The sequence below is a fragment of the Mucilaginibacter sp. P5_A4 genome, from assembly GCF_056400605.1.
The window spans coordinates 1-57,208 of record NZ_JBFUKX010000038.1 but is presented as its reverse complement, the minus strand read 5'-3'; the positions used below and the strand labels follow the sequence as shown (position 1 = coordinate 57,208).

General features: G+C 41.5%; 56 protein-coding genes and 1 pseudogene (1 of these 57 cut by a window edge). 39 read left to right on the top strand and 18 right to left on the bottom strand.

The window, feature by feature from the left end; translation table 11 throughout:
• The 3 genes from uvrB to AC1DQW_RS19980 all read right to left on the bottom strand — a co-directional run.
• Window positions 1-2,004, bottom strand: partial view of an excinuclease ABC subunit UvrB gene (uvrB, locus tag AC1DQW_RS19990; RefSeq protein ID WP_477402949.1) — the 5' portion only. It extends 21 nt beyond the left edge of the window; 2,004 of the gene's 2,025 nt are visible here — the first part of the coding sequence; the start codon lies at window positions 2,002-2,004; its stop codon lies beyond the left edge, outside the window.
• Between the two features lie 276 nt (window positions 2,005-2,280).
• On the bottom strand, window positions 2,281-2,760 hold the full coding sequence (locus AC1DQW_RS19985; RefSeq protein WP_477402951.1) for a MarR family winged helix-turn-helix transcriptional regulator: 480 nt from the start codon (window positions 2,758-2,760) through the stop codon (window positions 2,281-2,283).
• 13 nt (window positions 2,761-2,773) lie between these two features.
• Window positions 2,774-3,271: a GNAT family N-acetyltransferase gene (locus AC1DQW_RS19980; protein ID WP_477455683.1), complete on the bottom strand. Its 498-nt coding sequence runs from the start codon at window positions 3,269-3,271 to the stop codon at window positions 2,774-2,776.
• 330 nt (window positions 3,272-3,601) lie between these two features.
• On the opposite strand from AC1DQW_RS19980, the gene AC1DQW_RS19975 reads away from it, so the two are divergent.
• Together AC1DQW_RS19975 and AC1DQW_RS19970 are read left to right on the top strand one after the other, a co-directional pair.
• Entirely contained in the window at window positions 3,602-3,943 is a 342-nt protein-coding gene (locus AC1DQW_RS19975) for an ArsR/SmtB family transcription factor (protein WP_477401562.1), read from the top strand.
• The gene (locus AC1DQW_RS19970) at window positions 3,924-4,388 is read left to right on the top strand and encodes an SRPBCC family protein (RefSeq protein WP_477455682.1); all 465 of its coding nucleotides are present in this window, start codon (window positions 3,924-3,926) and stop codon (window positions 4,386-4,388) included. The genes AC1DQW_RS19975 and AC1DQW_RS19970 overlap by 20 nt, the downstream gene beginning before the upstream one ends.
• A gap of 195 nt (window positions 4,389-4,583) precedes the next feature.
• Here AC1DQW_RS19970 and AC1DQW_RS19965 read toward each other — a convergent pair whose 3' ends face one another.
• Entirely contained in the window at window positions 4,584-5,144 is a 561-nt protein-coding gene (locus AC1DQW_RS19965; RefSeq protein WP_477455681.1) for a hypothetical protein, read from the bottom strand.
• Between the two features lie 556 nt (window positions 5,145-5,700).
• On the opposite strand from AC1DQW_RS19965, the gene AC1DQW_RS19960 reads away from it, so the two are divergent.
• Window positions 5,701-6,546, top strand: coding sequence for a hypothetical protein (locus tag AC1DQW_RS19960; RefSeq protein WP_477455680.1), 846 nt, complete (start codon window positions 5,701-5,703; stop codon window positions 6,544-6,546).
• Window positions 6,547-6,759: 213 nt separating this feature from the next.
• Window positions 6,760-7,386, top strand: coding sequence for a hypothetical protein (locus AC1DQW_RS19955; RefSeq protein ID WP_477455679.1), 627 nt, complete (start codon window positions 6,760-6,762; stop codon window positions 7,384-7,386).
• 333 nt (window positions 7,387-7,719) lie between these two features.
• Here the strand turns inward: AC1DQW_RS19955 and AC1DQW_RS19950 are convergent, their stop codons facing one another.
• The gene (locus tag AC1DQW_RS19950; protein WP_477455678.1) at window positions 7,720-8,565 is read right to left on the bottom strand and encodes a helix-turn-helix domain-containing protein; all 846 of its coding nucleotides are present in this window, start codon (window positions 8,563-8,565) and stop codon (window positions 7,720-7,722) included.
• 83 nt (window positions 8,566-8,648) lie between these two features.
• On the opposite strand from AC1DQW_RS19950, the gene AC1DQW_RS19945 reads away from it, so the two are divergent.
• The gene (locus tag AC1DQW_RS19945; RefSeq protein WP_477455677.1) at window positions 8,649-9,506 is read left to right on the top strand and encodes a sugar phosphate isomerase/epimerase family protein; all 858 of its coding nucleotides are present in this window, start codon (window positions 8,649-8,651) and stop codon (window positions 9,504-9,506) included.
• Window positions 9,507-9,894: 388 nt separating this feature from the next.
• Here the strand turns inward: AC1DQW_RS19945 and AC1DQW_RS19940 are convergent, their stop codons facing one another.
• The 4 genes from AC1DQW_RS19940 to AC1DQW_RS19925 all read right to left on the bottom strand — a co-directional run bounded on the left by AC1DQW_RS19940 (window position 9,895) and on the right by AC1DQW_RS19925 (window position 13,286).
• Entirely contained in the window at window positions 9,895-10,533 is a 639-nt protein-coding gene (locus AC1DQW_RS19940) for a putative polyvalent protein kinase domain-containing protein (protein ID WP_477455676.1), read from the bottom strand.
• A 13-nt stretch (window positions 10,534-10,546) separates the two neighbouring features.
• The gene (locus AC1DQW_RS19935) at window positions 10,547-10,780 is read right to left on the bottom strand and encodes a hypothetical protein (protein WP_477455675.1); all 234 of its coding nucleotides are present in this window, start codon (window positions 10,778-10,780) and stop codon (window positions 10,547-10,549) included.
• 63 nt (window positions 10,781-10,843) lie between these two features.
• A complete protein-coding gene (locus tag AC1DQW_RS19930) occupies window positions 10,844-12,592 on the bottom strand; it encodes a hypothetical protein (protein WP_477455674.1) in 1,749 nt (582 codons plus the stop codon).
• 340 nt (window positions 12,593-12,932) lie between these two features.
• Entirely contained in the window at window positions 12,933-13,286 is a 354-nt protein-coding gene (locus AC1DQW_RS19925; RefSeq protein WP_477455673.1) for a winged helix-turn-helix transcriptional regulator, read from the bottom strand.
• Window positions 13,287-13,411: 125 nt separating this feature from the next.
• Between AC1DQW_RS19925 and AC1DQW_RS19920 the strand changes: the two genes are divergently transcribed.
• Together AC1DQW_RS19920 and AC1DQW_RS19915 are read left to right on the top strand one after the other, a co-directional pair.
• Entirely contained in the window at window positions 13,412-14,443 is a 1,032-nt protein-coding gene (locus AC1DQW_RS19920; protein WP_477455672.1) for an NADP-dependent oxidoreductase, read from the top strand.
• A 103-nt stretch (window positions 14,444-14,546) separates the two neighbouring features.
• Window positions 14,547-14,987: a nuclear transport factor 2 family protein gene (locus AC1DQW_RS19915; protein WP_477455671.1), complete on the top strand. Its 441-nt coding sequence runs from the start codon at window positions 14,547-14,549 to the stop codon at window positions 14,985-14,987.
• Between the two features lie 16 nt (window positions 14,988-15,003).
• On the opposite strand, the gene AC1DQW_RS19910 is transcribed toward AC1DQW_RS19915, so the two are convergent.
• Window positions 15,004-15,360, bottom strand: coding sequence for a nuclear transport factor 2 family protein (locus tag AC1DQW_RS19910; RefSeq protein ID WP_477455670.1), 357 nt, complete (start codon window positions 15,358-15,360; stop codon window positions 15,004-15,006).
• A 145-nt stretch (window positions 15,361-15,505) separates the two neighbouring features.
• Complete coding sequence (locus AC1DQW_RS19905; RefSeq protein ID WP_477455669.1) at window positions 15,506-16,123, bottom strand: YdeI/OmpD-associated family protein; 618 nt, start codon at window positions 16,121-16,123, stop codon at window positions 15,506-15,508.
• Between the two features lie 290 nt (window positions 16,124-16,413).
• Between AC1DQW_RS19905 and AC1DQW_RS19900 the strand changes: the two genes are divergently transcribed.
• The 5 genes from AC1DQW_RS19900 to AC1DQW_RS19880 all read left to right on the top strand — a co-directional run bounded on the left by AC1DQW_RS19900 (window position 16,414) and on the right by AC1DQW_RS19880 (window position 24,114).
• Window positions 16,414-16,746, top strand: coding sequence for a hypothetical protein (locus AC1DQW_RS19900; RefSeq protein ID WP_477455668.1), 333 nt, complete (start codon window positions 16,414-16,416; stop codon window positions 16,744-16,746).
• 626 nt (window positions 16,747-17,372) lie between these two features.
• Window positions 17,373-17,954 carry an RNA polymerase sigma factor gene (locus AC1DQW_RS19895; protein WP_477455667.1) on the top strand — a complete coding sequence of 194 codons (582 nt, stop codon included), beginning with the start codon at window positions 17,373-17,375 and terminating at the stop codon, window positions 17,952-17,954.
• A gap of 65 nt (window positions 17,955-18,019) precedes the next feature.
• Window positions 18,020-19,099, top strand: coding sequence for a FecR family protein (locus AC1DQW_RS19890; protein ID WP_477455666.1), 1,080 nt, complete (start codon window positions 18,020-18,022; stop codon window positions 19,097-19,099).
• Between the two features lie 132 nt (window positions 19,100-19,231).
• A complete protein-coding gene (locus AC1DQW_RS19885) occupies window positions 19,232-22,645 on the top strand; it encodes a TonB-dependent receptor (protein WP_477455665.1) in 3,414 nt (1,137 codons plus the stop codon).
• A gap of 26 nt (window positions 22,646-22,671) precedes the next feature.
• On the top strand, window positions 22,672-24,114 hold the full coding sequence (locus tag AC1DQW_RS19880; protein ID WP_477455664.1) for a RagB/SusD family nutrient uptake outer membrane protein: 1,443 nt from the start codon (window positions 22,672-22,674) through the stop codon (window positions 24,112-24,114).
• Between the two features lie 161 nt (window positions 24,115-24,275).
• Here AC1DQW_RS19880 and AC1DQW_RS19875 read toward each other — a convergent pair whose 3' ends face one another.
• The gene (locus AC1DQW_RS19875; RefSeq protein WP_477455663.1) at window positions 24,276-25,166 is read right to left on the bottom strand and encodes a dienelactone hydrolase family protein; all 891 of its coding nucleotides are present in this window, start codon (window positions 25,164-25,166) and stop codon (window positions 24,276-24,278) included.
• A gap of 239 nt (window positions 25,167-25,405) precedes the next feature.
• Here AC1DQW_RS19875 and AC1DQW_RS19870 point away from each other — a divergent pair, with 239 nt between their 5' ends.
• A complete protein-coding gene (locus AC1DQW_RS19870; protein ID WP_477455662.1) occupies window positions 25,406-26,296 on the top strand; it encodes an NmrA family NAD(P)-binding protein in 891 nt (296 codons plus the stop codon).
• 18 nt (window positions 26,297-26,314) lie between these two features.
• Window positions 26,315-27,232, top strand: a complete 918-nt coding sequence (locus AC1DQW_RS19865) for a helix-turn-helix domain-containing protein (RefSeq protein ID WP_477455661.1) — start codon at window positions 26,315-26,317, stop codon at window positions 27,230-27,232.
• A gap of 26 nt (window positions 27,233-27,258) precedes the next feature.
• Here AC1DQW_RS19865 and AC1DQW_RS19860 read toward each other — a convergent pair whose 3' ends face one another.
• On the bottom strand, window positions 27,259-27,654 hold the full coding sequence (locus AC1DQW_RS19860; RefSeq protein WP_477455660.1) for a (R)-mandelonitrile lyase: 396 nt from the start codon (window positions 27,652-27,654) through the stop codon (window positions 27,259-27,261).
• 128 nt (window positions 27,655-27,782) lie between these two features.
• Window positions 27,783-27,935, bottom strand: a complete 153-nt coding sequence (locus AC1DQW_RS19855; RefSeq protein ID WP_477455659.1) for a cupin domain-containing protein — start codon at window positions 27,933-27,935, stop codon at window positions 27,783-27,785.
• An 88-nt stretch (window positions 27,936-28,023) separates the two neighbouring features.
• Between AC1DQW_RS19855 and AC1DQW_RS19850 the strand changes: the two genes are divergently transcribed.
• Entirely contained in the window at window positions 28,024-28,554 is a 531-nt protein-coding gene (locus AC1DQW_RS19850; RefSeq protein WP_477455658.1) for a DinB family protein, read from the top strand.
• A 36-nt stretch (window positions 28,555-28,590) separates the two neighbouring features.
• On the opposite strand, the gene AC1DQW_RS19845 is transcribed toward AC1DQW_RS19850, so the two are convergent.
• Window positions 28,591-28,722, bottom strand: coding sequence for a hypothetical protein (locus AC1DQW_RS19845; RefSeq protein WP_477455657.1), 132 nt, complete (start codon window positions 28,720-28,722; stop codon window positions 28,591-28,593).
• Window positions 28,723-28,782: 60 nt separating this feature from the next.
• Between AC1DQW_RS19845 and upp the strand changes: the two genes are divergently transcribed.
• The 20 genes and pseudogenes from upp (at window position 28,783) to AC1DQW_RS19745 (ending at window position 46,554) form a co-directional block, all read left to right on the top strand.
• A complete protein-coding gene (gene upp, locus AC1DQW_RS19840) occupies window positions 28,783-29,427 on the top strand; it encodes a uracil phosphoribosyltransferase (protein WP_477455691.1) in 645 nt (214 codons plus the stop codon).
• 261 nt (window positions 29,428-29,688) lie between these two features.
• Entirely contained in the window at window positions 29,689-30,165 is a 477-nt protein-coding gene (locus AC1DQW_RS19835; protein ID WP_477455656.1) for a RidA family protein, read from the top strand.
• A gap of 138 nt (window positions 30,166-30,303) precedes the next feature.
• Window positions 30,304-31,032 carry a YjjG family noncanonical pyrimidine nucleotidase gene (locus AC1DQW_RS19830; protein ID WP_477455655.1) on the top strand — a complete coding sequence of 243 codons (729 nt, stop codon included), beginning with the start codon at window positions 30,304-30,306 and terminating at the stop codon, window positions 31,030-31,032.
• Between the two features lie 46 nt (window positions 31,033-31,078).
• Window positions 31,079-31,306, top strand: coding sequence for a type II toxin-antitoxin system HicB family antitoxin (locus AC1DQW_RS19825; RefSeq protein WP_477455654.1), 228 nt, complete (start codon window positions 31,079-31,081; stop codon window positions 31,304-31,306).
• Window positions 31,307-31,310: 4 nt separating this feature from the next.
• Window positions 31,311-31,412 (top strand): annotated as a pseudogene (locus AC1DQW_RS19820) (type II toxin-antitoxin system HicA family toxin); the annotation flags it as partial.
• A 1-nt stretch (window position 31,413) separates the two neighbouring features.
• A complete protein-coding gene (locus AC1DQW_RS19815; RefSeq protein ID WP_477455653.1) occupies window positions 31,414-31,509 on the top strand; it encodes a type II toxin-antitoxin system HicA family toxin in 96 nt (31 codons plus the stop codon).
• Between the two features lie 9 nt (window positions 31,510-31,518).
• Window positions 31,519-32,043 carry a DinB family protein gene (locus AC1DQW_RS19810; protein WP_477401536.1) on the top strand — a complete coding sequence of 175 codons (525 nt, stop codon included), beginning with the start codon at window positions 31,519-31,521 and terminating at the stop codon, window positions 32,041-32,043.
• Between the two features lie 265 nt (window positions 32,044-32,308).
• Complete coding sequence (locus AC1DQW_RS19805) at window positions 32,309-33,163, top strand: UDP-2,3-diacylglucosamine diphosphatase (RefSeq protein ID WP_477455652.1); 855 nt, start codon at window positions 32,309-32,311, stop codon at window positions 33,161-33,163.
• Between the two features lie 239 nt (window positions 33,164-33,402).
• Entirely contained in the window at window positions 33,403-34,410 is a 1,008-nt protein-coding gene (locus AC1DQW_RS19800) for a glycosyltransferase family protein (RefSeq protein ID WP_477455651.1), read from the top strand.
• A 156-nt stretch (window positions 34,411-34,566) separates the two neighbouring features.
• Entirely contained in the window at window positions 34,567-35,553 is a 987-nt protein-coding gene (locus AC1DQW_RS19795; RefSeq protein WP_477455650.1) for a DUF6427 family protein, read from the top strand.
• A 161-nt stretch (window positions 35,554-35,714) separates the two neighbouring features.
• Entirely contained in the window at window positions 35,715-36,407 is a 693-nt protein-coding gene (purQ, locus tag AC1DQW_RS19790; RefSeq protein ID WP_477401529.1) for a phosphoribosylformylglycinamidine synthase subunit PurQ, read from the top strand.
• Window positions 36,407-37,150, top strand: coding sequence for a type III pantothenate kinase (locus AC1DQW_RS19785; protein ID WP_477455649.1), 744 nt, complete (start codon window positions 36,407-36,409; stop codon window positions 37,148-37,150). The genes purQ and AC1DQW_RS19785 overlap by 1 nt, the downstream gene beginning before the upstream one ends.
• Entirely contained in the window at window positions 37,143-38,456 is a 1,314-nt protein-coding gene (bamG, locus tag AC1DQW_RS19780; RefSeq protein WP_477455648.1) for a BamG family beta-barrel-assembly machinery protein, read from the top strand. Before AC1DQW_RS19785 ends, bamG begins: the two co-directional genes overlap by 8 nt.
• The gene (gene lptC / locus AC1DQW_RS19775; RefSeq protein WP_477455647.1) at window positions 38,449-39,045 is read left to right on the top strand and encodes an LPS export ABC transporter periplasmic protein LptC; all 597 of its coding nucleotides are present in this window, start codon (window positions 38,449-38,451) and stop codon (window positions 39,043-39,045) included. The genes bamG and lptC overlap by 8 nt, the downstream gene beginning before the upstream one ends.
• Window positions 39,046-39,137: 92 nt before the next feature.
• Window positions 39,138-41,267, top strand: a complete 2,130-nt coding sequence (locus AC1DQW_RS19770) for a peptidylprolyl isomerase (protein ID WP_477455646.1) — start codon at window positions 39,138-39,140, stop codon at window positions 41,265-41,267.
• 316 nt (window positions 41,268-41,583) lie between these two features.
• On the top strand, window positions 41,584-42,099 hold the full coding sequence (locus tag AC1DQW_RS19765; protein ID WP_477455645.1) for a DUF2480 family protein: 516 nt from the start codon (window positions 41,584-41,586) through the stop codon (window positions 42,097-42,099).
• 156 nt (window positions 42,100-42,255) lie between these two features.
• Window positions 42,256-43,032, top strand: coding sequence for a DUF3108 domain-containing protein (locus AC1DQW_RS19760; protein ID WP_477401519.1), 777 nt, complete (start codon window positions 42,256-42,258; stop codon window positions 43,030-43,032).
• A 9-nt stretch (window positions 43,033-43,041) separates the two neighbouring features.
• Window positions 43,042-43,605, top strand: a complete 564-nt coding sequence (locus AC1DQW_RS19755; protein ID WP_477455644.1) for a DUF3109 family protein — start codon at window positions 43,042-43,044, stop codon at window positions 43,603-43,605.
• 191 nt (window positions 43,606-43,796) lie between these two features.
• Window positions 43,797-44,933 carry a GDP-mannose 4,6-dehydratase gene (gene gmd / locus AC1DQW_RS19750; protein ID WP_477455643.1) on the top strand — a complete coding sequence of 379 codons (1,137 nt, stop codon included), beginning with the start codon at window positions 43,797-43,799 and terminating at the stop codon, window positions 44,931-44,933.
• Between the two features lie 31 nt (window positions 44,934-44,964).
• Window positions 44,965-46,554 carry a gliding motility protein RemB gene (locus AC1DQW_RS19745; RefSeq protein ID WP_477455642.1) on the top strand — a complete coding sequence of 530 codons (1,590 nt, stop codon included), beginning with the start codon at window positions 44,965-44,967 and terminating at the stop codon, window positions 46,552-46,554.
• 83 nt (window positions 46,555-46,637) lie between these two features.
• Here AC1DQW_RS19745 and dxs read toward each other — a convergent pair whose 3' ends face one another.
• On the bottom strand, window positions 46,638-48,569 hold the full coding sequence (gene dxs / locus AC1DQW_RS19740) for a 1-deoxy-D-xylulose-5-phosphate synthase (RefSeq protein WP_477455690.1): 1,932 nt from the start codon (window positions 48,567-48,569) through the stop codon (window positions 46,638-46,640).
• A gap of 215 nt (window positions 48,570-48,784) precedes the next feature.
• Here dxs and AC1DQW_RS19735 point away from each other — a divergent pair, with 215 nt between their 5' ends.
• From AC1DQW_RS19735 to AC1DQW_RS19725, 3 genes are all read left to right on the top strand, one after another.
• On the top strand, window positions 48,785-49,531 hold the full coding sequence (locus tag AC1DQW_RS19735) for a segregation and condensation protein A (protein WP_477455641.1): 747 nt from the start codon (window positions 48,785-48,787) through the stop codon (window positions 49,529-49,531).
• A 246-nt stretch (window positions 49,532-49,777) separates the two neighbouring features.
• Window positions 49,778-51,064, top strand: coding sequence for a serine hydroxymethyltransferase (gene glyA, locus AC1DQW_RS19730; protein WP_477455640.1), 1,287 nt, complete (start codon window positions 49,778-49,780; stop codon window positions 51,062-51,064).
• A gap of 3 nt (window positions 51,065-51,067) precedes the next feature.
• Window positions 51,068-54,196: a PAS domain S-box protein gene (locus AC1DQW_RS19725; RefSeq protein ID WP_477455639.1), complete on the top strand. Its 3,129-nt coding sequence runs from the start codon at window positions 51,068-51,070 to the stop codon at window positions 54,194-54,196.
• A 101-nt stretch (window positions 54,197-54,297) separates the two neighbouring features.
• Here AC1DQW_RS19725 and AC1DQW_RS19720 read toward each other — a convergent pair whose 3' ends face one another.
• Window positions 54,298-54,996 (bottom strand): ComF family protein, encoded by a 699-nt coding sequence (locus tag AC1DQW_RS19720; RefSeq protein ID WP_477455638.1) that lies wholly within the window; start codon window positions 54,994-54,996, stop codon window positions 54,298-54,300.
• Window positions 54,997-55,019: 23 nt separating this feature from the next.
• Entirely contained in the window at window positions 55,020-56,087 is a 1,068-nt protein-coding gene (gene rlmN, locus AC1DQW_RS19715) for a dual-specificity RNA methyltransferase RlmN (protein WP_477455637.1), read from the bottom strand.
• Between the two features lie 156 nt (window positions 56,088-56,243).
• On the opposite strand from rlmN, the gene AC1DQW_RS19710 reads away from it, so the two are divergent.
• The coding region (locus AC1DQW_RS19710; RefSeq protein ID WP_477455636.1) for an amidohydrolase family protein at window positions 56,244-57,208 on the top strand (965 nt) is incomplete at its 3' end.

Sequence of the window (57,208 nt, the reverse complement as noted above, 5' to 3'; positions counted from 1 at the left end):
TTTTTCCAGGGCAAACATTTCATCGCGAAGCTTGGCGGCTAATAAAAAATCCATGTTTTTGGCGGCGGCAAGCATTTCTTTTTTGGTGTTATCTATTGATTTTTTCAGGTCGGGTTTGGTCATGTACTGCACAATTGGGTCGGCGGCCAGTGTTGCCATATCGGCCTCCACATAAGCTTTTTGTACTCCCCCCTTAAAATCAACAACCGATGTTTGCTCCATGATCTCCTCGCGGGTTTTACCTACTGTTGTTGGTGTAATCCCATGTGCTGTATTATAAGCAATCTGTATTTCACGGCGGCGATTGGTTTCATCCATGGTTATCTGCATCGAATCGGTTATTTTATCGGCATACATAATTACCCGCCCGCGGTCGTTACGTGCTGCGCGACCAATGGTCTGGATCAATGAACGTTCTGACCGTAAGAAACCCTCTTTATCAGCATCAAGGATAGCCACTAAGGATACCTCGGGCAGATCGAGCCCTTCGCGTAACAGGTTGATACCTATCAGTACATCAAATTCACCAAGACGCAGTCCCCTTAGTATCTCCACCCTTTGCAGCGTTTTAACTTCCGAGTGGATGTAGCGGCATTTAATACCCAACCTATCCATGTATTTGGCCAGCTCTTCGGCCATGCGTTTGGTGAGGGTGGTAACCAGTATGCGGTCGCCCATTTTTATGGTGCGGTCTACTTCATCCAGCAGGTCATCTACCTGGTTTATCACCGGGCGGATCTCGATGATAGGATCAAGCAGGCCGGTTGGGCGTATTACCTGTTCAACTACTACGCCACCCGATTTTTCCAACTCAAAATCAGCAGGTGTAGCGCTTACGTATACGGTTTGGGGAGCAAGCTTTTCAAACTCCTGGAAGTTTAGCGGGCGGTTATCCAAAGCCGCAGGCAAACGGAAACCATAATCAACCAACGACATCTTACGCGACCTGTCGCCGCCATACATCGCTCTGATCTGCGGAACGGTAACGTGACTTTCATCTATAACCATCAGGTAATCATCAGGGAAATAGTCAAGCAGGCAAAACGGGCGGGCACCGGGCAGCCTGCCATCAAAAAAGCGGGAGTAGTTTTCGATACCCGAGCAGTAGCCCAGCTCGCGGATCATCTCCAGGTCGTAATTAACCCTTTCTTCCAGGCGTTTGGCTTCCAGGAAACGGCCGTCATTTATAAATTGCTTTTTGCGGGTCTCCAGCTCTTCCTGTATAGCCCAGATGGATTGTACAAAACGCTCACGCGGAGCTACATACAGGTTGGCCGGGTAAACCACCATGTGTGTCATTTTTTCGATTGTTTTGCCGGTGCTCACGTCAAAAGTGGTAAGCTCCTCAATATCATCGCCGAAGAAGGAGATGCGGTAGGCGTGGTCCATGTAGGCCGGGAAAATATCAACCGTATCCCCCTTAACCCGGAAGGTGCCGCGTTTAAAGTCGGCGGTGGTACGGGCGTAAAGGATCTCTACCAGGCGGTGTAAAAAGGCATTCCGGCTGATGCGGGTACCTACAGCAAATTTGAAAACCGATTGCGCGAAATCTTCGGGGTTACCCATGCCGTAAATGCATGATATAGAGGATACTACTATCACATCCCGGCGGCCAGACATCAGGGCGGAGGTAGTACGTAAGCGCAGTTTTTCTATTTCCTCGTTTATCTGCAGGTCCTTTTCTATATAGGTATTGGTGGTGGCTATAAACGCCTCGGGTTGGTAATAGTCATAGTAGGATACAAAGTAGTTCACCGCATTTTCGGGAAAAAACTGCTTAAACTCGCCATAAAGCTGCGCCGCAAGGGTCTTGTTATGACTAAGTATTAAGGTAGGCTTTTGCGTTTGCTGAATTACATTGGCAACCGTAAACGTTTTGCCCGACCCGGTAACACCCAAGAGTGTTTGGAATGGATCGCCGTTGTTTACGCCCTCAACCAGCTGCCTGATGGCTTCGGGCTGATCGCCGGTGGGGAAGTATTGGGAAGTTAAATTAAAATCCATGTGTAGTGTAAAAATAGCAAATTTAGTTAGCAGTTGGCGGTTTGCGGCCGGCAGTTTGGTTTGTGGTTTGCAATATTTTATATAAAGCAAAAATGGGAACCTTTTGTTTAGCCGGCAGATAATATCAGCAAGATGGTAGTTTTTTATGGCTGCATTACTCAGCAATAGCAAGTGGAGATTTTTATCGAAAAAAAACGACAAAACATTAAGAAAACTGGGAGATTAAACCACAATTAACCAACAATTATAGAGAAATATCAAGAAAAAAAATGCTAATCATTTTGCCGACTTTAAACGCTGTGCCCGGGCAAAAAAGCTTTGCTGATTTACCTGGTCTTCTACCTCGGCTATGGCTTTCATGAGGTTGTTTTGGGTATCGGTAAGTTCGGTTGCGGCGGCTTTTATAATTTCCCAAACGGGGCGCATGCGTTCCACCAGTTCCTGGCCTTTTGCGGTTAGTTGGATAAGGCGTTTGCGCTCATCGGCCTTGTCTTTTTTTGAGCGGATGAGCTTTTCTTTTTCCAGCTCTTTTAACAGGCTGATGGTGGAAGGGTGGGTATAGCCAATTTCGTTGGCTATCTCGACCACGCTTAAAACGGGTTTAAAATGCAGGGTATAAATAACCGGGAACCATTTGGGCTCAAAATCAATATTGTTGGCTTTGTATATCAGCACCCCATCCTTGCGCAGCGTATCGGCAAGGCGCTGCAGCCTGGTGGAGATGGCTAAAATTCCCGATTCGTCTATAACGTTCATTTGTACCCGGTTGTTAATTGTTCAAATGTAACTGATAAAAAATATTATCGGCGCCCATCAGCGGGAATGATTCGGGCAAATCCTGTTTGGCCAATTGGGTAAAGCTATTTTTTTCGTAAAAACGATGGGCGGCCTTCAGCATATCAACCGTGCCCAGGTATATGGCCGTTATCTGGTTTTGTTTGCAATAGGCAATCAGCTCATCAAGCAAGCGCTGCGCGATACCCAGTTCCTTGCCACGGTATTCTTTGCGGACAAACATTTTGCGCAAGGCCCCGGCGTTACCGTCAATAGCAATAAGGGCTATGGTGCCTACGAGTTGCCCATCGTATTTGGCGCCCCAGAAGTTGCCGCCGGTTTGGTGGTAGTTTGATTCAATATCAAGCAGGTCGGGCTGGCCTTCAAGGGTGATGGGGACGTTGAATTCTATTTGCTGTATAGGTAGTATTATATCAATAATCTGCTCACAGTAAGTATTATCAAGTGGGGTAATTTCAAGCGATGTATTCATGTTAATTAATTTATGTACAAATCTACGTAGTTAACTACATATATCCAAATTGAATTTTATTTTATGACATAGTGCAAACCGGCGGCATGCGCCGCCGGTTTAAGTCAAAAGTTAAAATTCAAAAGTCAAAAATGATTTGCGTGGTGGCTATGCACAGTTCGCGATTGCCGCGCTGCGCTCGCAATGACATGGGTTTTCTCCCTCGCTGCCCGCAGATTTCCGCTGTTCGAGGGTCTCAAATCTCATATCTAACATCTCAAATCTAATTTAAAAAACAATTTGCGCAAGTAAATGCTTGCGCTTATTTTTGCAAGTAAGTACTTGCAAATCATGAAAACCAGACGTGACGTTTACCAGGCCATAGCCGACCCTACCCGAAGAGCCATAATTAACATGATTGCTACACAGCCGCATAACGTGAACACCATAGCCGCAAACTTTGCTGTTACACGCCAGGCCATCTCGCTGCATATCCAGATCCTGGCCGATTGCGGCCTCATTAATGTGAAGCAGCATGGCCGCGACCGGTTTTGCGAAGCCCGGCTCGATCAGCTCAGTGAGGTATCAACCTGGGTAGACCAGTACCGGCAGCATTGGGAAAGTAAATTAGATAACCTTGAAAAATATGTAGTACAATTAAAAAACGAAAGAGATGGAAAGCACAAAAAGTAACACTACCGACCGCGAATTACGCTTAACCCGAACATTGGATGCCCCGGTTGAACTGGTATGGGAGGTATGGACCCAGCCCCAACATATTGCCCAATGGTGGGGACCCAATGGTTTCACCAATACCATTAGTAAAATGGATGTTGAACCCGGAGGCGAATGGGACCTGGTGATGCATGGCCCCGACGGAACCGATTATAAAAACAAAAGCATCTTTAAAGAGATCATCCCGCTTAAAAAAATAGTGTATGAACATGTGAGCAGCCCTAAGTTTGTTGCCACTATTGAATTTGAAGCAAAGGGCGGGCAAACACACCTTACCTGGCATATGCTTTTTGAAACACACGAACAATTTATACAGGTAGTGAAAACGTTTAAAGCCGACGAAGGATTAAAGCAAAATATAGAAAAGCTTAACGAATATATAAAAGGTGTAAACCAGGGGTAGGCTTTAATTTAGCTTGTGGTTGATGTTGCACCGCATCAAAAGGCAAAATAGTGCCCCAATTTGGCGCAGGTCTTGTGTGTAGGCTTTTGAGTGATGGCTGACCTGTGCTTTACAACATGTTTTATAAAATAAGTCACAAGTCATCCACCCGCAGGCAGCCTCACAATACTTGCGCCAAGGGGGCCTGGGCTAAGCTCAGTCTTTTAACTGATGTTCAATATTCATCAGCAACTTATAAAAGGCATGATATATTTTTCGTAATTCGGCAGGGTTATTAATACCTTCATCAATGTTTAGTTCCAGGTAAGCATGTTGTTTGTCATTCTCATTGTTATGTATATGAATTCCGCAATCAAAGCTTTCCAGCGTAGAAAAAACTTTTCGTATATCTTCATCCGCAAAAGCATGCCGAACCTTTGTCTTATCATCAGTTTTAATAATGAGATGTTTATCGAGGCTGGGATAGCCAATCTCCACATCCTGCATGCCAAAAAACTTGCCAACCTGGTCAATAAAACTTTTATCATGTATGGCAAATTTGAAGGTATTTTTATGCGACAGAACCGCACTCAACTGGGTTAACGCCGAGCCGCTTTCAAAGCCTCCGCCAAGGTCGATGCCAATATATAGTTCGATCTGTATTTTTCCCTGTTTTATTAACACGTTATAATCCAATGTATCTTCTTGCAGGGTGGCCTCTACACCGGTCCACACTTGCTGTTCAGTATTGCCTGAAATGATCTTTATACTTTTCATAAATTTAATAACGGATCAAACAGATTTATGTTTAACTAATTGAGCGGCATTCGCTTAGGTTATAGAAAATCCATTGCCTTTTCAAAAAACAGATATTGATGGGAACCCAATTTCGCGCAGGTCTTGTGTGTAGGCTTTTGAGCGATGGCTGACCTGTGCTCTACAACATGTTTTGTAAAAATAAGTCAAAAGTCATCAACCCACTGGGCAACCGCTCACGTTTCTTCCAACATGTTACTTCGTCGATTTAGGACAAGCCGGAAATTACCTGCAAGTATATTCCGCCACCATCATCGGGCAAAATATTTCCCTATTGTTAACGAATAAATAACCTGGTTATTTATTAAAACGGGTTTGTTTATGATAAAAGAATATATTTGTTCTATCTAAACCATTCTTTATGAAAATACTATCATTTCAAATAATACCCGAATACCTGAACTTTTACCAGACTCCTCCGCGAAATTGTACATCATAAAGCTTTTTAGGCATTTTGAAAGTATTCACAAGATTTGCATTTAAATAACAATAATAACGCCCCAACTATTATCATATCATGAAGAAACTCATTTTTTCACTATCTCTGTTTCTATGCTTTTCATCATTGGTGCATGCCCAATGGACAACGAATGCAACAAACACCATTACTTCAACCAGCAATTCCATCGGTATTGGCACTATCCCGGTTTCTTTATTACATGTTTCGGGATTGGGCACAGCTGTAGACCATCCAGCACAATGGGAGAATCAGGCCCTGATTATACAAGCTAACACCGGTGGAAGAAGTACAACTACCGGAGCAGTATTAGAATTCGCGATCCCCGCTAATACTGATGGTACTAATATCTGGAGCCAGGCCAGAATTATTACGGTGGCCGGGAATACTACTACCGGTAATGCGGTGGGAAAAATGATTTTAGGAACAAAACGCAATTTTGATAAATTAGGTACGGGCTACGGTTGGTATTATGGCAATGACCTGGTTATTGACGGAGCAGGAAGGGTGGGGATAAATACTTTAACCCCACGTGAAGCCTTATCGGTAAACGGTAATATCCGCTCCAAACAAGTTACTGTTGAATTAGCCAACTGGCCCGATTATGTTTTCAAAAAGGATTATCAATTACCTTCTTTATCAGAATTAAAAACTTACATCGATCAAAACCAACATTTACCGGAAATTCCATCAGAACAGCAAATTGCTAAAGAAGGTCTTAACCTTGGCGAGATGAACAAACTATTGATGAAGAAAGTAGAAGAGCTGACTTTATATCTCATAGAAAAAGACCAGAAAGAGAAGAAACAGATCGAAACCAATGATATATTGGAATCAAAACTGAAGCTACAACAGGCGGAGATCGATGAATTGAAAACCCAAATGAGGAAGCTCGTAAAACCCTAAAACCTAATACAATTAAACCAAACCCTTCTTGATTAAACCATGAAAAAGCAAGCTTAACCATTATCGCAGTGCCTCTCCGCCCTCGTTGGAGTTGTCTTAAGACAACTCCAACGAGGGCGGAGGAAAAAATCCATTATACTGCTTGTGGATCTGTAACAATTTACCAAATGTTGTATCTTTTGTTTGAAGCTTACAAACTCATACACTTCATACATGATAAAAAGACATTCCGTTCTAATTGGACTAACTATTTCGTTGATTTTACTCGCTATTGCAATCGCCGTTTATCCGGGGGGTACGTATGAAAATCAGAACTCTATTGGTTTCGATTGGACAAGAAATTATATAAGTAATCTGTTTAAAACAACAGCGGTAAATGGTTCTCATAACGCTTCCAGAATTTGGGCTTATTTCGGGATGTTCTTCTACACAATAAGTTGTGCTATCTTCTTTGTCAATATGTCAAAAAAATTACCGGATAGAAATGGAGCAAACATCCTTAAGTATGTGGGTATACTAACAATGCCTTTTACGTTTTTGGTAATTACTCCTTTGCATGATTTGATGCTCACCATCTCCAGCTTTTTGTTCTGGACATGCATAATTGTGATTACGGTATTTATTATGAAAACAAGGCTTCATTTTTTTAAATTCTACAATATTGTTTGCCTGCTTATTTTTTATTATGCCGTATATCTGCATGCCACAAATAACTGGGATTTGTTGCCAATAATGCAGAAAGCAAATATTGGCAGTTCCATATTATTGATTCTCGGACATGAGTACTTTACCAAAACAATTGATTTCGCCCACATTAAACCAAAAAAACAGACAGTGTAGGCAGCGGACTGGTTGCCTCCGCCCTTGTTGGAGTTGTCTCCAACAAGCCGGTGCCAGTTGATAGCAGAAACATCAATGGTTGATTGAACATTATCCTCCGAAGGTTTTGTTGGAGAAAACTTCAACAAAGGCGAGACAACTCCAACAAAGGCGAGTTGTAGGGATTTTACTGCGGACTAGTCCCCAGAGTGGGCAGAATTCGAACCATTTTATTGATCAAATAAGATTTCTTACAGAGTTTAAATCAGCAGTAGAAACAATTACGTAAACACCTGACCGAAACGAGCATATTGCTATAGATCATAAAGTGAATCCGGACAGATAGTTAGCTTTTTATTTTTGAGCGTTTAATATTCTGTAGGCAGTTGGGCTTACCCCGGTCAGCTTTTTAAAAACCTTTGATAAATGACTGACATCGGTAAATCCAAATTCCGCTGCAATCTGTTTCAATTTAAGCCCTCCTATAGCTATTCTCTTTTCAATGAGCTTGATCCGGTAACTGTCAAGGTATTCTTGATAGGCTATTCCAAAGTTTCTTTTGAAATAGTTGCTGAAATATCTAACTGAAATGTTGAAATGTGAAGCAATGGTCTTTACCGTAATCTTTTCTCTACTATAGATATTCTCATGTAAATAGGATAAAATCTGTTCGTTATTTGGATCATCATTTACAGCCGTAATTGCCTTCACCTGCATCGATTCTTTTATAATCCCAAAGATTCCCAGTAGCAAATAAAAAATCACAGGTGAATGAGCAACGTTTTTTACCTTATCGTAGGCAAGTACACTATTTACAAGATTCTTAAGGATCTCGGAATGAAGCCTGCCGATTTCTATTTTAACTTCCTTAAGGAAGCGCAGTTTCATTATAGCTTCTGGTGTACTGGAATAATATTCGTCTGGAGCAAGGTGTCTTTTCGAATTAAAATAAGCCTCATTAAATTTGATATAAGTAAAGGTAGTCACCTCATTAATTTCAAAAAAATGCTCGTCTCCCGGAGCGATTAAAAACAGGTCGCCAGTTTCATATTCCAATGTGGCCTCATTATAGAAATGACTGCCCTTGCCATCATTGATGTACACGATTTCAAAATGGTTATGCGCATGGCGAGAACAGCTTGCTCTTAAATTCTCCTCGTGCTCGATACTTAGCGGCTCAAATTGCTTTAGGATTTTCATCTATTAAATATACAATTAATTGAAATTAATATACCTAACTATTGAATATTCAAGTAGGAACTTTGATCTATAAATTCATAAAAATGAAAGACATAGAATTATTAGCAGCTTATTTTACCATAGCTGGAGACATACATCCCTTTGGTCCGACTGAGATCAGTACGTTTGATTTTAGATTCCGTGTTGAAGCTGCCGCCAAAGCTGGCTACAAAGGAATAGGATTGGTACATGCTGATCTGATGGCTACCGCAGATAAGATCGGCTTTTCAGAAATAAAAACTATCCTGGAAACAAACGGTATCAAACATCTGGAATTTGAGTTTTTGGACAATTGGTTCGAACAGGGGGATGTTCGCAGAACATCTGATAAAATGCGACAAGAACTTCTTCATGCAGCGGAAGTCTTAGGAGCAAGAAATATAAAAATTGCACCGGGCCTTTTTAAGGATGAGATCAATATTTCATTAATGGCAGAGGAGTTTGCCAAAATAAGTCAGGAGGCGGCAAATGCAGGTACCACTATTGTATTGGAGATCATGCCATTTAGTAATGTAAACTCAATAGATACAGCCCTTGAGATAGTACAGGGTGCCAACCAGCCCAATGGTAGACTGCTTTTAGATGTGTGGCATTTAAGTCGCGGTGGAATAGCATTTAGTGAGATTGAAAAGATCCCACTGGAGTTTATCGGTGCAGTAGAATTAAATGATGCAGACAAATATCCAATAAATCCGCTTTGGCAGGACACCATACATAAAAGAAAATTGCCTGGAGAAGGCGTCCTTGATATTCCTGGTTTTATAAAGGCAATACAAGCCAAAGGATACGAAGGACCTTGGGGAGTTGAGGTACTTTCAGAAGTTATTCGCAAACTTCCGTTGGAGGAAATGGCCAAATCTACATTTGATACATCAATCGCCCAATTTGATGGCCTGAAATAAGATTAATTAAGTACAAACCCCATGCTAATACCTACATGCTAATACCATGTAGGCTTTTCTTTATACACCCTTACTGAACTGATTCATCAGAAATCCCACTTACTGAGACCTTCAAAAGCGGATCGAAGAGTTACAAGCATCCCTGAATGCAGATATTCAAGTAAACGATGACGACGACCGGGATATCAAGTTTCGTTATCAGGAGTATACCGCGCTGGCTAACAGGGTATTGTATCTAATCAATATATATAGGAAAGACCTCTCCTGAGGCTGGGCTCGAACCAGCGAATATTCGATAATGAACTTAGTATTCTTTACTTAAGTATTGAGGTTGTGCTTAGTTGCGTTCACTACACTCAATTAAGGTCATCGAATGATTTTCGGGAATTTACACTGTGTAAAAACCGGGTGATAAGTAAAAAACGGTGTCAATAAAGAATAGGACACCATTGGCAGAAAGTACATTCTCATCGTGCAGATCCTCAAAGATTAGGCCCAATTCACTGTTGACGTAATCGTTATTGCGGTTATTATGAAAATTGTTGTATTCCAAGAATTCTTTTACATAGGTAAGATCAGTCGGTTCAGAAGTTACAATAAACTCCTGCATCACTACCGCATTCAGTTCACCGGCAATCATTTTGAAACCCAGGAAGGTATATGCTGTAGCTGGAAAAAAATAATTGTGAATGAGTAGGCTGTTGAAGTAATCGAGCCAGTATTCGTAAAAAGCACTTGCATTGGTCTTAATGACATGCGCCCCGTCTAACCGGTAGACTTTTTGTTCTGCACCTTCGCTGATAAAATCACTTTCCTGGATTACCGGCGCGTACATAATATCTTCCTGCTCGGCGAATGCTACGAGTGCTGCTGTTTCTTCACTTTTGAACCGCTGCTGTTTTTCAGTTGCGAAGCTTGTTTTCGCATTTGATCTAAGGAAACATTGGACTTTTTTGAGTTGGCTTGCTTGGCCAGTTGGTTCATGTCCGAGAATGATATGTTGTAATTCATCTTTGACGTTTTTCATTTATAATCAATAATCAAAAATACGGTTTTCTGTTCAATTTAAAAAGCGAGGCGAATGATAAAGCAACAGCGGTAGCTATTAATTTCGCTCCGCCCGTGTTGGAGTTGTCTCCAACAAGCCGGTGCCAGTTGATAGCAGAAACATCAATGGTTGATTGAACATTATCCTCCAAAGGTTTTGTTGGAGACAACTCCAACAAAGGCGAAGCGAGTAATTCGTTCAGACCACGCAAGCAATATGCTTGCATGGTTTTAGGTCGAAGTTACGCTATCGCTAAACTTCGACCAGAATTAGAGTTTTCGGGATAACATCACCTCAAAACACTAAAACTACCACTTAGCTCCACCTCAGCTCCTCCGAATCCAGAAAAATTGAGGTTCGCTTTAGTTTTAAATGCTCCTTCAATCATGGTATTATCGGTTTTATACTTCGTGATCTGGGCTGTACCAGGCTCATACAAACCCCAAGTCATCAGATATTTACTGCCAGGCATTGACAAAACACAAGTATACAGGCTAACGTTGCCGCCGGCAGAACCGGGATAGCTAAGGGAAAAACTCTGAGTTTTATCGGCGTTTTCGGCCAAAACCATAACTAATGGGCCACCTGATAAAAGATCGATGGTATTGATCATCGACACTTTATCCTGAGGTGTTTGAAATGTGTAGGTCTTCCCCTCAACGTTTACAGTGATCTTGCCTGTTTGTGGCTTGGTACATACAGAAGCGATGTAGTTGGTGGTTCTGCCAGCTGTTACCGAGTAATCGTCATCCTTGTAAATAACTTTATTTTGTTCATCATAAACAACCAGTTGGCCTCTGCTATAGCTGATCTGGCAATAAAGAAAAGTAAAACTAAAATAACCGTTATTAAGGTTAGTCATCATTTTTTTGCCATCAAAGGTAAACTCTGCCCTGCCCTTTACGCCATTAAAGCTGCAATCTTCTATTTTACCTGAAACATGGGTTTGATAAGGCGTTAAGTTAACAACCATGTTCTGATCGAATGTTGTTCCGGTCGCGATAGCAGTGACCCGAAAGGAATTCAAAAAATCAGAACATGGCGATGAAACAGATGTACCTAATTCCATATTAGCTGCTACATACGTTAACGCAAACCCTTTTGAATTAATTCGTACCCATGACAGGCCTCTATTGGCCCCGTTTACGCCACAGCCAAACCTAAAAAAGCTTGCCGGGGTTATCGTGCCATCTGTTACATTAGCCCTTAGGAATGCCTGCGGATAGGCTACTCCCCATCTCAGGTAAGATAAACTTGTTGTACTTCCCGTATAATCTTGTTGGTTTGCTTGAGCATCGCCCGCTTCCTTCCAAATATCTTCAATGTCATTGTAAGCCCATATCCTAAACTTTTCATTAGGAGTAGTGTAATCATACCGTTGCCTTTTATAGGTATAATTAACCGGCTTTACCAATTTTAGTGGCTGTCCGGCATTGCTATAAACCTGCACGTTTATCCCTCCCCAAGTTTCTACCACAACCTTTTCATTGGCCGCGGTTAAGGCCCTTGAATCGCCCGGTAATTTATTTTCATAATCAGTAATAGCATTAAGGGGCATTTTTACCGTAACTTTTCCGTTATAACTGTTTCCGTCTTCCTTAACAAAACTATTGGGCTGAAAAACAAGCGTAACATAACTGGTAGCGACAGTTCCGCCGCTTGCCGATTCGAAACTTCCGGCGGTTTCTTCAGAGGCTAAATAATAAGCGAGCTTTTCTATCGAACTATTTTCTTCCAGCGTAAATATCTTACTGTATTTAAAATACCCGTTTTTAGATATCGAGAGTTTTACCTTATCAACGTTACTTACTGTACCGGTATACTCAAACAAACCCGAAGCAGGGGTAACAGATTTATGGCCATCTATGGTAACCACCACTCCTTCGGCTGGATAACCATCCGGGCCATAAATAGTACCCGAAAGGCCAATTTCTTTAGATTTGGGATCATTAGGTGGAACAAATCCTTTTTCTCCTTTTTTACATCCATGAAAAAGCAAAACTGTTAAAAACAGTATGATAAGGCGGTTTAATTTCATGCCTTAAAAATAGCTATATCCTCCTTATTACAAAGATCAATCGCTATTTACCTATTCATTACTCTTTAAGCCCCCCCCCAACCGGCGCGAGGTACTATCATAAAAAGCAAATAAAAGGGGTAATATTTTTTACTTTTGTATCAGCCGAGAGGATATCAAGGATCATCTTAACTGCTTCCGCTTTTCCCTTGTTGGAGTTGTCTCCAACAAGCCGATGCCAGTTGATAGCAAAAACATGAATATTATCCTCCAAAGGTTTTGTTGGAGACAACTCCAACAAAGGCGTAATTTAATAGATATTATTTACGAACGTCATATTTTTTTAAACTGCTATTAGCTATTATTGGTTAATCGCCGATTCGTTTTCCAATTGTTTCTTGCCCCAATCGTGAAGATGTTCAATAAACGGAATTAATTCCTGCCCTGTATTACTCAATGAATATTCTACCTTGGGCGGCACTTCGTGGTACATTTTTCGCACTATTAATTGATCCTCTTCCAACTCCCTTAAAGTTTGGGTAAGCATTTTAGTAGTAATGTCGGGCAAGGTCCGGCTCAATTCGCCATAACGCAGTACTGTTTTCAAGCTCAAATGCCACAAGATCCGTCCTTTATATTTTCCGCCAATGCGTTTGAAAGCATATTCAACGCCACAATTCTGTATACATTCAGGGATTTCTGCTTTATTTTTCATTTTATTTATTCATAAATAGCTGATATTCAACATTAGAAACTTTTTAGTCTGTAAGGTACAAATAAGTACATACTTGCCAAAAGTAAACATTGCGTTTAACTTTGCAGCTCATTAATAAGTAAAAAATGGACTTAAATTCAAAAGATAAAGTGGCAGTAATGAAGGCGATCCGGCAGCATGAGTTCGGTGGCCCTGAAGTGCTACACTATGAAGATGCGCCGATTCCCGAACTTAAGCCAGGAGAAGTACGCGTACGGGTTCATGCAGTCGGTCTCAATCCGCCCGACTGGTATCTGCGCGACGGATATAAAATGCTGCCACTTGAGTGGCAGCCAAAAGTTCCCTTTCCCATAATTCTGGGGACAGACATTTCGGGCGTCATCGAGGCGGTCGCCGACGATATTAAAAACTTCGCCATCGGTGATGAGGTGTATTCGATGGTTCGCTTTCCCAGCTACGGGCCCAGCCAGGCTTATGCCGAATATGTCACCGCGCCTGCATCGGAAGTTGCGCTTAAGCCGGCCGGCATCGATCACGTACATGCCGCGGCTGCGCCAATGTCATTGCTCACCGCATGGCAGTTCATGATTGATGTAGGCCACAACGTACAGAATCCGCTTCAGCCGAACAAGCATGAGCCGGTGCCGCTCGAAGGCAAAACGGTGCTCATTAACGGTGCGGCGGGTGGTGTTGGGCACTTTGCAGTGCAACTGGCAAAATGGAAGGGTGCGCACGTCATCGCTGTAGCATCGGGTAAGCATGAAGCGTTCCTGCGAGATCTCGGCGCTGACGAATTCATCGATTATACCAGGACCACTCCCGAGAATGTTGTGCATGACGTTGACCTGGTCATCGACAGTGTTGGCGGGCCAACCACCGGCCGTTTTTTGCGCACATTGAAACGCGGCGGAGCTTTATTCCCGGTGTTCCCTTTAGGTTTTTCGGGCACAGAGGAAGCCGCGAAGCTGGGCATAACGGTGTCAGCCACCCAGGTACGCTCGAGCGGCGCACAGTTAGCGGAACTTGCCCGATTACTCGATGATGGGACTATTCGTATCGCCATTGACAGCACGTTTCCGCTTGCGGATACTCAAAAGGCGCACGAAAGAGCTGCCCACGGAAGCATTCAAGGCAAGATCGTGCTTACTGTAGTTTAAGCACTAAAGCCGGAACGCAACAAGCATTTTAAAGTTCATAGTCATTTATATACCAAGAGGCTGCCTCAATTGGAGACGGCTTCTTTAAAAAAAACCAACAATTATGAATAATAAAGAATTGGAAGACAGGATTTCGCTCAGAGAGCTTGTTGATAACGTTTCTATTCTTGGCGATAGAAAAGATTTTAAAGCTCAGGTGCAGCAGTTTTCTGAAAATGCAGTGTCGGAAACTTTTGCCGGGGATACAGCTATTTTAAAACTGAAAGGCCGGAAAGAAATGGAGGAAGCGTTTGGTAGTTTTCTTAAAGATGTTGAAATAGTCCACCATTTTAACGGTCAGCAGGTGGTGAATATAGACGGCAATAGCGCCACCGGAACGTGTTATTGTTTGATTACATTAATCGGCACCGAGCACGGTAAAAAAATAAAGACCAGTATAAGTGCTATTTACCACGACCATTATGTGCGTGAGAACAAGCGTTGGCTAATAGCTAACCGAATAGGAAATTTCGGGTGGCAGGAAAAAAGCGAAGTCAATCTATAAACAAGGCTAAGGCATTTTATTGGGACTTTATTTCGATAACGAACGCTTGCAATCCGGCCATTTTGCCATCGCGAAAACGCCAGACATCGCTGTAGGAATAGTCAATTACTTTTCCTGCTGCATCCTTCATACTGATCTTGCCAATTGCTGAAACAAAATCACCTTCTGCGATTAAATTTTCAACATCAAACTTCGGTGGTTCCACGTATGCGGCTTTCATATACCCTCTAATGGCTTCTTTTCCTGTTAAAGTCTTATCACCTACAAAGTCCCATCTTATATCTTCGGTACATAGTGATAGAAACCCTTCGTTGTCGCCTTCAGTAACAGCAGCGTTTGCTTTTAGTAGTATATCCTTATTATCTAAATTCATAATATCAAAACCTTAATCCGGGTAAAAAGTTTCATTATGTATCCGCGCATATACCCTGCAGCCTTGAAATTACGATTTTCTTTTTAATTTTTTTATTTAGAGACAAATCAACAAAGGCGATGTCAGCTCTTATAGCTGTTCTTACTCAGGGCATGCCGTTGGTAGCTATCTTTTTACTTTTCCAGCTATGATTGGCTTTTATGTTATCTGCTGCGAGTTTTACAGTTTCTTCAAGTCTCCTGGTTTTGGTTACCGGCGTTTTAGCATTTAAAAGCCATTCGAGAATTACCCGTTTGGAAGATGGGGAGAAGTTTGTAAAGTTTTTAAAGGCCTTTTCATTTTTATCAAACAGTATTTGTAAATCACCAGGAATTACTAAATTTTGAACATCCAGTAATGCTAACCAGGTACCTGTTTCTTTTGCTAAATCAATCAATTTTTGACCGTTTTCGGTCATTAAACCCTGGGCTGTCATCTTTTCTACCCGTTCTCTGTTTACCTTGCTCCAATTGCTTTTAGGCTTTCGCGGCGTAAAAAACTGGTAGTTACTTTCACCGTCCCTGTTGTATTTAACACTGTCGATCCATCCAAAACACAGCGCTTCTTCCACAGCTTCGTTGTGATATACGCTGGGAATCTCGCTCGATTTGTTGTAAATAATGAGCCAGACAGACTTTTCTGATTGATGATTTTTCTCCAGCCATTTTCTCCAGTCTTTTCTTGTTTTGGCAAAAAAAGCAATAACTCCGTCTTTATATTCCATCGTGTTCATTTTTAAGGTTGCCGCTAATAATCTTACTGTTACCTGATGCAATATTATCTGTGAGTGATGACAACCTTATGTCAACAACTTTATCCTTTGAAAAAAATAGTTTTCGCCGTACTTGTGTTGCCCTGCCACCGCCTGTTTGGGTGTTGTCACTAATAGGCCAATCATAGTCGGAAAACCATAGGCCGAAAAGCGGTGTAGGTGATAGCTCTGTATCCTTCCCTGGTAGCAGTTTGTCGCATTGTTTTGGTGGAAGTAAGATTGTTATGCCTATCTTGCATTATATGATGGAGTATATTGCGGTATTTAAAGCCTGGGTGATCGGTTTGGGAGAGAAGCACGAGGTTGATCCTTTAGTTCTCGGCAGTTTATACCTGGTCAGCAAAGTAGGATTTTTTACATTTCTTGGCTGGGTACTAAAGAATTTAAAAGCAAAAAAGGCCATTCTTATTCCCTTACTCTTCGCTTCAGTTAGTTTTAGCATGCCCTATCTTTACCTCGTGATCGCTGGTCGCAATATTTCAATTTGGGTGTACCTTTTTATTGGATTGATGTTCATTTATGGTGGATTTTCTATTTGGAAGAAAATTACAACAAAGCCCTATCCGCTTAGCTAATTGTGCTCGTCTGGCAATTGAGGCCAGCAGCTTTGTTTATTTTTTGGAAGCTGTTTAAAAATAAATAAACAAGCATGTCATTGTGGTAAAATCCGAGGATTCTGAAGGGGAAACGACGTTTTAAAAGGTTTGTCATCCTGAACGCAGTGAAGGATCTATTCGTAGACTGTACAGGGCGAAGAAGCATGGCGAATAATAGATGCTTCACTACGTTCAGCATGACAAAAAGGTTTTTTTTGCAAACACGTTATAGGAAATCGCACATCCCCGTTTTTTATTTCTTCCGAACACTTATGGTAAAAACACCAGCCAAAGCCAGAATATTTGATTAAGCGAAATTGGCTAATCATTCAGTGTAATTACCATAATATTTTCTTAAAAGAAAAAAAAATTAAGGTGCTTTTTTGAATCCTCCTGTTCCATTAACCGGCCAGTTTGTGTAATCAGAAGCGTTTTTTGCAAGTTATACATTGATTTACATCTATATAGCACGTTGATTTACGGCAGCACGGGTAAGGTTCGTCTACAAATACCATTAGTTTAATACAATTATTTTATTTTAGTTTGTATCTGCAGGTACTGATCTTGTATCGCAATAAACCTATATTAATTTTAAGCAATCAGGAATGTCGCACAATTTATCTGAATTAACGGATATTGTAAAAGAAATAGCTGTGCACGACAGTTATATTGCTTACAAAAAGTTATTTGGATTGCTTTTCCCACCAATAAAACGCTTTTCCTACAGCTTGTTAAAATCGCCCGAGCTGGCCGAAGAAGTAGCATCTGATGTAATGATCACTTTGTGGCGAAAGCGGGATGCTATTACTTCAGTTAATAATATTAAAGTATATGCTTTTGTTATTGCAAAAAATTTGTGCTTAAATGTGTTAAAGAAGAACTCGGGAGGCAGGATAATTTCTTTGGATGATATTTCTGTCAATTTACGAATTGATAATACAACCCCGGAGTGGATACTGATTAATGATGAATTGAGGAGAAGTCTCAATAATGCTATCGACGAATTACCCACTAAGTGTAAAATAATTTTCAGGCTGGTAAAAGAAGATGGCCTGAGTTACAAAGAAGTTTCTGAAATTCTTGATATATCCGTTAAAACAGTTGATGCTCAGCTTGTTATTGCAACCAGGCGCTTGTCTGTCTCTATTAAAAAAGAGTTTAACCTTAGTCCGGTAAAAAAATATTAATTTCTTTTAGGGAGATTTTCTGTTTTAGTTGTCCTTCGGCATAATCACCAAACATTTCGTTATTGATGGAGCAGAAAAGGATCATACAGTTATTAACCAGGAAACTGGCTGGTGAGGCTACCGGCCAGGAACTCCGGGAACTGGATGAGCTGCTGGCATTATTCCCCGAAGCCTTGTATTACGAAGAGGTATTAAACCAGGTTACTTTTAAAAACGAACTTCCGGCAGAAATTGATATAGATGAGGCCTTTGCCCTGCACGAACAAAAATACGGGCATGAGTTTGCTGATTATAAACAGAAAGGCCCCACCACCACTTTAAAAAGGAAGCTTATTACGCGCTGGCTGATAGCCGCCTCGTTGATAACGATAAGCAGTTTCGCTTTTTACCTCTTATATCACAATAAAAACAGTAACAATATTTTATCCACATCCGATACCGAAATTGTATGCGGCAAACGAATGCGCAAAAAGATAGTGCTTCCGGATGGCACAAGTGTTTGGCTCAATACCAATAGCAGGCTTCAATATGATGATGCCATGCTGTATAAAGACCGCCGGGAGGTAAGACTGTACGGCGAGGCTTTTTTTGATGTAGCTAAAGATAAAAAGCATCCGTTTATAATCCATACTCAAAAAATAGCCGTCAAAGTTTTAGGTACCGCTTTTAATATTAAAGCATATCCCGGCGATCCTGTTACCGAGACAACACTCATCAGGGGATTAATAGAACTATCGCTTAACAGCGATCCGCAACGGAAGATATTGCTGCGTGCCAAAGAAAAACTCGCGTTAAACGAAAGCGTGTTAAATGAGCATATTGATAAAAATGCAGCCCCTCCCATTCATAACCAGCTGGTTATAGAAAACATTGAACCGGTTGAAATATCAAACAAGGATTATATTGAAGAAACCGCGTGGCTGCAAAACAAACTGGTTTTTAAAGACGAGTCATTTGAGGAGCTGATACCCAGGTTGGAGAAATGGTATAACGTAACTTTTAAAATCAATAATAAAACCGCGGCCGGCTACAGATTTACCGGCATACTGGAAAACGAAACACTAACCCAGGCATTAACAGAAATGCAAATTATAAGGCCATTTAAATTTAAGATAACCGCCAATGACGTAGTGACCATTAACTAAAACAGAGAAGAGGATTGCAATAAAAAAGCGGGAAATGCTCGAATATTCCCCGCTGTATTATCGATCCATTAAATCAGCGACAGGATGTTGCTGATAACTAACCGATTGTTTAATTACTAACACCGTAAAATTATGAAAAAAGAAATACTTCATGGTAAAGTATTTTCTGTGCCCCATTACCGAAAATTTTTATTGATGCTTAACTGGACTTTTGTTCTCACTTTTCTGTTTTGTTTGAATGTATCGGCAAACAGTTATTCGCAAAATGTTAAGGTTAGTCTTAACCTTAAAGACGCGTCTCTGAAAAAGGCCATCTATACGCTTGAGCAAAAGGGGAAAACCCGTTTTTTGTATAGTGAACAATTGCTGCCGCAAGACAAGCAAATTACACTTGATGTTAACAACGCGCCCTTGCTTGATGTATTAAACCGGATACTTGAAAATACCGGCCTTGATTACCAGACAACCGATAACGGGCTGGTGATTATAGCCCTTAAGGGATCTGTTATTAAAAACATAGATGTAAAGGGCAGGGTACTTGATGATAAAGGCGGCCCTTTGCCGGGGGTAAATGTAAAAGTGCTTGGTACAAATGGCGGCACGGTAACCAATGGAAATGGCGAATACAGTGTATCGGTGCCGGAGGGCGCTTCCCTGGTGTTTTCGTATATCGGTTATCTTTCGCAAACTGTCGAAGTTGGCACAAAAACGCAAATCAATGTAGTTTTAAAGGTGGACGAAGCCAGCCAGAAACTGAGCGAAGTAATTGTGGTTGGCTACGGAACCCAGCGTAAAAGCGACCTTACAGGATCGGTTGCTTCAATAAGCGGTAAAGATCTGGATAAGACACCGGTACTGGGCGCCGATCAGATGTTACAGGGACGTGTTAGCGGCTTGCAGCTTACCCAGTCAGACGGGCAGCCAGGCAGCGCTACATCTATCCGCATACGGGGTACCAATTCAATAAACTCCGGTAACGAGCCTTTATATGTTGTTGATGGCTTTGCAGGTGTTGGAAACCTGAGCTCTATCAACCCTAACGACATACAATCTATCGAGGTTTTAAAAGATGCTTCGGCAACGGCAATTTATGGTAGCCGCGGCGCCAACGGGGTTATACTTATTACCACAAAAAAGGGAAAAGCCGGGCAGCACGCTATAAATTTTGAATCGTACGCAGGTGTACAGCAAATAGCCCACAAAGTTCCCCTTATGGATGCCACGCAGTTTGGCAAATACCTGAACCAATATTATATCGAGTACAACGCGGCTAACCCAGCCACCGCCAAAGCTTTGCCTTATACTGATGACCAGATTGCCGGCTTTGGCAAGGGCACCGACTGGCAGGATGCGTTATACCGCACCGCGCCCATACAAAACTATCAGCTTAGCTTTAACGGCGGCACCAGCGAAGCGCGATACTACCTTAGCTTAAACCATTTTGATCAGGAGGGTATTATGAGGGCCACCGGCTTCAGGCGCGAACTGATCCGTTTAAACCTGGACAGGAATATAGGTAAGAAGATTAAGATGGGCTTTTCTTCGCAAATATCATACAATGTACAGGCGGTGGATCCAAGTATAACAGGAGTAGGATATGGCGCCGCCGGCGGCGCCCTGAGTATGAGCCCTATTGTGCCCGTGCGCGATGCAAGCGGAACATATACATTTGCAAATGCGCCGGCTGCGTATGTTGGCACTTACGGAAACCCGGTTGCCGCTCTTGAACTGGCAACAGACCGTATTGCTAATTCGCGCGGACTCATTAATACCTTTGGCGAGTATGAATTTATTCCCGGCTTTAAATTTAAAAGCAGCTTTGGGGTTGATTATAATACGGCCAATGAAAATTCGTACCTGCCTACCACTATTTACATAGGGCAGCAAACCAACGGAACGGCCTATTCATCCAATAATACAAGCTACAGCTGGTTAAATGAAAATACATTATCCTTCAATAAGCAATTCAGCAAGATACATGCAATTGATGCCGTAGCCGGTGTTTCGTTACAGGAGTTTAAAACCAAGGCATTCAGCAGCAGTGCCCAGGGCTTTTTTACAGATATTTTGGGCACCGATAACCTGGCGTTAGGCGCCAATGTTTTAACGCCCCAATCCAATAAGTATAGGAATACCATCGCCTCCTATTTTGGCCGTATTAATTACCGGCTGATGGAAAAGTACCTGTTTACTTTCACCATGCGTTCTGATGGGTCTTCCCGTTTTGGTGCAACCAGGAAATGGGGCTATTTCCCGTCCGGCGCATTTGCGTGGAGGGCATCGGAAGAAAAATTTATTAAAAACATAAAGCAGATCTCGGACCTGAAGATCAGGGCCAGCTATGGGGTTACCGGTAACCAGGAAATAGGCTCGTACCAATCACTATCTCAATATGCAATTAACAGCTACTCTTTAGGCACGTCTGCAACACGTGTGGTTGGCGTATCGCCAAACAATATTGCCAATTCTAAATTAAGCTGGGAGTCGACCGCTTCATTTGACGTGGGCGCCGATATGGGATTCTTCAATAACCGCATCAGCCTTACTGCCGATTATTATCACAAAACCACCAGCGACCTGCTGCTCAATTTTTCGATACCTCAATCGTCGGGTTTTTCAAGTATCCTGCTTAATGCAGGAAAGGTTGAAAACCACGGCATCGAGTTTTCTTTAACTACAAGAAATATTGAATCGGCAGGTTTCAACTGGTCTACCACTATTACCTATGCCGCAAACCGCAACAAGGTATTGGATATGAACGGCACCAACAACATACTGGTAGGCAGCACCGGCCCATACATTGTAACCAATGGCCTTGCACCTTCCATTTTACGGGTTGGCCAGCCCATAGGTTCTTTCTATGGCTATCATTTTGATGGCATATACCAAACCCCGGAGCAAATTGCCGCAGCAGGTATACCCGGCGTAGTACCCGGCGACGCCATCATTCGCGATGTTGACGGCAACAAGATAATTAACGGCAGCGACCGGGAAATTATCGGGCAGGCAGCTCCAAAGTTTATTTTTAGCATAAACAATACCCTGTCTTACAAAAACTTTGATCTTTCCATCTTTGCCCAGGGGGTACAAGGTAATAAAGTGCTCAACCTTACCAAGTACGCTCACAGCGGCGGAACTACAGCAAACGTGTACACTTATGAGGCCAATGCCTGGAACGGTCCGGGAAGCACCAATACTGTTCCGAGAGTGCTCAGTACATCCATACGCAACGCCGGTGTGGTAGATAATTACCTGGAAGATGGAAGTTATTTAAGGATACAAACCATATCGCTGGGATACAATGTACCAGTTTCGCCCAAATCACGGGTGTTTAAAACCTCAACGGTATATTTTACGGTACAAAACGTGCATACTTTCACAAAATACACCGGTTATAACCCCGAAATAAACAGCTATGGCGCCCAAAACCTGAATGCAGGTACACAGAACCTGAATCCCGGTAGTCAGAACTTAAACCTTGGGGCCGATGTTAATTCATATCCACCGCCAAGGACCTTTTTATTGGGGGTAAAATTAGGATTTTAAACAAAAACATACTTAATATCATTTATATGAAGATAAGAATTTTAATGGCTGTGGCGATAGTTACGTTCAGCCTTACCTCGTGTAAGAAATTTCTTACCGAACAGCCATATAGCTTTTTAACGCCCACAAATTTTTATAAAAACCAGGGCGATGCCGTTGCGGCTTTAAACGGAGTTTTTAGTACTATGCAACCTCAAACCTTTTATCAGCGTACGGTTTACACGGTATCTGACAATGCTTCGGATTTGATGTATGCTGCACCCGGCTCTTCAACCGACAGGAACTCGCTAACCAACCATACTTTCGCCGCTGTAAACGGCGAAATTGCCAATTGGTATATTAATGATTACAAAATGATCAAGAATGCTAATGACGTTATTAAATACGTTCCGCCGATTTCGATGGACCCGGTTGAAAGGGCAAATATTGTTGGTAATGCCCGCTTTTTGCGTGGTTTAGGCTATTTTAACCTGCTTAACGCTTTTGGACAGGTGCCGCTTATTACCGAACCTGTTACGGCTTCCTCCCCCGATCTGTATCCCAAAAAAGCTTCCGTTGCAGCTCTTTATGATCAGATTGTATCTGATCTTCAATATGCGGAAGCCAATTGTTATGCCGAGAAAAATATCGTGGCCGGCAATAAGGGAAGGGTATCTTCGGGCGCAGCTTCTGCGTTGCTGGCAAAGGTATTATTAACACGCGCCAAATCAGCTGCGGCAAAGGCTACCGATAGCCAGGACGCGCTCACAGAATGTAATAAAGTAATTGATGACGGCGGTTCATACAGCTTGCTTAGCAATTATGCCAGTATATTCAGCTCGGATAATAAATATAACAAAGAAATAGTTTTTGCCGTACGCTTTGGCACAGCGCCCAACGTTGGTAATATTATATTACGTATGTTTTATCCAACTGTATTAGGCGGGTACGGCTCATTTTTTGCTCAGAATAACTTTTTCAATAATGGCTTTCCTGATGGCGACAGGGATGTGCGCAAAACCTACAGCATATCTAACAAGGCTGTTGATAGCAAGGGTGTAACCCAAACCGTAACTCCCTTTATTTATAAATTCAGGGATAGCCAGTGGAAACAGGATAATAATTCCAGAAGCGATTGGTTTGTATTACGTTTGGCCGAGGTTTACCTGTTGCAATCAGAGGCCATGAATAATATCAATCCGGCTGATCCAAACAAATTTAATGGAATAAATATAGTGAGGGCACGGGCAGGTTTGTCATTGCCAACAGACCAGCTGAATATTGCCAATACAGCTACTCCGGATGCTTTTATAAATGCTTTACTGGCCGAACGGGCACGCGAACTTTGCGGAGAAGGACAACGCCGCTGGGACCTTTTACGTTTAGGGCGCCTGAAAGCTGCTATGGCTGTTGTTGGTGTCACCGTGGATGATAATCACTTATTATTCCCGATACCTCAATCTGAACAGGATGCCAACCCTAATTTATAACAGCATAAGCTACAACTTAAGCTGTCAAACTAAATTCCCTGTAATACAAAGCAGTGACTGTTTTCAGTCAGGAAGTTTGTATCAGAGAATAAATATGGCATAAAGCTCAAAATAACAGAGGCTGTCCCGAAAGAGATCGGCCTCTGTTATTTTGATTAATACTATTTTAAATGCTCGCTGAAAAAATCAATAGTGCGTTTCCAGGCAAGTTCTGCAGCGGCTTTGTCATAACGGGGTGTTGTATTGTTATGGAACCCATGGTTTACGTTTTCGTAAATAAAAGCCTGGTAGGTTTTACCGTTCTCTTTTAAAGCAGCTTCGTAAGGAGGCCAGCCCGCCGTAATCCTGGTATCCAGCGATGCATAATGCAGCATCAGGGGAGCTTTAATTTTAGGCACGTCTGCAATAGCAGGCTGACTACCGTAAAAAGGTACAGCTGCCGCCAGCTCCGGTATGCGAACGGCCATCATATTGGCTATGCCGCCGCCAAAGCAAAACCCTACAACACCTACCTTACCGTTACAGTCTTTATGATTTTTAAGGTAATTGTATGCAGCTATAAAATCTTCCTCCATTTCGCCTTTGTCTCTTTTACTTTGCAGGGTGCGGCCCTCGTCATCATTACCGGGGTATCCGCCAAGGGGCGTCAAGGCATCAGGTGCAAGCGAAATAAATCCTGCCAGGGCGGCTCTTCTGGCCACATCTTCAATGTAAGGGTTTAAACCCCGGTTTTCATGAACCACAATAATACCCCCAAGTTTTTTGTTAGCATTTATAGGTTTTGATAACAATCCTTTGATAGTTCCGCCACCTTTTGGCGAGGAATAATTGATGTATTCTGATTTTAAGCGGGGATCGTCCGGCTTAATTTGCACATTCCCTTTGTAATCTGGCATCAGGAAACTCATTAACGCAGGTACAGTTAACCCACCCACTGCATAAAGAGATAGCTTTTCTAAAAACACACGCCGGTTAAGCCGGTTGTGTGCGTAGTCATCATACAGGTCAAACACTTCCTGGCTGATGTCTTCTTTGTTGATCTGGCTCATCATAGTTAAAGGTTTTATTCAAATGTAATGATTCACGGCAACCGCTTGTTAACCAAACTGTAACAGTCTCGCTACGTGTAATGTTTCAGCTTGTGATTGGTGTTTGCACTCTTTTATTCTTCTTCTCCACCAACCGCAGATGAAAACAAATTCAGTAAAGTATTCGGCTACAACAATAGTAGATTTGGCTACATATGCTTATTTCCTGCTGCCGAACTTTGAACCAACAAAAAAACAAAGAGATGAAAATTATAGTAACAGGTTCGTTGGGACACATCAGCAAGCCACTCACAGCAGCGTTAGTGCAAAAAGGACATGCGGTTACCGTTATCAGCAGCAATCCCGAAAAGCAAAAAGATATTGAGGCGCTGGGCGCCAGCGCTGCCATCGGCGCGTTGGAAGATGTTGGTTTTTTGACAGCTACTTTTACCGGAGCGGATGCCGTGTACACCATGGTGCCGCCAGCCAACTACTTCGATCATAACCTGGATCTGACGGCCTATTGTCACATAATCGGCAATAACTATGCAGCGGCCATCGGGGCTTCTGGCGTAAAGCGTGTGGTTCACCTCAGCAGCATTGGCGCCCATTTAGATAAGGACTCGGGCATCATTCTCGCTCATCATGATGTAGAGGTTATGCTGAGCAATCTGCGCGGTATTGCCATCACCTTTATGCGCCCCACGGCTTTCTATTACAATTTATATGCTTACATAGCCATGATAAAAAAACAGGGTTTTATTGCAGCAAACTATGGCGCGGACGACAAGATAGTATGGGTGTCGCCTATAGATATTGCAGCCGCGGTTGCCGAAGAACTGGAAACACCGCTTGCCGGCAAAAAAGTGCGGTATGTAGCGAGTGAGGAACTTACAGGCAACCAAACCGCAGGTATTTTAGGTGCGGCTATCGGGAAACCCGATTTGAAATGGATACTTATTAGCAACGGCCAAATGCAGAGTGGCTTAGAAGCCGCCGGAATGCAGCCACGTATTGCTGCCGGTTTGGTTGAAATGTACGCAAGCCTTCATAACGGCGCATTAGGAGAGGATTATTACCGCAATAAACCCGCTGTTATGGGTAGAGTAAAGCTGACAGAATTTGCAAAAGAATTTGCTGCAGCCTTTAAATAAAAATAAGTACATTGACGTATGGCAAACATGCAGCCCTGGCGGTTTAAAACGATAAATGAATTTCACAAGTTTAGGGGTTTACCTAAGCCGGAGCATCCGTTAATAAGCGTGATAAATTTAGAAACGGTTACGCAGGTACCCGCCGATGAAACAAGCTTAGTAAAGGATTTTTATTCGATTGCATTGAAAAGGAATTTCAATGCAAGGATGAAATACGGGCAGCAGGAATATGATTTTGATGACGGTATCATGTTCTTTATGTCGCCCGGCCAGGTTTTCAGAATTGAGGTTGAGCCGGATACAACATTAAAACAGTCGGGATGGATGTTGCTCATCCATCCCGATTTTTTATGGAGTACGCCTTTAGCCAAAACCATAAAGCAATACGATTATTTTGATTATTCGGTAAATGAGGCCCTGTTTCTTTCAGAGAAAGAAGAAACAATAATTGGCGGTATTATGCAAAATATTCAGCAGGAATATCATTCAAACATTGATAAATTCAGCCAGGATATCATTATTGCCCAGCTTGAATTATTGCTCACTTATTCCGAAAGATTTTATCAGCGCCAGTTCATAACCCGGAAAATTGCCAATCATAAAATCCTTAATCGTTTAGAAGACATCCTCACAGCATACTTCACCGGCGGCGCCTTAGCTCCAAAAGGATTGCCTACCGTTGGCTACATTGCCGAAGCATTAAACGTATCGCCCAATTATTTAAGCGGTTTATTAAAAGTGCTGACGGGCCAAAGCACCCAGCAGCACATCCACGATAAATTAATAGCAATAGCAAAAGAAAAACTATCCACTACCAATTTATCAGTAAGTGAAATTGCTTATGAATTAGGTTTCGAACATCCGCAATCGTTCAGCAAATTATTCAAAAGCAAAATCAATCTTTCACCATTGGAATTCAGGCAGTCGTTTAATTGACAAAACCACTACCAACTATAGGCTAATTACTTATTATACTGTTCGTCTGTCACTTGTTCCATCCAATCTACAGGCGATCCATTTAGCTTTTCCTGGATGGCAATGTGACTCATTGCTGTGGTAGTAGTTGCCCCATGCCAGTGCCTTTCGCCAGGCGAAAAGTAAACAACATCTCCCTGGTATATATCTTGCCGTGTATCTCCTTCGCGTTGCACCCAGCCGGCGCCTGCGGTAACAATAAGGGTTTGCCCAAGCGGATGGGTATGCCAGGCAGTGCGGGCTCCCGGTTCAAAGGTGACAAGCGCCATAGCAACGCGGGCCGGTTCTGGTGGACTATTAAGCGGATCGATTCGCACCGATCCGGTAAAATATTCTGCGGGACCTTTTCCCGATGGCTGTGAGCCGCTACGTTTTATTTCCATGGTAGTTCTTTTTTCATAGTTACTACAATCTTTGCCTGGCAAAGTTTATAAGAACCGTTTTTTATATCTCTGTAGTGCCAAGCGTATAAATTATTTGCCGTTTTTGTATTCCTGCCCGGTTACACTACTTAGCCAGGTAACAGCACCATTTTACTATTGGGGTTCATTACAATCTGCACAAAACCCTCCTGCGGCGTTGCAGCATTCCAATGTTCAACTTCGGGTTTAATGCTTACCAGGTCGGCTTTATGAAGTATTTGGATAGGTTTATCAGCCTGCAAGCTTAATCATTTTGCGGCTGTTTCTTAAGATAAGAATAGGTTGCTTTACAATAAATAGCCGATATTTACTGCTATAAACCATATTATTATGAGAGCAATAAAACTATTAGCCACACTATGCCTGTTTTTAAGCTTCACGAGCTTTGTTACAGCGCAAACAGCAACCGATGGTATGCTGAAAGAATGGGAACGGGCAAAAGCCTACACCAAAGAATACCTTGATGCTATGCCAGAAACCGGTTACGCTTTAAAACCTACGCCCGAAATGCGATCATTTGCGGAGCAGATGCTTCACCTTTCGGATGCCAACTATGGGTTTGCGTCGGCTGCATCTGGCGAAAAAAGCCCTTATGAATTGGGAGCACTGGAAAAAACAGGCGACAAATCAAAAGCAGGTGTCACCAAAACGGTGATGGAAAGCTATGATTTTATGATAAATGCAATTAAAAAGGTAACGCCCCAAAAGCTTGATGAGCAAGTTAAACTTTTCGGCAACTTTGATCTTTCCAGGAGCATGGTTTTCGCTAAAGCTTTTGAGCACCAAACTCACCACAGGGGCCAAACTACCGTTTATTTGCGCTTAGCAGGCGCTAAACCGCCGCAGGAGAAATTATTTTAAGCGGAACAGGCAGCTTGAAAATAAAAAACCAGGATTTTAGCTTGTGGCGGGTATTTGCTGCGCCAGGTGAGTGATGTTTCCTATAAGGAGTGCAGATGCAAGTTGGCGCTCTCCTTTAATCACATAATCGGGGAAGTAGCCGGCCACAAGCAGAATCTTGTACTTCATGGGGAATATTTGCCTAAATAAATCATGTCACTTTTCACTCAAAAAGAATTAATTTTAAGCATGATTTTCGTCCTCAATAAAACCAACAGTATTGCTAACCAGTTCCTGGCCGAATTACGCGACGCCGTGATCCAGCAGGATAAAGCGCGTTTCAGGCGAAACCAGGAAAAGCTGGGCGGTATTTTGGCCTATGAGCTGAGCAAAACGCTGAAGTATGAGTCTAAAGAAGTGCAAACCCCTTTGGGCATAGCCAATATCAGTGTGCCAACTGATCAGCCGGTTTTGGGAACTATTTTACGGGCCGGACTGCCGTTTCACCAGGGGTTTATGAATTATTTTGATCAGTCGGGATCCGCATTTGTTACGGCCTACCGTAAGGTGAAAAGGGGAGGGGCATTCATTATCCAGGTGGACCATATCTCGACCCCAAACCTCGACGACCAGGTATTGATCCTATGCGATACCATGCTGGCCACCGGGCAAAGCTTTGTAGCTGTTTGCAAGGAGCTGATGGCGCAATTTAAAATAAAGGAGCTGCACATAGCCGCGGTAATAGCCAGTACGGAAGGTGTGGCCCATGTGCGTGCCAATTTGCCTAAAGCAAAATTATGGCTTTGCGCCATTGATGACGAAATGACCAGTAAGGCTTACATTGTACCAGGTTTGGGAGATGCAGGTGATTTGGCGTTTGGGGAGAAGGTGTAACTTATTTTTAACATATAGTTGTTTTCAAAGGTGTTAAAGAGGGCTTCGCCGTTTCGGAATTGGGATGTTCGATTTCGGATTTGTTTAGAATAACAATGAAGAAAAACGAAATGGATCTTAGATTCAATTATTGAACATTGAGCCAGCGTACCCACGTAAACTACGAAAAAAAGAATTCCGGTAAAGCAATAATAATGGATCTTTTAATTGTGAATTTGGCAATGTAATTTTGGAATCTGTCATTTACCAAACACACGCCCAATGAAAAAGCTACTCCTGCTGCCGTTACTGTTAATTTCAAAGCTGGCCTTCTCACAGGCCGATACTTCAATTGTAAAACTAAGCAGCCCGCCATCGGTAAGTACCCCCAAAGGCTATTCGCAGGTTGCAATTATCAATTTGGGGAACAGCAAAATGCTCATACTATCCGGCCAGGTGGCTTTTGATAAAAACGGAATTCTTGTTGGTAAGGATGACCTGTCCAAACAAACCGACCAGGTTTTCTTAAATATCAAAAGCATTGTTGAAAGCGCCGGCGGAACAATGGATAATGTAGTTAAACTTGGTTATTTCCTGCGGGATGTGAGCCAGGTACAGGCTGTAAGGCAGGTGCGGGATAAGTACGTAAATCTTAAAAGTCCGCCGGCAAGCACACTGGTGGAGGTAAGTAAACTGTTCAGGGATGATGTATTAATTGAGATTGAAGCAACGGCGGTTATACCGTTAAAAAAGCGCTAAACTCTAAAAAGGAAATGCTAAATTCTAAAAGAAAAAATTAGAAATTTGTTATCCTGGAACAACAGTAAAGGATCTATTAGCGAACTTTGTATGGCGGCGATAGATGCTCCACTGTTCAGTATGGCAAATAAAATTAGAATGAAATCCGAAATCGAAATTCCAACATCCGGCATCAGAAAATACAAACATATTTTCTTCGACCTTGATCATACCATCTGGGATTTTGATAAAAATGCCGAGGAAGCTTTGCATGAGCTGTATCATATTCATCAACTGGAAAATATCGGGCTTACCTCTGCCGATCTGTTCATTGAAACCTATACCCGCAACAACCACAGACTTTGGGCGCAATATCATGTAGGCGAGATCAGCAAAGATGAGCTGCGCGATGCCCGCTTTAAATCAACCTTTACCGATCTGGGCTTACATCCCGATCTTATGCCGGTTGATTTTGAGGATGCTTACGTAAAGCTTTGTCCTACAAAAACAAACCTGTTTCCGCATGCGCATGAAACGTTGCAATATTTGCAAACAAAGTATACCCTGCATTTAATCTCTAATGGTTTTAAAGATTCAACCCGGATAAAAATCGCCGGTACCAACCTTGCGGGCTATTTTCAAAACATCGTTATATCCGAAGATGTAGGCGTTAACAAACCAGATAAAGCCATATTTAAACACGCGATAGATCTTGCAGGTGCCGATAAACAGGAAAGCATTATGGTAGGGGATAGTCTGGAGGCCGATATTTATGGTGCTTTGGGTTTTGGTATGGATGCCATTTATTTCAATCCATTCAACGCCCCTAAACCGGATGATGTGCCTTTGCAGATAACTCATTTAAAGGAGTTGACTTTATTATTATGAATATTGTCTGCTTCGCAGTAAAAGAAATTATTATGTAAATTTGTATATGACACAACGTACATATCGCATATTGCTTACTCCCGAGGAAGAAGGTGGTTTTAGTGTTTCTGTACCTGCATTACCAGGTTGTTTTACAGAAGGTGAAACTATTGAAGAAGCTATTGAAATGGCAAAGGAAGCCATTAGTCTATATGTAGAAAGTTTGGAGGAGGATGGCGAACCCGTTCCGGATGATAGCCGGAGTCTTGAATACTCTTTAGTATTCACTTCCTGATAATATGAAGTCCTATACGCCTAAAGAAATTGTAACGATCCTTTTAACACATGGGTTTGAACATACCCGGACAAACGGTAGCCACCAAATATTTGTTAATCGTATAAATGGTAAAAGAACTTGTAGTTCCTATGCATTCGAAAGAATTAAAAAAAGGGACATTACATGCTATTCTTAAACAGGCAGGAATTGACTTAAAATAATTGACTATTATGAGTATTGCCAGAGAACGCTACGCCATTGAAGCAGCCCTTGATAGTTACCGGGAGCAGCTGGATAGCATACCCGATGAGCAGTTTACAGAAACACCACCCGATGGCGGCTGGTCATACGCAGAAGTTTACAGTCATATATTGCAGGCTACATTAGGTTCGTCAATAGCATTGGAAAGGTGCACACATAATAACTGCCCGCCAACTAAAAAAGGACTTACCTGGGAGGGGCGCTTTTGTTTAATGCTTGGCGTGTTTCCGCCTGTAAAAAGGAAGGTGCCCGATGCCGTAGCCGATAAAATGGCTGCCGCAAAGATCAGTAAGGAAGAAGCGAAAAATATGATCATCAAATGCCGTAAGCGGGTAGAAACTACAATGCCGCTTATTGCAGCTTCCTCTGCAGCAAGTCGTTATAAACATCCGCGCATGGGGATGCTTAATGCCAGGCAATGGTTCAGGTTCATCAGGATACACCTGGAACATCATTTAAAACAACTGGGCCGGATAAAAAGAAAATTTTTATAGTTATGAAACCTTTTACATTTAACAGAGTCTTAACAGTATGATAATGTTGGTTTTCTGATATTTGTAAAAATCATTTATGATGAATTTTGAGTATAGTTATTTGGTTGTTATAGCTTTGTTGCTGTTGGTATGCATTTTCTATATCAGCCCTTATGAATTAAATGTTAATGAAGACGACGACGACGAGTAATCGTTTGTTCAGTATTTCTTTCAAAGTCAATAACCGGCAAAATCTGCCGGCTGAGAATTTAACCCCTTATTTTTAATGGCAAAACGTGAGGTTGATATCGTAGTAATATCCGACGTGCACCTTGGTACTTATGGCTGCCACGCAAAAGAATTGCTTAAATATTTAAAAAGCATTAAGCCTAAGATACTTATCCTTAACGGCGATATTATTGATATCTGGCAATTCAGTAAATCATACTGGCCCGAGGCGCATATGAAAGTGGTGCGCCGCATCCTAAAATTTGTTACCGATGGCATCCCGGTATATTACCTTACAGGCAACCATGACGAAATGCTGCGGAAGTTTGCCGATTTTGACCTTGGTTCATTCAAGTTGCTTAATAAGGTGGTATTAAATATTGACGGTAAAAAGGCCTGGATTTTTCATGGCGATATATTTGATGTAACCATGCAGCATTCCAAATGGCTGGCCAAATTAGGCGCTGTAGGTTATGATACCCTAATATTGATCAACAGTTTTACCAACTGGCTGCTAACCGCTATCGGGCGGCAAAAAATGAGCTTTTCGCAAAAGATAAAGGCCCGCTTTAAAGAGGCCGTAAAATTTATAAACCAGTTTGAACAAACCGCAGCCGACCTGGCTGTTGATAAAAGCTACCAGTATGTGATTTGTGGCCATATTCACCATGCCGAGATCAGGGAGATAGAGGATACCGCGCAAACTGGTAAAGTACTTTACCTAAACTCTGGTGATTGGGTAGAGAGCCTTACCTCGCTGGAGTACCACGATGGTAACTGGACGATATTTAAATACAGGGCCGACGACTTCCACACCGATACCGACGAAGATGATAAAACTGATGCCGAAGACCTGGATGCCAAGATGGATGTAAAAAACCTGCTGGATAGGTTCAGGCAGGAGACGGAATAAATGTATTCTCTCACCTAACTACCTTAACTCGTTTATGCGAGGTATGAAGCCCCCCAATTTGAAGATCGAATATGAAAGTTTGCTTTGTACCGTCTGGGATTGCGTGGCAACGGCAATTAGAGAAGATCAATGGTCAAAGTCAAACTTCCCTTTGCGTTTTAGCGCGAAAAAATGATTGAACTTTTTTTTAATAACCCCAAAACGGTTCAAATTACTAAATTGCCCCTAATTATATTTACATGAAAATATTGTTTGCCATACAGGGAACCGGCAACGGGCATATTAGCCGGGCCCGCGAAATTGTGCCTTTGTTGCAGCAATATGGCGAGGTTGATTTGCTGGTGAGCGGCACCGAGGCTGAGGTTTCCTTATCGCAGCCGCTCAAGTACAAATTTCACGGTGTTAGCTTTGTATTTGGTACCAATGGAGGGGTTGATAACTGGGCTACCTGGAAAATTATGAACCTACGCCAGTTTATACATGATTTGCGTAGCCTGCCCCTAAAACAATACGACCTGATTATTAACGATTTTGAACCGGTGAGCGCATGGGCCTGCAAATTCCAGGGAGTTCCATCTGTATCGTTAAGTCATCAATGCTCCTTTGTATCGCCAAATACTCCCCGACCCACAAAAAAGGATCCTTTTGCCCAGTGGCTGCTAAAAAATTACTCGCCCACTACTCATCATGTGGGCTTTCATTTTGAGCGCTATGACGATTTTATACATACCCCGGTTATCCGTAGTGAAATTCGCCAGATGGAAACGAGTAACCTGGGCCATTACAGTGTTTACTTGCCTGCTTACGACGATAAAACCCTGCTGAAGCATTTAGGTACAGTGACCGATGTTAAATGGCAGATATTTTCAAAACGACAAAAAACGCCCTTTCAATCGGGCAATGTCGAGATCTTCCCTGTAAATAACGAGGCATTTAATAAAAGCCTGGCCAGCTGCGAAGGCCTGCTTACGGGTGGTGGTTTTGAGGGCCCTGCCGAAGCGTTGTTCCTGAAAAAGAAGGTGATGATGATACCCATGAAGGGCCAGTATGAGCAGCAATGCAATGCCCTGGCAGCATCAAAACTGGGGGTGCCGGTTATCCCCGGGATCAATGAAACTTTTACCACTCATTTAAATAAATGGATAAGCGATGATAAAAAGGTAGTGGTTGATTTTCCGGATGAAACAGCGCAGATAGTTGATAATTTGGTAAATCAATATGCGAGGCTGGCGAGGATTATGGTGTAGGCGCGTTTTAGTTCGGGAATAAAGCTTATAATTTTCCACCTTGAGCGTTGCACGAAATTTTACCACTAAGTGTGGCTGGTCGTTTTTTTTGCACGGAAAACTTTTACAACTGTTTGGCTTTTTGTACTAATTTTACCCCGCAAATTATCGCCCTATATGATCCAGGCATTCCGGTCTTTTAATCCTTTGAATATTTTGTGGCTGGTTGTTGTGCTTTTCCTGTCGCGGGTAGGCTATCTGCTACATGTGCCCGATAAATTGGAATTTGTATTTGTTGAACCATTTGCGCGCCTGTTGGTGCCGGTAGCATATGAATACGCGTTTTCGCCAGGTGTAAATATATTATTGGCCGCTGTGCTGGTGTTTATACAGGCGTTGTTACTTAACTATTTAATAAATCACTATAATTTATTAGGCAAGCCTACATTTTTGCCCGCGTTAATGTATGTAACACTATCGGGTTTATTTTCGCCCTTTTTGATTTTAAGCGCCCCGCTCATCTGTAATTTTCTGCTGATATGGATGTTTTCTAAACTTATGAACCTGTATAAAGGCGATGATGCAAAATCAATTTCCTATGATGTGGGTATGATAGTGGCATTGGGCTCACTTCTTTATTTCCCCTTTATTTATTTGTTTTTGGCTATATGGATAGGGCTTATCCTTTTTAAACCATTCAACTGGCGTGAGTGGGTATCGGGCGTTTTAGGTTATGGCACTATCTTTTTCTTTTTGGCTGTATTTTATTATCTGAATGACCGCATCTCCGTTTTCTACAATATCTGGCTGCCATTGGGTAAAAAGTTTCCGGATCATATCAGCATAAACTCTTTAAATTACCTGCTGCTGATACCGGTTATACTGATACTGGTACTCTGTATTTTTAAATTGCGGCAAAATTTCTTTAAAAGTTACGTCCAGATCCGTAAATCTTTTCAGCTGTTATTTTTTATTTTTTTAATAACGGCATTTTCGTTTTACGTCAACTCATCTTTCCATCTTAGCCATTTTTTATTGTGTATTGCGCCTGCTGCGGTGTTTTTTGCCTATTATTTTTTATATGCTACCAAAAAATGGTTTTACGAAAGCCTGTTTTTATTGCTGCTAATCAGCATCATCTACTTTCAGTTTAACAAATTTTAACTTTTACATTCGTTCAAATTTCAGCGGTTATATTAGTTTTGTAACGTGAAACCATCATTAGCTGTTGTTTATGTAAACATAAATGCAAATGATATTAAAACGATAAGACCCTATTGAGCGTCTTTTTTGATAGACAATTATTACACAATAAAACAATTCAAATGAAATTTGGCGTAGTTATATTTCCCGGCTCAAACTGTGATGAAGACATCATATACGTATTAGAAAAAATAATGGGCCAGCAGGTTGTAAGGTTATGGCATAAAGATCATGACCTGCAGGGTGTTGACTTTGTTGTTTTGCCCGGTGGTTTTTCATTTGGCGATTATCTTCGTTCAGGCGCTATATCGCGTTTTTCGCCAATTATGCAGGAAGTGATCCAATTTGCTGCAAAAGGCGGGTATGTAATGGGAATCTGTAATGGCTTCCAGATCCTGGCCGAAGCCGGTTTGCTTGATGGAGCTTTGTTGCATAATACAAACCGCAAGTTTATTTGCCGCAATATTTATTTAAAACCACAAACAAGCCAATCATTACTTACTGCAGGTTTAGAGCAGGAGCAGGCCTACAAAATTCCTATCGCGCATGGCGAGGGTAATTACTTTGCCGATGCTGATGTGATTAAAAGGCTTAATGATAACGAGCAGGTATTGTTTAGGTATTGCGACGAGTTTGGTAATATAACCGAAGATGCAAACCCTAACGGATCCATACAGAATATAGCCGGTGTCTGTAACGCAAGCCGGAATGTATTTGGTTTAATGCCTCACCCCGAACGCGCTGCCGATAGCTTACTGGCAAACGAAGATGGACTGGCAATTTTTGAATCTATATTATCAATAGTAAGGGCCTGATGACCAACTTGGTTATCGATATTGGTAACACATTTACAAAAATTGCGGTTTTTAAGCTGGATGAACTGCTTGCGGTTGAACAGTTTGATGAGGTTGATGCCAACTGGCTAAATGGATTATTAAACCGGTATAAAGTTAACAGGGCTATAGTATCATCGGTTAAAAAGGATGTTGAGCCCTGGCTAACCAGTTTGGAAACAAATATCCGCCTCATTTATTTCAACAGTACAATGACCGCGGGGATACAAAACCATTATTTAACACCTGGAACACTTGGTACTGATAGGTTAGCCGCTGTAATAGGGGCAAGCAACGTGTATCCTGGCCAAAACAGCCTGGTTATTAGCGGCGGTACTTGCATAACATATGACTATGTTGACAGCAGCCGTAATTATTTTGGAGGCAGTATATCACCGGGTTTAAATATGCGTTATAAGGCTGTAAACAATTATACGGCCGGTTTGCCGCTAATAAATGCCGATGCGGATTTTACCGCAGGGTATGGCAGCAACACCGAAACCGCGATACGCTCTGGCGTACAAAACGGTATAAAATACGAGCTAACGGGGTTTATTGAAAGCTACAAAGCCAACAATCCCCAACTGAATATTGTACTGAGCGGGGGCGACAGTATTTTTTTTGATACGCTATTAAAAAATAGCATCTTTGCCCCCTATATAAAAATTGAGCCCTATTTGGTTTTAAAAGGATTAAACGCAGCTATACAAAAGCATAATGATTAAATATACCAGGTTTTTTTTAACACTTTTATTTGCTGTTATCGCATTTGCAGCACATTCTCAATCTACCACAAGCTCTCCATATTCACGGTTCGGTCTGGGCGATATCGATCCCCAGTTAATGCCACAAAATATTGGTATGGGCGGCATTGGCGTGGCAACAAACAGAATAAGCTTATTTAACAATATAAACGTCATAAATCCAGCGTCGTACGGTGCAATTGGCATAACGGTTATTGATGTGGGCCTGTATAGTAATTTTTCAACCTTAAGCCAAACAGGGCAATCAAGCCAAAGTAATAAAAATTTCAGGCTTAGTCATATTGCCTTTGGCATACCGGTTACCAAACGTTCGGCCTTTAGTTTTGGTTTGTTGCCATACAGTGAGCGTGGTTATAATTATAGAAAATCTGTTAGTAACCTGGGGTCCGGTGCATCGGCCGATACCAATGCTACCAATTACAACTATAGTGGCGATGGCGGTTTATCAAAAGCATATTTAGGTTACGGGTTTGGCATTGGCAAGCATTTGTTAATAGGGGGTAATGTATCTTATATATTTGGTAATATTAAAGATATAAGTACAACCGAGATTCCTGGTTTAGTCGGAACCTTAAATTCAAAAATTGAACAAAGCAATGCTATCGGTGGTTTAAATTATGATTATGGCCTGCAGTATTCTTTTGATTTTTCTGAAACAAAACATCTTATCCTGGGCTATTCTGCATCGGCAGGTACCAAACTTAACTCACAAAGCAGCTATATTGTAAGCCAGTACACCAATGATGCAAACGGTAATCCCAATATTGCTGTTGATAGCGTTGTAAACAGGCAGGGTGCTAATGGCAAATTGAAGCTGCCACAGATAAACCGTTTTGGTATCTCGTTCCAAAATGATGGGAAATTTTTGGTTGGAGCAGATTATTCAATGGGGCAGTGGTCTGATCTGAGCATATCTGGCGTAAACCAGGGTTTGCAAAACAGCCGTACAGTTAACGTAGGCGCACAGTATACACCTAATATTGCCACTATCCGTAATTACCTGGCCACTGTTGATTACCGGATAGGAGGTGTTTACGATGAAACTTACATGACTGTTAATAATACCAGGATTAAAAGGTATGGCATTACTGCCGGTTTAGGTTTTCCTTTGCGCCCTAATAATGGTAGTTTTTATAAAATCAATATTTCGGCCGAGGTAGGTCAAAGAGGAACGTTGACCAATGGCCTGGTTAAAGAAAATTATATTAACCTGCACTTAGGCTTTACGCTTAACGACAAGTGGTTCACCAAATATAAGTTTGATTAATCAACAGATGCATAGCCGGGTAAAACATATAAAAGGCCTAGGCCTGCTGTTGTTGCCTTTGCTTGCTTTTTATATATCCTCCTGCGAGAATGACCTGAACAAGGTTAAAGAAATAGCATCCAACGAGATGGGCGTAATAGTTTCGCCGACAAAAGGTGTTGATTTGATCATGAGCGATTCTGCCAGGGTTAAATTACACCTGATAACTCCTTTAGTATTAGAATATCAAACTAAAAAACCTTATAAATTAATGCCCCGCGGGGTAAAAGTTATATTTTACGATAAGGAAACACAAAAAGAGTCGGGTAATATTGTTGCTGATACGGGGATATCGCGTAATGATCAAAAATTTATTGAGTTTCACAAAAATGTAGTAGCCACTAATGCTAAGGGCGAAACCTATAAATCCGATGAGTTGTACTGGGATCAGGCAACTAACAAGGTGTATTCGCACAAACCGGTGCAGGTAACTATGGTTGGGGGTAATGTAATGAACGGGGATAGTTTTGAGAGCGACGATAAATTTCTGCATCMAACACTTAAAAGCAGTACGGGGGTTTTTCATGTAGATGAAAAAGTGACACAATAATGTTATTTTTTTCAGGAAAATTTTGTGTTATAGAATTTTACTAAAAATTGTATCTTGCGCCCTCTTTAAAAAGAATATAATAAATTACAGAAATGGGTATAATGGGTTTCTTGCGCGAACGAATGGGGAAAATCCTCGCAATCTTTATTGGGGTTGCTCTTTTTGCATTCATCGTGAGCGAGGTAGTAAGATCAGGAGGTTCCTTTTTTAAGGACGATAACAATGAACTTGCCGTAGTAAACGGCGAAAAAGTTCCGTTTGACGAGTTTAATAAAAAACTTGAGCAAAATACAAATCAATTTAAGCAGCAATCGGGGCAAAGTATTTCGCCGCAGATTGTCAACTACATCCAGGAAACAACCTGGAATCAGGTATTGAGTGAACTGCTCCTGAAAAAGGAAATTGAAAAATTAGGATTAGTTGTTAGCGAGGATGAGAGTACTGCAATGGTTAACGGTAATAATCCGGACCCACAGATTGCCCGTCAGTTTGCCGATCAGCAAACCGGTGCATTCGACAGGAATAAACTGAACCAGTTTTTAGCCTATTTAAATTCTTCAAAAGCCGATCCTGCTCAAAAGCAAGGATGGGCCGAGTTTTTAAAGCAGTTAATTGCAGCTAAACAACAAATGAAATATGTAACTATTGTTACCAATGGCTTATATGTGAATTCGTTGGAAGCTAATGATGATTACCTGGCAAAAAACAAGTTGGTTAACTTTAAGTATGCTACACTTGATTATGCATCTATCCCCGATTCAAAAGTTACTTTAACAGATGGTGATTACAGCGCGTATTATGATGCGCATAAAGCCGAATTTAAAATCCCGCAGGAAGTAAGATCATTTGAATATGTAAGCTTTAACGCTGCACCTTCAAAAGAAGATAGCGTAGCTATAAAAACTGAGGTGGATAAACTGGTAGATAGTATCAAAGTAACTTCTAACGATTCGCTTTTTGTTCAAATAAATTCTGAAACAAAAACTCCACTTACCTTCCAAAAAAAGGGAACGCTTGAGCCCAAACTGGATACATTAATGTTTAATGCTGCCAAGGGGTTTGTTTATGGTCCTTACGTATCAAACGGCAGCTATAAAATTGCTAAGCTAAGTGATGTTAAAACTACTTTTGATTCGGTTAAAACAAGGCATATATTAATTAACCCACAAACCGAAGGTGGTATAGAAAAAGCTATTGCCAAAGCTGATTCAATTAAAAAATTGATACAAGGCGGTAAATCGTTTACCGAATTGACAACCACTTTTTCAACGGATAGAGGCAGTGCTGTAAAAGGCGGAGATATCCCCGCATTTGATGTTAACGGTGCTATGGCCGGCCAGGGGCAGATTACTCCCGAATATACTAACGCAGCTTTTAAAGCTAAGAAAGGCGATTTAATTGTAGTTACCTCACAGTTTGGTGTTCACCTTATCCAGGTAGAGGATCAAAAAGGTTCTATCAAAGTGGTGAAAGTTGCTATTGTTGATAAACCAATACAATCAAGCAGTAAAACCCAAACTGTAGCTTACAGCAAAGCACAGGGTTTTTTAGGARCTTTAACAAAAGATAATTTTGATGCCGAGGCTAAAAAAGAAGGTCTGAAAATTATCAACGCCGAAGACGTTAACGGTACAGCGGCTGGCTTACCTGGTTTGGATAATGCGCGTGATGTGGTTAGATGGGCATTTAAAGCCGATAAAGGGGATTTAACTGATAAGGTATTTACAGTAGGCGATCAGTATATCATTCCTCGTTTAAGCCAGATAAAGCCAAAAGGTACTTTATCGCTTGATGCGGTAAAAAAACAAATTGAACCTGCGGTGCGCAACGAAGTAAAAGCAAAACAGCTGGATGAGAAATTCCAGGCTGCATTGAGCGGTTCATCTTCAATTGATCTGGTAGCTCAAAAAACAGGCACCAAAGCTGTTCCTGTTCAAAATATTGTTTTTGCCAACCCGGTTATCCCAGGCCAGTCTGCAGAATATAAGTTGATAGGTTCAATATTTGGTTCGAAACCAAATACTCTTTCAAAACCGGTTAACGGTCAGCAAGGAGTATTTGTATATTTTGTTGATGGATTTACCAATCCTGCAGCGCTTACCAACAATGTAAGGCAGAAACAACAAATTAGCCAGGTATTGGAACAACGCGCACAAGGGCAAATATTAGAGGCCTTGAAAGATAATGCTAATGTAAAAGATAACAGGGCTAAACTGTTATAATATAAATAAGCGTAATTTTGTATCCGGGAACAGTATTAAACCTGTTCCCGGATTTTTTTTGCTTATCAATTAGAACTGTCTGAAAAAAAAGCCGTTATGGCTTCGTGAGCAATGAAAGGGAATATAGGGCTGTTTTATACCTCTAATGAAGCAATATCCACGCGTCATTGCGAGGTACGAAGCAATCCCCGCCTTTCAGGGTAGCTTTGTAAATCCGATCTGCATAGTTTGGGATTGCTTCGTGGCTCGCAAGACGGTCTGTTTTTTTATTTTTATATAGCTTCTTTTAAATATTAAGCTTAGCATTTTTAACATTATGGATATACAGGAAAACATAGTAAATAAAGTAGCACAAAGTGGTTTGGTTACTTTAGATCCCGCAGCTTTTTACCCGGCCGGCGAACGTGTTATTTATGATATTAAAGAAAACCTGTTCCACGGGTTGATGCTGCGTGAAAAGGATCTGAGAGATTTTATAAAGGAGCACGACTTTACACAATACGAAGGTAAAAATGTAGGGATTACCTGCACTGCTGACGCCATTGTGCCAACCTGGGCTTATATGCTGCTGGCAAACCGTATGGCCCCGTATGCACGCGAGGTTGTTTTTGGCGATATGGCTGTTTTAGAAACAGTGCTGTTTGAAAAAGAAATCGCCAAAGCTGATTTGGAACAGTATAGCGGCCAGCGGATTGTATTAAAAGGTTGCGGCGACATCCCAGTGCCTGTTTCGGCCTATATTGAATTAACAAAAAAGTTAACCCCCATAGTTAAAAGCCTTATGTTTGGCGAGCCCTGCTCAACTGTGCCAATCTACAAGCGCAAGGATTAATGGTTTGTTTTGTGTTAATAAGTAAGCAATTGGATAGTATTTTCATGCGTGCACAACAAAAATGAATTTAAACCATTTATATAAGCAGTTGTCATATACCCGCATGCCGATTAAATGATTTACAAAAGCGGCTTTATTTAAAAGCAAACCGTGTTAATGAAAAAATACTTCTCCAGCTTCCTGTTATTAATGTTATGCAATACTGTTGTATTTTCCCAGGAGCTTACCAAGATCAGCGAGCCTGTTTTTAAGGTTGGGGAAAAGCTGCATTATAAAATGCAATATGGCTTTTTTACCGCTGCAGCAGCCGATATACGTGTTGAAGCAAGCGATAGAAAACTTCCCGGACCGGCCTTTCACCTTATTGCCGAGGGTAAAACTGCGGGTACATTTGATATTTTTTACAAAGTGCGCAATAAATACGAATCGTATGTAGATCAGAACACATTGCAACCTTATTTTTATACCGAGAACAGGCATGAAGGTAAATGGAAGCATACCGATAATGTAAGCTTTGATCAAAAGGAAAGTAAGGTTACTGCCAATAAAGGTGTATTCCCGTTTACGGGGAAGACCTTTGATTTTGTATCGGCCTATTATTTTGCCCGCACAATTGATGTTTCAAAGGTAAAAATCGGCCAAACATTTGAGATGCAGTATTTTTTGGAGGATGGCTTTCATACCCTGAGTGTTACTTATGTTGGTACAGAAGTTGTAAAGTGTAGTATGGGTACATTTAACTGTTTAAAATTTAACCCTACAATTATACCTGGCCGTATTTTCAGGAAAGATAGTAAGTTGTACCTTTGGATCACTAATGATGGCAACAGGATTCCTGTAAAAGCGCATGTTGAAGTTATTTTAGGTAGTATAACAATGGACTTACAGGCGGCAAGCGGGTTAAAGTATCCTTTGAATCCAATAAAGAATTAAAATTAAAATATGATTGAGGTAGGTAGTGTTTTGGTACACGAAGATGTTGTAAAGGAAAATTTTGTTTGCAATTTAAATAAATGTAAAGGTGCCTGTTGCCTGGAGGGCGATTCTGGCGCGCCGTTAAATGCCAATGAACTTGATATTTTAAAAGAGATCTATCCTAAAGTAAAACCTTACCTTACCGCCAAGGGGATCAGCACCATTGAAAAGGTAGGAACCTATGTAAAAGATTTTGAAGGCGATTACACCACGCCTTGTGTTGATACCAACAAAGAGTGCGCTTATGTTATCTGGGAAAACGGAATCACTAAATGTGGTATAGAAAAAGCTTATGAAGAGGGCGCTATCAGTTGGCAAAAGCCAATTTCCTGCCATTTGTATCCCATCCGGATCACCGCTTACCCCGAATTTGATGTGTTGAATTATGATCGGTGGAGTATTTGCAGCGCTGCATGTACTTTTGGCGACGAATTGAAAGTGCGTGTGCACGAGTTTTTGAAAGGTCCGCTGATTCGTAAGTACGGTGCAGACTGGTACCAGGAACTTGAAAACGAGGTGGCGGGAATTTAGTAAATCTTAAAAACCAAACGCTAAATTCTAAGTCATTTTTCTAAACTATTAAAGAAGGATATAGTTCCGAGGTCAAATCTTTAAAAATTGGACATTCAAAGTTCGAAATTGAACTTAAGTGTTTCCCTTAGCAGGTTTTTACAATTAATTTGGATAATATTGTAGTATATAAGTATTTGCCTCAATAATAAATGAAAACAGCTTTAATAACAGGTATAACAGGGCAGGACGGTGCATATTTAGCTGAATTTTTGCTAAAAAAGGGTTACGAAGTACATGGTGTTAAAAGGCGCTCGTCTTTATTTAATACCGATCGGATTGACCATTTATACCATGACCCGCACGAACCCAATGTAAAGTTCAAGCTTCATTATGGCGATCTTACAGACTCAACTAATTTAATCAGGTTAATACAGGAAGTTCAGCCCGACGAGATTTATAACCTGGCCGCGCAAAGCCACGTTAAGGTGAGTTTTGATACACCAGAATATACTGCTAATGCCGATGGTATAGGTACGTTGCGTATCTTAGAAGCGGTAAGATTATTGGAGCTTACAAAAAAAACACGAATATACCAGGCTTCAACATCAGAGCTTTATGGTTTGGTGCAGGCAGTACCCCAAAGTGAAACTACTCCTTTTTATCCGCGGTCGCCATATGCGGTTGCAAAAATGTATGGATATTGGATAATAGTAAATTACCGTGAAGCATACGGCATATATGCCTGCAACGGGATTTTATTTAACCACGAAAGCCCTATACGCGGAGAAACTTTTGTTACCCGAAAAATCACACGTGCGGCGTCAAAAATTGCATTAGGCCTGCAGGATTGCCTTTATGTAGGTAACCTGTCTGCTCAGCGCGATTGGGGCCACGCGAAGGATTATATAGAAGCCATGTGGCTTATGTTGCAGCAGGAAAAGGCAGAAGATTTTGTAATAGCCACAGGTGTTACTACCACAGTTCGCGATTTTATAAAAATGGCTTTTAATGAGCTTGGTATAGAAGTGGAATTTAGTGGAAGAGACGAGTATGAACGCGGTGTGATTATTGATATTGACCAGGAAAAAGCCAGGCAACTTGGACTTAATCTCGATGTCTTAAAAATGGGACGAACGGTTGTAAAGGTAGATGCCAAATACTTTAGGCCTACCGAGGTTGATCTGTTAATTGGCGATGCATCAAAAGCATTTGAAAAATTAGGGTGGAAGCCTAAATACGACCTGCAGGCTTTGGTTACTGATATGGTGAAATCGGATTTGCACTTGGTGAAAAAAGACGAGTATTTAAAAAAGGGCGGGTTTACGACACTTAATTATTTTGAATAATTAATAATTGGATTTTAGCAATTCTACATCTATGAAGAAAATTTTTACCAGCATTTTATTATTGGTTTTAACCGGTGGAATTTTAAAAGCTCAATCTGTATATCAACCTTATTCGTACCAGTTTTACCAGAAACTGAATGAGGATGTTTATTCCACTAAAACCCGTTTCCATAGTTCCTTGAAGCCTTTTTTTGGTGATGATTCATTATTGAAACATCATTACGATTCGTTAATGAACAACATAGGCAGCTTTAATGGTAAATTTTTCAATGAACACCAGGTTGATGTAAAAGGAAGTAATTCAACTTTTTATGCCGATTTGTTACCCGATTTTAACGTGAGCCGAGATTTTTCGGGCAAAAAGAATACCAGTTTTGGTTCATTAGGATTACAGATAGGCGGAACATTAGGCAACCAGTTTTCCTATTACGTAAGTGCTTATGAAAATAGGGCACAATTACCAGAGTACCTGGCCACCTACACTAACCAGGTTGGTATAGTGCGCGGGCAGGCTTATGGCGGGCTTTATGGCACTGAGTACCGCTGGTCGTATATTACGGCACTGGTATCCTATACGCCAGGTAAATATTTAAATATAACTGCCGGGCGCGATAAAACATTTATCGGCGATGGTTACCGGTCTGTACTCTTGTCTGATTATGCATCCCCCTATCCGTTTTTTAAAGCAACCGCCACACTGGGGAATGTTAAATATATAGCCATGTGGGCGTATATGGACGATCCGCTGTCTGCCCGTGTTGATAACAATGACAGGAAAAAATTTGCCGTGTTTCATTATTTAGACTGGAATGTAAGTAACCGTTTATCATTTGGATTTTTTGATTCGGTCATATGGGGAGCAAAGGATGATGCAGGGCATCAGCGAGGTTTTGACTTTACTTATCTTAATCCCATTATATTTTTAAGGCCGGTTGAGGCGTCAAATGGCTCGCCTGATAATGCTTTATTAGGGCTTACCGGTAAGTACAAAATAAGTGATGGTATCACGGCATATGCCCAATTTGCATTGGATGAATTTGAATCCAAAAATTTCTTCTCGGCTACTGGAAGCTCCCGCAATAAATATGCATGGCAGTTTGGTTTAAGGGGAGCCAACCTGTTTAACGTCAAAGGGTTAAATTACTTACTTGAAACTAACAACGCTAAGCCATTTACTTACTCTGAACGCAGTTCGGTGCAAAATTACACTGACAATGGCGAGCCGCTTGCACATCCTTGGGGGGCCAACTTCCGCGAGGTTGTGGGCTTGTTGAATTACTCCTACAAAAGGTTCGATTTCTCTGGTGAAGCTGATTATGGTCACTATGGCTTAGATATTAATGGCCAAAACTATGGAAAAGACCTTTTCCAGGTATATATTGATCCTGTAAGGCAAAACGGTAACTACACCGGCCAGGGTTTAACTACCAATATGGTGTTTTTGGAGGGTAAAATAGCTTATCTTATTAATCCCAAATACAACCTGCGTATTGAGCTTGGCGGCCTTTACCGTACCGAAAAAAACAACCGGTTTAATGATAAAACAGGTATGCTAACTTTTGGCATTCGCAGTTCGTTCCGCAGTATGTATAATGATCTGGCGAGTTATAAGGTACATTGATGAGCGTATATATAATAAGAAGAACAGTTTAACCCGGCAGAGGCATCCGCAGTTCGTTCCGCATCGCCGGTCTGAATAAAGTTTTACGACGCTATCGTATGCGCACTCCTCTGGGCACCTAAGTTTTTAACCTGCTTAGCTATGCCATGGGCATCAAAGCCGCACTCGGCCCAAAGTTCGGGTTGTTCGCCGTGCTCAACTATTCTGTCTGGTATCCCCAATCGTTTTACCTGTGTTTGCTGATAACCGTTATCGGCCATAAACTCCAACACAGCGCTCCCCATACCGCCTTCAAGGCAGCCATCTTCAACGGTGATCACTTTATCAAACTTCCTGAACACATCGTGCAATAAAGCCTCATCAAGTGGTTTTACAAAACGAAGGTCATAATGTGCAGGATAATAACCTTCTGTATTTAAAGCGGCAGTTGCTTTTACAACTTCGTTGCCAATAGCGCCAATCGATAGTATCGCTACATCCTCCCCGTCACAAATCTTACGTCCCTTACCAACGGGGATAGCTTTAAAAGGGCGTTGCCAATCAACCATCACACCGTTACCACGTGGGTACCTTATCACAAACGGGCCCATGTTATCCTGCTGGGCAGTATACATCAGGTTACGCAGTTCTTCCTCGTTCATCGGGGCCGATACCGTCATGTTGGGGATGCAGCGCATATAAGCCAGGTCATAAGCCCCATGGTGGGTTGGCCCATCGGCACCGGCAAAACCAGCACGGTCCAAACAAAATATTACGTTGAGTTTTTGTATGGCCACATCGTGGATCACCTGGTCATATGCCCTTTGCATAAAGCTGGAATATATGTTACAAAATGGTATTAAACCCTGGGTAGCCAGGCCTGCCGAAAACGTAACGGCGTGTTGTTCGGCTATACCTACGTCGAATGCCCGGTTAGGCATAGCTTTCATCATCAGGTTTAATGAACATCCTGATGGCATAGCAGGGGTAATACCCATAATTTTAGGATTCTGCTCGGCAAGTTCGATTATAGAAATACCAAACACATCCTGGTATTTAGGAGGCTGCGGCTTTTCTTGTTTTGTTTTTTTGATCTCGCCGGTTATTTTATCAAATAATCCTGGCGCATGCCATTTGGTTTGGTCCTTTTCGGCAAGGGCATAGCCTTTACCTTTGGTAGTAACACAATGCAATATTTTAGGACCGGGTATATTGCGCAGGTCTTTTAAAACCCTTACCAGGTGGTTTACATCATGCCCGTCAATAGGTCCAAAATATCTGAATTTTAAGGCTTCAAAAAAGTTGCTTCGTTTAAGCAACGTTCCTTTTATACTTTTTTCTAATTTTTGAGCAATCCTGAACGCATCCGGGCCTATGGCTGATAATTTGGCCAGCACATGAGCAATATCGTCTCTGAAACGGTTGTAAGGCTTGGAGGTAGTAATATCGGTAAGATATTCCTTCAAGGCACCCACGTTAGGGTCAATAGACATGTTGTTGTCATTCAGGATCACCAGCAGGTTTGAGTTTTCGATACCTGCATGGTTAAGCGCTTCAAAAGCCATCCCGGCAGTCATGGCGCCATCGCCAATTACGGCAACATGCTGCCTGTCGGTCTCACCCTTATAATGCGATGCAACGGCCATGCCTAAAGCAACAGATATGGAAGTAGAGGAGTGCCCTACACCAAAAGTATCATATTCGCTTTCAGATCGTTTTGGAAACCCACTAATGCCTTTATAAATTCTGTTGGTATGAAAATCTTCGCGTCGGCCGGTTAGTATTTTATGGCCGTATGCCTGGTGGCCTACATCCCATACTAACTGGTCATAAGGGGTGTTTAAAACGTATTGCAGGGCTACTGTGAGCTCCACAACACCAAGGCTGGCAGCAAAGTGACCGCCATTTACTGATACCACATCAATAATGTACTGGCGTAGCTCCTGACAAACTTTTTCAAGTTGGTCTTCATTAAGTTGCTTTAAATCAGAGGGGTAATTTATTTTCGATAATAAATCTCCGGCCGGTACCTGCATAGACATTCGTAAGAGTATTTAACCTACAAAGTAAGCTAATTATTTATAAATAAAGTACATCAAAATGTATTAATTGTTTGAGGTAAAGAGTCAGAAGATTAGAATCAGGAATCAAGAGAACGGTTTAGGTTGTTTGTTTTTAATAAATTATTCAAAAATCTTGACTCTTGATTCTTGTTTCTTGATTCTCAGCCCTTACTTTTGTTGCTACAAATATGACCGACGACAGCTTTGCCATAAGATTACCTCAGTTTGAAGGTCCGTTTGATTTGCTGCTGTTTTTTATTGAGCGGGATGAACTTGATATTCATGATATCCCCATTGCCAAAATTGCCGACGATTTTTTGAACTACATTCACCAGATGACCAGCCTTAACATGGAGCTGGCCAGTGAATTTATATTTGTTGCAGCAACGCTGATGCGCATTAAAGCAAAAATGCTGTTACCCCGGTATGAGGCTGAAGATGCCGGCGATGATACTGATACCAAAGAGAACCTGATAAGGAAGCTTATAGAATATAAAAAGTTTAAGGAATTGTGCGAAGAGCTGCGCCCTTATGAAGACGAAAGATTTAAACAGGAAAAACGCGGCAACATCAAACACGACCTGGAACAGGTTGAAAAAGTAGTTTTACCCGGCGAGGAGTTATCAGAAATAACGCTGTATAAATTAATGATGGTACATGAGCGCCTGATGCGCAACTACATAAACCGTAGCGAAGAGGTAAAGCACACCGTTGAGCAATACCCTTACACTATTGAAAAGCAAAAGAAAGCGGTTGCCGATTTGCTGAAGATCAATAAAATGCTCGATTTTAAAGCTTTGGCTAAAGAATCTGAGAACAAGGTCCATTTTGTGTACAACTTTCTGGCTGTGCTTGAAATGCTGCAACAGGAACTGATTGATATACAAATAGGATTAGGATATAATAATTTCTGGATCTCGTCTAGAGAGATTTGAGATATTAGACATGAAACCGAACGGTGGATTATTTCTACTTCGACAAGACACTATAATCTCAAATCTGTTTTGGTAAACGGAAGATAAGTTTATAACAAAAACTTATTGGTTATAAGTGCCTGAACAGCAAATTATATTGTGCTGATTTAGTTGCACGTAAAATCTCAAATTAGTTCCGTCTCAAATCTCATATCTCACATCTCAAATCTATCTTTTTAGCTAACTTAGCGCCGTTAAAAATACACAATGAAAAGAGACAAACTGATATTTAAGTTGTTGGATGAAGAGCAGCAACGCCAGGAGGAGGGCATTGAACTGATAGCATCTGAGAATTTTGTAAGCCGACAGGTAATGGAAGCGGCAGGTTCTGTTGCTACCAACAAATATGCCGAAGGTTTACCGGGTAAACGCTATTATGGCGGTTGCGAGGTGGTTGACGAAATTGAAACCATTGCCATTGAGCGTGCCAAACAATTGTTTAATGCCGAGTGGGCAAACGTACAGCCCCATTCAGGCGCGCAAGCAAATGCCGCCGTAATGCTGGCCTGTTTACAACCTGGCGATAAAATATTAGGATTTGATCTTTCACATGGTGGTCACCTGACACACGGTTCGCCGGTAAATTTTTCTGGTAAATTATATGAGCCACATTTTTATGGGGTGGTGAAAGAAACTGGTTTGATTGATTATGAGCAACTTAAAAAAGTAGCTTTAGAGCAAAAACCAAAATTGATCATTTGTGGCGCATCGGCTTACTCGCGCGATTGGGATTATGAATTTATTCGTGCAGTTGCCGATGAAGTTGGTGCTTTGGTGCTGGCTGATATTTCGCACCCATCTGGCCTTATTGCCCGTGGTTTGTTGAAAGATCCACTGCCGCATTGCCATATTGTTACTACAACAACTCACAAAACATTACGTGGCCCGCGTGGTGGTTTGATCTTATTAGGTAAGGATTTTGAAAATCCTTACGGTGTAAAAACTCCAAAGGGCGAGATCAGGATGATGTCGTCATTATTAGATATGGCGGTGTTCCCAGGCACACAGGGCGGCCCCCTTGAGCATATTATTGCTGCTAAAGCCATTGCTTTTGGCGAGGCTTTGAGCGATAGCTACATGAAATACGTTGTTCAGGTTAAAAAGAATGCCGAAGCTATGGCCGAGGCTTTTGTTGCGCGTGGTTACCAGATCATATCGGGTGGTACAGATAATCACCTGATGCTGATAGATCTTCGAAATAAAAATATTACCGGCAAAGCTGCCGAAAATGCTTTGGTTACTGCAGATATTACTGTTAATAAAAACATGGTTCCTTACGACGATAAGTCGCCGTTTGTAACTTCAGGCATTCGTGTGGGTACAGCTGCAATAACAACCCGTGGGATGAAGGAGAAGCAAATGGAAGTGATTGTGGAGCTGATAGATGCAGTGATTTCTGATCCGGAAAACGAACATTCTATCAAGAAAATCCGTAAAAAGGTCCACAAGCTGATGTACGACTATCCGTTGTACCGCGAGAACGGCTCGGAATAAATAATGACAAACAGGCAACATGGATTTATAAATGATGAAGAAAGGCGCTTAGAAGCGTTAAAATCATACCATGTGCTGGATACCTTGCCCGAAAGTGAATATGATGCCATTGCCCGTTTGGCATCATATATATGTAATGTGCCCGTTGCTTTAATATCCTTGATAGATGGTGACAGGCAATGGTTCAAATCGAAATTTGGCACCAGTAAGGAGGAAATACCCCGTGCTGGTGCCTTTTGCAATAAAATCATTTTAAATGACGAGGTCCTTGAGATAGATGACGTATCTGAGGATGATGATTTTAGAAATGATATATTTGTAACCGGTCAAACTGTTAGGTTTTACGCCGGCGCTCCCCTCATTGATCCCGATGGCTACCGCTTGGGCTCCCTTTGCGTTATTGATACAGTCTCCCGTAAGCTTAGCAATGAGCAACGGGATGCCTTGCGCACCCTGGCCGATGATGTCATGTCGCACCTTACGCTACGTAAGCAAAAATATGAACTGGAGCAAAGTCTGGTTCGCTACAAGGAATTTTACGATTTGTTTGACAGTTCGCCGGATGTTCATTGCATTATGGACAGGCATTTTAATATCGAACAGGTAAACCATTCTGCAAAATCCATTTTGGGGTATAGCGCCCAGGAAATAATAGGGCAGCCCATTTGGAATTATTTCCCCGAAGACGAGAAAGTTAAAACATTAAAAACACTTGAAGCAGGCTTGCTCAAACAGCAACACAAATTTGATATTGAAACTGTAGTATTAACGCCTGCAAAAGATATAAAATGGATAGCCTGGTCGGTTACTTTTAATGGAAACAAATGGTTTGCCAGTGGCCGGGATGTAAGTTATCAAAAACGCATTTCGCATGAACTGGAACAACTGGCATTGGTGGCAAGCAAGGTGAGCAATGGCGTGGTAATAAGTAATGCTGCCGACGAAGTTGCTTGGGTAAACCATGCCTTTGAGCATATTACCGGTTTTAACCTTGCCGATGTTGAGCATAAATATCTTGGTGCTACACTGAAGGGTAAAGTTGTTGACCCGGTTGCTGAAGCGAAATTACAGGCCTCGATAAAAAATAAAGAATCGTACGAGGCTGAACTTTTAATAACCACTAAAAATGGAGCGTTTTTATGGATAACTGTAGTTAATTCGGTTATACGTAACAACGAAGGTGAGGTTGATAAGTTTATAAGGGTGATCATTGATATATCAGCCCGCAAAAAAATTGAACAGGATCTTGAAGTTTTGTCCTTCGCGGCCAGGAAATCGCCAAGCGGTATTTTTATACGCGACATACGGGGCAGGATTTTATGGATGAACGAAGCGCAGGAGAATATTATCGGTTACTCTTTTGCCGAACTGGAAGGAAAAGCAATTGGTTCCGCACTTATAGGTGAAGATACCGACCTTACAGTATTTGAAAGTGCAGTGCAAGCCGTGAAGGAAAACAGACCTTACGAGGTTGAAATGAAGGTGTACAAAAAGGATGGTACACCAATATGGACCTTTTTATCAAACAGCCCGGTATTTAATGAGGCTGGAAAAGTGGAACGGCAAATTGGCGTTATGGTTGATATTACCGAACGCAAAAAAAATGAGGAGGAACTCACCCTTTTGTCATTGGTAGCCAGCAAAGTTACCAGCGGCATTGTTATAAACAACTGCGATGGTCAGGTTGAATGGGTAAATAAAGCATTTGAAGGAATTACCGGATATGATATAAATGAAGTAAAAGGCAATCACCTTGGCGATGTGCTAAAGGGGGCACTTACTGATGTTGCCATTATTCAACGGGCTCGTGAGCTTTCAAAAAATAAACAATCATTTGAGGTCGATCTTCTTATTTATCGAAAAGATGGACAGCCATTATGGGTTTCGGTCATCAATTCGGTGATATTGGATAGGTATGGCAAAGTTGATAAGTATGTTGAGGTAATTATTGATATTACGGCCAAAAAGAAAGCTGAAATAGAACTAATTGCCGCCAAAGAGGAGGCATTACAACTGAGCCGGGCAAAGGATATGTTTATATCTGTAATGAGCCATGAGATACGTACGCCATTAAATGCCGTTATTGGAATGTCGCACCTATTGTTGGAGGATGGGCCGCTGGAGTCGCAAAAAGAAAACCTGGAAATACTGAAATTTTCTGCCGGGAATTTATTAACACTGATAAATGATGTGCTGGATTTTGCAAAAATGGAGACGGGCAATGTTGAACTTGAAAAAGTAAGGGTTGACATTCACGACCTGGTACAAAGCATCAGTAGCTCACTACAATACAAAGCTGCCGAAAAAAATATCTATCTTAGCAAAACGATAGATGATGCCGTACCTCAAATTATAATAGGAGATCGTACCCGTTTAAGTCAGATATTATTAAACCTGGTAAGTAATGCGATTAAGTTTACAAATACAGGCGGTGTAAATATCGATTTGAAAGTTATACAGGAAAGCGAGAAGGATGTAAGGATAAGGTTTTCGGTAACAGATACAGGAATTGGGATTGCCGCTGATAAAGTAAATGTAATATTTGAACAGTTTAAGCAAGCCGAAACTGACACTACGCGCAAATATGGGGGTACAGGTTTAGGATTGGCCATAAGTAAACGCTTGATTGAGCTGCACGATTCAAGAATAAATGTGGATAGTGTACCCGGTCAGGGGTCGGTGTTTTGGTTCACGATAACCTTTAGCAAAGCAGATAACGAATTGAACAGCAATAATAACAACGTGGAAGAAGGACTGAAAATTAATGTTTTGGTAGTTGATGATAACCAGATAAACCGTTTATTGATCAATAAGATACTAAAAAGGTGGGGCGCGGATGCTGATTTTGCCGAGAATGGTATTGAGGCGGTAAATAAAATACTGGCCAATAAAAACTACAATGTGGTACTAATGGATATTCACATGCCCGAAATGGGTGGCCTGGAAGCAACCCAGGTGATCCGCTCAAATCCTGAAACCTATTTTCAACAATTACCTATTATAGCCTTAACAGCATCAATGCTTAGTAACCAAATGGGAGAAATAGGTAATGCCGGTATGAACGATTATATCCTAAAGCCATTTGACCCAAAAGTGCTTTACGAGAAGTTAAGCAGGTACCAGCACCAATAGGCCCCCCAACCCCCTGAAGGGGGAGTAAAAGATAGCAGTTGCCGTGAGTTTCCAACTCGTGGTATACACGACCTCAGCTTTCGGCTGAAATTAGCAAGGCGCTACACGGCATAGGCAATTGTGGCAATACTTAGCTTCAAACCCGGCACTTTTAATAACTCTATGCCACAAGCTTCCAGCGTTGAGCCGGTGGTAACAATATCATCTACCAGTAAAATATGTTTGCCGGCCAGCCTTTCGGGTTTGGCAACTGCAAATACTTCCTGCATGTTCTCAAACCTGGCAAAGCGCGATTTATGGGTTTGGGTGCTTGTTGCAATCCTGCGTATTAAATTATCTAATTCAACACCCGCATTCATTTTTTCTGCCAGCCCTTCTGCAAAACATGCACTTTGATTGTACCCGCGTTCTTTCAGTCGTTTTTTATGGAGAGGTACAGGAATTATGTAATCTACACTCTTAAAAACCGGGTTCTCTTTTAGCTGGTTGCCTGCTATGTTTCCTACCAGGTTTCCAATCTGTTTCATGCCGCTATATTTAAAATGATGCATCAGGTTTTGCACGTTGCCACCTTTATTAAAAAAGTAAAGGGCATAAGCCGCTTCAATATTTATTTTGCCATAAAACTGTTGCGCAACAATATTATCGGGTTGGGTGTGGAAGTTGGTGTAAGGCAAATTGTAGCGGCAATCAGAACAAATAATATGCTCATGGGCAACCAGGCTGGCATTGCAGGCAGGGCAAAGTTGAGGAAATAACAGTGCAACAAAATCGGCAAGGTAACCGCCTGGTAATTTCATGCCATTAATTTAAGGCAGATTTTTTAAACTTCGGCAACTTTAGCCTTTTCTTTGATGGCGAGCTGGCCACAGGCCGCGTCAATATCCTTACCCCGGCTACGGCGTAGGTGCGTATTAATGCCTTGTTTTATAAGGTAATTGGCAAATGCCTCTACTTTATCTTCGTTAGCGTTAATATAGCTGGCAAAAGCAATCGGGTTGTATTCAATAATATTCACCTTGCAGGGCAGGTGTTTGCAAAATTTTGCAAGCTCCATAGCATCCTGGATGTTATCATTAACCCCATCAAAAATGATGTACTCATATGTTACCGGGTTTTTGGTTTTGGCGTAGTAGTATTTCAGTGCTTCGGCAAGTGCCTTTAAAGAGTTTTGCTCATTTATAGGCATTATGGTATTGCGCTTTTCGTCATTAGCGGCATGTAATGAAAGGGCCAGGTTGAATTTTACTTCATCATCGCCCAGTTTTTTAATCATTTTGGCAATACCGGCAGTGGATACTGTTATTCTTTTTGGCGACATGTTAAGCCCATCTTCGGCAGTGATACGCTCTATTGAATCCATTACGTTTTTGTAATTAAGCAATGGTTCGCCCATGCCCATGTATACAATGTTGGATAAAGGGATGCCATAGTTTTCGCGCGCCTGCTGGTCAATAAGTACCACCTGATCGTAAATTTCATCGGGATTCAGATTCCTTTTACGGTCCATATATCCTGTGGCACAAAACTTACATGTGAGGCTACAGCCCACCTGAGACGACACACAAGCAGTCATTCTGCCCGGTGTTGGAATTAAAACACCCTCAATTAGGTGAGTATCGTGTAAAATAAAAGAATTTTTTATAGTTTTATCAGCACTAATCTGCGATGTGTTAATTTTAACGTTGTTGATAACAAAGTTTTCATCCAGTTTAGTACGAAGTTCTTTTGAAATATTGCTCATCTCGTTAAAAGAGAAGCACGATTTTTTCCAAAGCCATTCATAAACTTGTTTAGCCCGGAAGCTTTTTTCCTCCATTCGGATAAAATGCTCCTGTAAGGCTTTCAAACTCAGGCTTCGGATGTCAATTTTACCTTTTGTATTGTTCACATTGCAAAAGTACTTAAATTTAAAAAAATCTGTCTTTTTTTAAAGTCATTCTTTTGGTAGAATAAAACAATAATAAAAAGTTATTTGTAAATACCCTGCCCAGAGAAGTGTTCCGAATAAAAACGTGATGAGATGCTACCCCAATTTTAAATTTGAATGAAAAGTTTTAGAGCCGATTACGTTTTTCCTGTTTATGCCGATCCTGTTAAGAATGGAATTGTTACAGTTGATGATTTGGGCAAGATCATCTCAGTTACCGATCACCGCAACCCTCCAGATGGCCCTATTGAACAAATTAATGGTATTATTTGCCCCGGGTTTGTAAACACCCACTGCCATACAGAACTATCACATTTAAAAGAAAAAATAAACACCGGCAATGGGCTGGTTTCTTTTATAAAAGATATTCAGACTTTCAGAAACTCCGACCAAAAGCTGGTGGAGGACGCCATCGAAATGGCCGATCAGGAAATGTATGATAATGGTATTGTTGCCGTAGGCGATATATCCAATACCAATTTCAGCATCCCGGTTAAGGCTAAAAGTAAATTGTACTATCATACCTTTGTAGAAACCTTTGGTTTTTTACCGCAAAACGCCACTGAGGTTTTTGATAAAGCTATGACTCTGCTTAATGAGTTTAAGCCAATGCCATGCTCAATAACCCCGCACGCGCCTTATTCAGTGTCAAAAGAGTTGTTTAAGCTGATCAGGAAGCACAGCGAAGAGGGCCATAACCTCATTAGCATTCATAACCAGGAATGCGAGGACGAAAATAAGTTTTACCGGTATAAATTAGGGGGATTTCTTGAGCTTTATAAGCATTTTGGTATTGATATCGGCTACTTTAAGCCGCAGGCCCGTAACTCTATGCAATCCATTATCCCATTGTTAACCAATAAACAAAAGGTTTTGCTAGTGCATAATACCTGCACCAATTTAAAGGATATTTATTTCATCAAACGATTCGACCGTAGAGTAAACTGGTGTTTTTGCCCCAATGCCAATTTGTATATAGAAGGTAAACTACCTAAAATAGAGCTGTTTGTTGATCAGGGCTTTAACATTACCCTGGGTACCGACAGCCTGGCATCAAACAATAGTCTGTGTATGCTGAGCGA

What these genes read in the sequence shown, in the direction of transcription:
- AC1DQW_RS19985 (WP_477402951.1), bottom strand. Translation starts at nt 2,760, where the DNA reads ATGAACGTTATAGACGAATCGGGAATTTTAGCCATCTCCACCAGGCTG.
- AC1DQW_RS19980 (WP_477455683.1), bottom strand. Translation starts at nt 3,271, where the DNA reads ATGAATACATCGCTTGAAATTACCCCACTTGATAATACTTACTGTGAG.
- AC1DQW_RS19975 (WP_477401562.1), top strand. Translation starts at nt 3,602, where the DNA reads ATGAAAACCAGACGTGACGTTTACCAGGCCATAGCCGACCCTACCCGA.
- AC1DQW_RS19970 (WP_477455682.1), top strand. Translation starts at nt 3,924, where the DNA reads ATGGAAAGCACAAAAAGTAACACTACCGACCGCGAATTACGCTTAACC.
- AC1DQW_RS19965 (WP_477455681.1), bottom strand. Translation starts at nt 5,144, where the DNA reads ATGAAAAGTATAAAGATCATTTCAGGCAATACTGAACAGCAAGTGTGG.
- AC1DQW_RS19960 (WP_477455680.1), top strand. Translation starts at nt 5,701, where the DNA reads ATGAAGAAACTCATTTTTTCACTATCTCTGTTTCTATGCTTTTCATCA.
- AC1DQW_RS19955 (WP_477455679.1), top strand. Translation starts at nt 6,760, where the DNA reads ATGATAAAAAGACATTCCGTTCTAATTGGACTAACTATTTCGTTGATT.
- AC1DQW_RS19950 (WP_477455678.1), bottom strand. Translation starts at nt 8,565, where the DNA reads ATGAAAATCCTAAAGCAATTTGAGCCGCTAAGTATCGAGCACGAGGAG.
- AC1DQW_RS19945 (WP_477455677.1), top strand. Translation starts at nt 8,649, where the DNA reads ATGAAAGACATAGAATTATTAGCAGCTTATTTTACCATAGCTGGAGAC.
- AC1DQW_RS19940 (WP_477455676.1), bottom strand. Translation starts at nt 10,533, where the DNA reads ATGAAAAACGTCAAAGATGAATTACAACATATCATTCTCGGACATGAA.
- AC1DQW_RS19935 (WP_477455675.1), bottom strand. Translation starts at nt 10,780, where the DNA reads ATGCAAGCATATTGCTTGCGTGGTCTGAACGAATTACTCGCTTCGCCT.
- AC1DQW_RS19930 (WP_477455674.1), bottom strand. Translation starts at nt 12,592, where the DNA reads ATGAAATTAAACCGCCTTATCATACTGTTTTTAACAGTTTTGCTTTTT.
- AC1DQW_RS19925 (WP_477455673.1), bottom strand. Translation starts at nt 13,286, where the DNA reads ATGAAAAATAAAGCAGAAATCCCTGAATGTATACAGAATTGTGGCGTT.
- AC1DQW_RS19920 (WP_477455672.1), top strand. Translation starts at nt 13,412, where the DNA reads ATGGACTTAAATTCAAAAGATAAAGTGGCAGTAATGAAGGCGATCCGG.
- AC1DQW_RS19915 (WP_477455671.1), top strand. Translation starts at nt 14,547, where the DNA reads ATGAATAATAAAGAATTGGAAGACAGGATTTCGCTCAGAGAGCTTGTT.
- AC1DQW_RS19910 (WP_477455670.1), bottom strand. Translation starts at nt 15,360, where the DNA reads ATGAATTTAGATAATAAGGATATACTACTAAAAGCAAACGCTGCTGTT.
- AC1DQW_RS19905 (WP_477455669.1), bottom strand. Translation starts at nt 16,123, where the DNA reads ATGGAATATAAAGACGGAGTTATTGCTTTTTTTGCCAAAACAAGAAAA.
- AC1DQW_RS19900 (WP_477455668.1), top strand. Translation starts at nt 16,414, where the DNA reads ATGATGGAGTATATTGCGGTATTTAAAGCCTGGGTGATCGGTTTGGGA.
- AC1DQW_RS19895 (WP_477455667.1), top strand. Translation starts at nt 17,373, where the DNA reads ATGTCGCACAATTTATCTGAATTAACGGATATTGTAAAAGAAATAGCT.
- AC1DQW_RS19890 (WP_477455666.1), top strand. Translation starts at nt 18,020, where the DNA reads ATGGAGCAGAAAAGGATCATACAGTTATTAACCAGGAAACTGGCTGGT.
- AC1DQW_RS19885 (WP_477455665.1), top strand. Translation starts at nt 19,232, where the DNA reads ATGAAAAAAGAAATACTTCATGGTAAAGTATTTTCTGTGCCCCATTAC.
- AC1DQW_RS19880 (WP_477455664.1), top strand. Translation starts at nt 22,672, where the DNA reads ATGAAGATAAGAATTTTAATGGCTGTGGCGATAGTTACGTTCAGCCTT.
- AC1DQW_RS19875 (WP_477455663.1), bottom strand. Translation starts at nt 25,166, where the DNA reads ATGATGAGCCAGATCAACAAAGAAGACATCAGCCAGGAAGTGTTTGAC.
- AC1DQW_RS19870 (WP_477455662.1), top strand. Translation starts at nt 25,406, where the DNA reads ATGAAAATTATAGTAACAGGTTCGTTGGGACACATCAGCAAGCCACTC.
- AC1DQW_RS19865 (WP_477455661.1), top strand. Translation starts at nt 26,315, where the DNA reads ATGGCAAACATGCAGCCCTGGCGGTTTAAAACGATAAATGAATTTCAC.
- AC1DQW_RS19860 (WP_477455660.1), bottom strand. Translation starts at nt 27,654, where the DNA reads ATGGAAATAAAACGTAGCGGCTCACAGCCATCGGGAAAAGGTCCCGCA.
- AC1DQW_RS19850 (WP_477455658.1), top strand. Translation starts at nt 28,024, where the DNA reads ATGAGAGCAATAAAACTATTAGCCACACTATGCCTGTTTTTAAGCTTC.
- AC1DQW_RS19845 (WP_477455657.1), bottom strand. Translation starts at nt 28,722, where the DNA reads ATGAAGTACAAGATTCTGCTTGTGGCCGGCTACTTCCCCGATTATGTG.
- upp (WP_477455691.1), top strand. Translation starts at nt 28,783, where the DNA reads ATGATTTTCGTCCTCAATAAAACCAACAGTATTGCTAACCAGTTCCTG.
- AC1DQW_RS19835 (WP_477455656.1), top strand. Translation starts at nt 29,689, where the DNA reads ATGAAAAAGCTACTCCTGCTGCCGTTACTGTTAATTTCAAAGCTGGCC.
- AC1DQW_RS19830 (WP_477455655.1), top strand. Translation starts at nt 30,304, where the DNA reads ATGAAATCCGAAATCGAAATTCCAACATCCGGCATCAGAAAATACAAA.
- AC1DQW_RS19825 (WP_477455654.1), top strand. Translation starts at nt 31,079, where the DNA reads ATGACACAACGTACATATCGCATATTGCTTACTCCCGAGGAAGAAGGT.
- AC1DQW_RS19815 (WP_477455653.1), top strand. Translation starts at nt 31,414, where the DNA reads ATGGTAAAAGAACTTGTAGTTCCTATGCATTCGAAAGAATTAAAAAAA.
- AC1DQW_RS19810 (WP_477401536.1), top strand. Translation starts at nt 31,519, where the DNA reads ATGAGTATTGCCAGAGAACGCTACGCCATTGAAGCAGCCCTTGATAGT.
- AC1DQW_RS19805 (WP_477455652.1), top strand. Translation starts at nt 32,309, where the DNA reads ATGGCAAAACGTGAGGTTGATATCGTAGTAATATCCGACGTGCACCTT.
- AC1DQW_RS19800 (WP_477455651.1), top strand. Translation starts at nt 33,403, where the DNA reads ATGAAAATATTGTTTGCCATACAGGGAACCGGCAACGGGCATATTAGC.
- AC1DQW_RS19795 (WP_477455650.1), top strand. Translation starts at nt 34,567, where the DNA reads ATGATCCAGGCATTCCGGTCTTTTAATCCTTTGAATATTTTGTGGCTG.
- purQ (WP_477401529.1), top strand. Translation starts at nt 35,715, where the DNA reads ATGAAATTTGGCGTAGTTATATTTCCCGGCTCAAACTGTGATGAAGAC.
- AC1DQW_RS19785 (WP_477455649.1), top strand. Translation starts at nt 36,407, where the DNA reads ATGACCAACTTGGTTATCGATATTGGTAACACATTTACAAAAATTGCG.
- bamG (WP_477455648.1), top strand. Translation starts at nt 37,143, where the DNA reads ATGATTAAATATACCAGGTTTTTTTTAACACTTTTATTTGCTGTTATC.
- AC1DQW_RS19765 (WP_477455645.1), top strand. Translation starts at nt 41,584, where the DNA reads ATGGATATACAGGAAAACATAGTAAATAAAGTAGCACAAAGTGGTTTG.
- AC1DQW_RS19760 (WP_477401519.1), top strand. Translation starts at nt 42,256, where the DNA reads ATGAAAAAATACTTCTCCAGCTTCCTGTTATTAATGTTATGCAATACT.
- AC1DQW_RS19755 (WP_477455644.1), top strand. Translation starts at nt 43,042, where the DNA reads ATGATTGAGGTAGGTAGTGTTTTGGTACACGAAGATGTTGTAAAGGAA.
- gmd (WP_477455643.1), top strand. Translation starts at nt 43,797, where the DNA reads ATGAAAACAGCTTTAATAACAGGTATAACAGGGCAGGACGGTGCATAT.
- AC1DQW_RS19745 (WP_477455642.1), top strand. Translation starts at nt 44,965, where the DNA reads ATGAAGAAAATTTTTACCAGCATTTTATTATTGGTTTTAACCGGTGGA.
- dxs (WP_477455690.1), bottom strand. Translation starts at nt 48,569, where the DNA reads ATGCAGGTACCGGCCGGAGATTTATTATCGAAAATAAATTACCCCTCT.
- AC1DQW_RS19735 (WP_477455641.1), top strand. Translation starts at nt 48,785, where the DNA reads ATGACCGACGACAGCTTTGCCATAAGATTACCTCAGTTTGAAGGTCCG.
- glyA (WP_477455640.1), top strand. Translation starts at nt 49,778, where the DNA reads ATGAAAAGAGACAAACTGATATTTAAGTTGTTGGATGAAGAGCAGCAA.
- AC1DQW_RS19725 (WP_477455639.1), top strand. Translation starts at nt 51,068, where the DNA reads ATGACAAACAGGCAACATGGATTTATAAATGATGAAGAAAGGCGCTTA.
- AC1DQW_RS19720 (WP_477455638.1), bottom strand. Translation starts at nt 54,996, where the DNA reads ATGAAATTACCAGGCGGTTACCTTGCCGATTTTGTTGCACTGTTATTT.